Origin of the sequence: Meiothermus cerbereus DSM 11376, from assembly GCF_000620065.1 — a bacterium.
Classification (GTDB): Bacteria; Deinococcota; Deinococci; order Deinococcales; family Thermaceae; genus Meiothermus; species Meiothermus cerbereus.
The window spans coordinates 55377-113047 of record NZ_JHVI01000008.1 but is presented as its reverse complement, the minus strand read 5'-3'; the positions used below and the strand labels follow the sequence as shown (position 1 = coordinate 113047).

Below are 57671 nucleotides of genomic sequence, written 5' to 3'. Positions count from 1 at the left end.
CGCGGGATGGTTTCACGGAATAGATGATGTTTATTTTGCACAGCCTCTGCAAAAGTTTAGGTTAAGCTCTCACCTTGAGAGACTTAGAACTCCCAGACCCAATACGGGCGCCAGGGGTCGGGAGGGAGTCAGTGGCGCGACCGGCTCTATGGGCCGGTCATTTTTTTTGAGGAGATTGGGAATGCAAAAACACATGAGGCCAAAAATGCTGCTTCTGCTAGGGATCTTCCTGGCCGGGTGGGCGCTGGCCCAGACAGGCAGCATCAAGCTGGACCTGAAGGCTTTTCGGGTGGTTAGCGTACAGGAGCAGAATCGCACCATCGAGCGGCTCGAGCCCGCCATAGAGGCCAAGCCAGGAGAGGTGGTCGAGTACCAGCTCACCGCGCAGAACACCACAGATACAGTGCTTCGTCAGGTCGCGCTGGTCATCCCCATTCCTGCCAGCACGGCCTATCAGCCCTCGAGCGCTCAGCCCCTACAGCTGGGCGACACCCTGGTTATTGCAGAGTTCAGCTTCGATGGGGGACGCACCTACGGCAAACTCCCCCTGAAGCGCAAGGTCAAGGTCATGGAAAACGGCAAGGAGGTCGAGAAGGAAGTGGAAGTAAAACCCGAAGAATTCACCCACGCCCGCTGGGTTCTGCCCCAGATGGGTGCTAGGCAAACCGTCATGCTCAAACTTCGTACCATCGTTCGATAAAAGGAGGAAATAAGTAATGAATAAACTCTTCGCCCTGTTGGTTGCAGCGCTGATCCTGTTCGGAGCCGTGATGGCTCAGCAGACCCCCGCTGGCACCAACATCTCCAACCAGGCCTCGGCCAGCTACATCGACTCCGCCGGTCAGGCCCGCACCACCACTTCCAACCAGGTCATCACCGTGGTGCAACAGGTCTACAGCTTCAGCATCACGCCCGATGGCACCCAGGCCGCCCCAGGCCAGACCCGCAGCGCCCTCGCTGGCGCCCCCGTCTATTTCACCTACACGGTCAGCAATACCGGTAACGGCACAGATACCATCAACCTGACCACCGTCCAGGACACTGGGGACAACTTCGACCTGAGCAGCACGGCCATTTACCTCGATGCCAACTGCAACGGCACCCTCGACCCTGGCGAGACCGCTCCCATCACCAGCGTCACCCTGACCCGCCAGGGCACCCCTGGAGCCAGCGCCTGCGTGATTGTGACCGGAACCATCCCGGCCTCGGCCACCAACGGCCAGTTTGGCAACCTCAACCTGAGCGGCACCTCGGCAGGCAACCCCAGCGTAACCGACACCAACAACTGGGCCCGGGCCATCGCCACCACCGCCGCTGCCCTCACTGCCACCAAGTCGGCCAGCCCCGCCGGTAGCGTGAACCCTGGCAGCGCCATCACCTACACCATCAGCGGCTCGAATGTGGGCGGCAGCGCGGCCAGTGGCGTGAGCGTGAGCGGGCTTACGGGCAGCGGGATTTTGATCCGTGACACCATCCCGAGCGGCCTGGTAGTGAGCACCATGCCCACCGGCAGCGCGGGTGCGGGCACTGTGCAGATGGTCTTCAGTACCGACGGCACCACCTGGGCCCCCCTGGCCTCCGGTAACCTGCCCCTCACCGGCAACGGCACCATTGCGGTGGGTATGTTCATCAGCGGAAGCGGCGCCTTCTTCCCCCAGACCGCCTCCTATACCTTTAGCTTCCAGGCCACCGTACCGGCTGCCTCGCCTGCCGGCACCACCTACTCCAACAGCGCAACTGTGCTGTTCAACAACGGCACCGCAAACCAGAGCGTCACCTCCAATACCACCACCAACACCACCGCCAGCCGCTACAGCGTGGCCATCGGCGGCACCGGCGCCAGCGCGGTGGATGGGGCCGATACCCAGACCCTGGCCTCGGCTTTCTCGGGCAGCACCGTAACCTTCAACTCCACCCTGCAAAACACCGGCAATGCTCCGGATAGCTTCACCCTGAGCCTGGGCCCCAGCACCATCGGTACCTGCAGCGTCTACCAGTCCGACGGTGTGACCCCGCTCTCTGGCCCGGTGGGCCCACTGGCTGCTGGCGCGACCTACAATGTGGTGGTGCGCTGCGCTATCCCGGCCAGCCAGACCACTGGCGGCAGCGTGACCCTGACCGCCACCTCGGTGAACAACCCCAGCGGTAGCGTAGCCACCTTGCTCGACGGGGTAGACGCCACTACCTTGGCTGTTACCACAGTGGTCTCGGGCTATAGCGTAGATGCTGCCCACAACACCAACGGTGCATCCGGCGGCGAGGGGGCCGACCCCGCCAACGACACCCGCCCTGGCTACAACCCCGCGGTCAACCCCGGCGGTGTGGCCTACTTCCCCTTCGAGGTCAGCAACACCGGGGCTAACCCGGATAGCTACACCCTTTCGGCCTCGTTGCCCGCTGGCTGGACAGTGGTCTTCTACCCCGACGCGGACTGCAACGGCGTAATGGACACCCCCACCCCCTCACCGGTTACCAACACCGGTCTCATTAGCGCAAGTGCCACCGCCTGCTTCATCGCTGCCGTGCAGGTGCCCACTGGTGCTGCGCCAGTGGATGTAACGGCGGGTACCAGCGACAACGTGCAGTTCATCGTAACCAGCACCACCCTGGGCAGTGTGAGCGACACCATTTTGGGCGCAGTGGACGTGAACCTGGTGGCACAGATCGCTTTGGATCCCGATCTCTCGGGCACCGTGACCAGCCCGGGCACCATCCAGTACACCCACACCCTGACCAACAACTCCAACACTGGTGCCACCTGCAACATCAGTGGAGATGGTGGTAGCCACGGCTGGACCTACCAGTACTCGCTGGACGGCAGCACCTGGAGCGCCAGCCTGAGCGGGGTCTCGGTAGCGGCCAACGGCGGTAGTCAGACCATTTACGTGCGGGTGCTGACCCCCGCCGGACAACCCATCGGGCGCACCGATGTTAACACCGTCACGGCCACCTGCACCGTGGGCAGCGCCACCGCAACCGACACCGCCTCGGAAACCACCACCGTGGTGGGCGGCGACCTGCGCCTGACCAAGAGCGGCGTGAGCTACGTGGGCAGCAGCACCACCGTGCGCGATGCCAACGCCGCCACTGCCCTCCCCGGCGATGTGATCGAGTACATCGTGGTGGCCAGCAACATCGGGACGGGTAACCTGACGCAGGTGGTGATCACCGACCCGCTGCCGTCGTACACCAACTTTGTGAGCGTCAGCGCCACCATCAGCGGCTTTACCGGCGGCACGGTGCTGTACTCCACCAACGGCACCACCTGGAGCGCCACCGCCCCCACCACCTTGAGCGCGGGCAGCTCGATTTACGTGGCGGTGGACACCAACGGCGACACCAACATCACCAGCGCTGATGTGATGCCGCCCTCGGCGACCATCACCATCACCTTCCGCGTGCAGGTTCAGTAAGTTCCTAATCCCACCCCCATTTGGGGGGTGGGAAATAACCTATAAAACGCTGTGCGAGAGTTTACGATTAGGCCTGTACGGGACAAGCGTAGGCTCTCGCACAAATTTTTCACAACCTTGCTACAACATCGGATGAAGCGTATGCCAGTCTTACCATTTCAATCTAAATTAGCTGCACAGCTGTATGTCGGAATGCGAATCGGGTGGAGCCTGGCATTGGCGCTGTTACTAAACCTAGCTTTCGCCGCTCCTGCCGGCACGGTCATTCGCAACCAGGCCCTGGCATTTGTAAATGGAGAGACATATCTATCTAATGTGGTTGAAACGGTGGTACAGGCGGTGTGTGTGCCCGCCCTAACCCCCAACGGCAGCGTTGGCAGCCCCGCCCAGTACGCGGTTGTACCGGCGGGTGGGTTTGTTTACTTTGCCTACTTGCTGCGCAATAGCGGCAACCAGAGCTTTCCCTTCACGCTGGGCTGGGTGCAAAACAGTGCGCCCTGGGCACCGAGCGCGGTGCGGTTTTATCACGATGTCAACGCCAACGGCAGGCTGGATCCGGGTGAAGCCGAGCTGAACAGCGTAACGCTGGCAGCCGATCAGGAAATCCGGCTGATTTTAGCCCTGCAAACCCCGCCCTCGGCTTCTGGCGACCTGTATATCAGCCCGGTGGCCACCTGTCCCGATGGAAGACGAGACGACGACAACTTTAGTCGGATCAGTATTGGCAGCGGAGCTGCGCTGAACGTGGTGAAGTCGGCGGACACCTCCCTGGTTCGCGAAGGCCAGGAAGTGGGCTTTAGCATCCGGGTGTGGAACCTGGGCAACGCCCGGGCCGAAGGGCCCATTTACGTAACCGACATGCTGGACACCCCCGAACTGCGCGACCTGAGCTATGTGGTGGGCTCGGCCAGCGCAGCCAAGGGCCGCCTCGAGTACAGCGACGGCAGCACCTGGAGCAGCAGCCAGGCCCAGGTGCGGGGCATCCGGCTGGTGTTGGATGGCCTCGAGTCCGGCGAGGAGGCGCTTTTGAGCTTCCGGATGCGGGTGGGTACAGGCACCACGCCGGGCCCCCGGCGCAACCTGGTGACGGTCTCGTCGGCCAGCAACGACGCGCAAGCAACCGTCGAGATCCGACTTGCAGCCCAGTATGCCCACGCCCTGGGGCCCCTGAACAACCCCCAGGCGGTGGGCCCAGACGACCAGCAGAGCGCCCAGGTGCTGGCCGGACAGATATACTGCTTTAGCCACACCCTGCGCAATACAGGCAACGCCCCCGATGCCTACACTTTGGAGGCAACAGGGCTGCCCAGCGGGGTCAGCCTGAACTTCCGTTCGCTGGGTGGTGGCATCCTCTCCCTTCCTGCCAGCCTTCCCCCAGGGGCAGACCTTAACTTTCAGGCCTGCCTGTCCGGGATAGCTGCAAGCACCACTCCCTTCACCGTTACCCTGCTGGCCCGCTCAGGCGCTACCGGCAGCACCGACCCCACCCTCGACCAGGTGACGCAGATTCTGAATCCTTCCTTGATTACCCTGCGCAAGAGCAGCCGCGTAGGTCCCGAGGTAACCCCTGGTGAGCGGGTAGTCTACACCCTGGAAATCGAAAACCCCCTGCCTGTCTCATTTAGCAACGTCGTGGTGGAGGATGTGCTGGACGCCAACCTCGAGTTCGTCTCAGCTTCGGATGGCGGTAGCTATACCCCCTCGAGCCGCACGGTGCGCTGGAACCTGATCCTGGCTGCGAGCAGCACCCGCACCCTGACCCTGGAGGCCCGCGTAGCTGCTGGCGCTATCAACACAGCCATCATCGCAAACCGCTTTAGCCTGCGCGGCAGCGACTTCAGCAACCCGCTGTTTTCCAATACAGTAACCCTGCGCGTACAGGCCACCATGCTGCTCCTGGAAAAGCAGGTGCAGCCCGCACGGGCCAGCGTGGGCGATCTGCTGACCTACACCCTGACGTTGGTGAACGTGGGCCAGGTGGCCCTCACGGTGCGCCTCGAGGACACCCCCGGGGCCGGCCTGATCTATGTGCCGGGCAGCGCCAGCCCCAGCGAGCCGGTTTTACAAGGAAACCAGCTTACCTGGGAAAACGTGACCCTTGCTCCCGGTAGTCGCGCAGTGTTTAGCTACAAGATGCGCATTGGGGCCGGGGCAGGCCGTGAGCTGCGAAATACCGCCCAGGCCACTGGCAGCAGTGGTGGCAACGCCGCGGTAGCCAGTGCGGTGGCCTCAGCGGTGGTGCAGTTGCAGCAGGGGGTCTTCACCCCGCCCCATAGCCTCTTGGGCCGGGTCTTCCTGGACACCGACCGCGATGGCCGCTATACCGCTGGCCTCGACCTGCCGCTGCCGGGCGCGCGGGTGGTGCTGAGCAACGGCCTGCAGACCCTGACCGATGCCGAAGGCCGCTACAGCTTCCGCAACCTGGCCGGAGGATTGTTTGAGGTGATGCTGGATCCGGCCTCGGCCCCCTTCCCGCCCCTCCCCCACCCCGAAGCTCAGGGGGATGGCTACCGGCACCGGGTGCGGGTGGAGGGCCTGACCGTAAGCGACTTCCCCCTCGAGCACCCTAGAGGCCTGGCCCAGGCCGTACGCGAGACCACCCTGGAGTTTGGCCCCTTGCGGGTCGAGAAAAAACTGCTGCCACTGCCGGGCGGGATACGGGTGGTGCTGACGCTCAGCTCGAGCGAAGCCCTGCCCGAGCTGACCCTGACCGATCCCCTGCCCGGCGGGGGCGAACGGGTTTTCCGGTTTGAGCGCTTCCAGGGTCGCGAGACCCTCACCTACGACCTGCCGGGTGGCCACCTGACCGACCCGCAGGTGCGCTGGAGGTACCCGTGATGCGCCCACTCTGGTTTTGGATCTGCCTACTGGCTGGCCTGGCACTGGGCCAGGCCCGCACAGATCTGAAAGGTATTGTGCCCGGAGACCAGCTCGGCTGGGAAATTCAGGAGTTGCAGGCCAGCATTGTAGTACACAAACCCACCCTCCTGAACCTGCAAATCTACTCCCCTGGCTTCGACCCCAACGATTACCGCAGCGCCCTCAAGGGAAAGGAAGAGCTGGGCGACGAGCGCTACGACAAGGGAAAAGGCGAACTCGTCGCGGAGTTCGCGCTGCTGCGGGATGGTCGGGTACTGGCCGAAGAGCGCTTCGGGGTAGAGCCCCACCGCTGGGTGCTCTTCTTTCGGGGCGAGGTTCAGCCTGGCATTTACCTGATCAAGAGCCGCCTGCTGGGGTTGGGCAAAAATGCTTTCCTCTACCGCATCCAGACCAGCGTGCCCCAGGCTGCCGAACTGCTGATAGACCCCACTTTGCAGATTTATGATGTGCGCTCGGCCTCGTACAGCAACATCCGCGGCAAGGACTGGCAGGAGCCCTTTTTGCTCAATGTGAGCCCCGAGGCGCTGCCCCTACGCGTAGGCTTCTACGACGAGGACGGAGCCCAGGAAATGGAAGGCCGGGTGCGCCTCCCGGACGGGCGCATCAAATCGCGCAATGTCTCTGGCGACCGCGAATGGGCCTACTACGACATTCGCCAGCCAGGGCAGATTACCTTTGGCTTCCGCCAGCCCAAAACCGCCCGCCAGTACTCCAACACCATCGGCTTTCGCGTGGACGCCTGTATGGAGGTCGGGCGAGAGGCCTTCCGGGTGGTGGCCCCCCGGCCCGTTAGCGCAAGCGCGGTGGATGTAGAGGGCCGGCCCCTGGAAGTGCCCATCGCCCTCGAGGGCGACAAAGTCCGCATTGTGCGGCTATCCACCCTGCCGGAGGGCTACCGCCTGGTGCGGCTGGAGGTAGAGGGCGGCGAGTACCTAGATGAAATCTCAGCCCGTTTCGGCTGCGGCGGGGGTAGCGCCCGGTACATTCTGGAGCGGCTGGCGTCTCCGCCCGTCACCGTCCTGCCCGCCCAACTGGAACTGGAGGCCGTGCTGGTGCTGCCGGACGGCGAGCGGCCCATTGATTTACCTATACGGGTAGGTGAGCAGGCCATTTCGCTAAGCCAGGGACAGGCTCGAGTGAGCCTGGAGGCAGGCTCCTATAGCCTTGCACCGGTGCTTAGCGGGGCCCGTGTGGAAGGGCCGGGGTCGGTGGTGCTACAAGAAGGCAAGACCCAGAAGGTGCGTTTCAGGGTTTATCCCGAGGTCAAGCTCACCCTGGCAGCCAGCCCCAACACCCTGCGGGTAGGGGAGGAAACCACCCTGGTGGCCCGGGCCAGCACCGATTTTACCCGCCTGCTGCCCGCCGATCTGGAGCTTGATCTACCCCCTTGTTTGGAAGCCCTCGAGGCCCCCCGCCTGGTTTCGCCCATCGCCCAGGGCCGCGAGGCGGTGTTGCAGGTGCGGGCCAGGGCCCTGTGCAAGGCCGAGCCCCTGGTCACCGCCACCCTGAGCCCCTGGGCACAGCAAGCTCAAGCCCTACTGAAGATTGTCCAGCCCGCCACCTTCACCCTGCACAAAGAAGCCCTCACCCCAAGCGCCGCGGTGGGCAGCGAGGCCGTCTGGCGCCTGCGGGTAGCAAACACCGGCGACGAACCGGGCCGGGTGCGCCTCCAGGACAACCTGGCCCCCGGACTGCAAGGGCAGGCGCTGGATCAGGTTGTTGAGCTGGCGGCAGGTGCAGCGCAAACCTTCGAAGTGCGGGCCCGGGTGAGCTTCGAGGCCCCCTCGGTGCTGGTCAACACCGCCCGCCTCTTGGGCGAGGGCGGCCAGACCCTGCGCGAGGCCCAGGCCCAGGTAGCGGTGCTGCGTCCGGTGGCCGAGCTCTCGCGCTCGCTGGACAAGCGCATGGTGGTGCCCGGGGAGGAGGTGGAGGTGCGCCTGGTGGTACGCAACAGCGGCCAGGCCCCCCTGAGCTACACCCTGCAGGACACCTACCCCGAGTGGCTCGAGGTGGCCCAGACCCCAGCGTTCAGCGGCACGCTGCCCCCGGGCGAAAGCCTCACCCACACCTACCGGGCCAAAGTACGCTTTGGCGCCCCTGCCGAGGGGGCTTTCCTGGCTCAGGTGGTGTCCAACGGAGGCAGTCCTAGCGCGCCCGATACCCTAAGGCGCACCCTGCTGCGCCTGGAAAAAACCGCTGAGCCAGCGCGGGTGGTGGTGGGCAACCCAGCGGTGTTTATCATCCGGGTGGGTAACCCCACCGACCACCCGGTAACCCTTGAGCTACAAGAGTCGCCCGGCGAGGGCCTCCAGATGCAGACCACCGAGCGGCTGCGCCTCACCCTGCAGGCCGGGGAGGTGCGCGAGCTGCGGCTCGAGGCCGAGGCCCTGCGGGCGGGGGCACTCGACAACCAGATCACCGTCTTTGTGAACGGCACCCCTGCCGCCTTCCCCGCCAAAGCCACCCTGCTGGCCCTGCCCGTGCTGGAGCCCTACCGGCTTTCCACCGTCACCCTGGATTTTTCCGTTGAAAACATTGCCCAGTACGACCGCCTGCTGCTTACCCACCTACCCCCCGAAGGCGCGACCTATGAGCCTGGTTCAGCCCAGCTGGATGGCCGCCCCCTGCCCGACCCGCGCATTGACGACCAGGGCCGCCTCTTCTTCGAGCTACCAGGCGCGCGGGTGGCGTTGGAGGAGCGGCATCCTCCCGTGCGGCTTGTGGCGGATCGCCCAGGCAGCAAGGGTTTCTCTGGGCAGCTCACCTACCAGCTGCGCCACCGCGAGGCCCTGGGCCCGCTGGCCCAGCCCACCCTGACCCTCCAGGTGGGCGACCGGGAAGTCTATCTGCAAGGCCAGCAACGCTTTGCCGATCTGGAGAAAGCCCGACCGATCATCAGCCAGCAGCGCGATGGCTTTATCCAGGAGCCCCTGCCCGGCACCCTTTTCCGCGCGGACAAGGCGCGGGTGGTGCTGCAGGCCCCCTACGGCCTCGAGGTTCGCCTCACCCTGAACGGCCAGGAAGTAGACTCCAAAAACCTTGGTCAGGCCACCTACGACACCCAGGCCGGCTTTCAGCGCCTGGAGTACTACGGCCTGCCCTTGCAGCCGGGCCGCAACCTGATCGAAGTACAGACCGCGCTGGGCTCGGATCGGGTGGAGGTCTTCCTGGCCGGTAACCCCACCCTCCTGGAGGTACGCCCGGTGCGCCTCCTGGCCGATGGCCGCACCCCGCTGGAGCTAGAGGTGCGGGCGGTGGACGGGCTGGGCCTGGCCTCGGGCTTCGGCCCGCTCACGGTAGAAACCTCCGGCGAACCCCTGGAACCGGACGCTTTCCCGCTGTTGTCGGGGTATCAGGTGCTCCTACAAGACGGTGTAGCCCGGCTGCGCTTCAAGCCCACCGCCACCCCCACCCCACTGCGCCTGCGGCTGACCTTTGGGGAGATAAAGGAACAGGCCGAGTTCTTCGTGCTGGGCCGCCAGACCCAGCTATGGCAGTTCCAGGGCAGCGTGGGCCTGCAGTTGGGCGAGAGCCTCCAGGTGTTTGGCCTGGGACGGGGCTACCTGGAAAGCCCCTTTGCCAGCGGAACCTTGCGGGCGGCGCTGGACGGCTCGCTCCGCTTCAACCAGGGCCAGCCCCAGGTAGAAACCGGCCTGCGCGAGCTGCCCGACCCCACCGGACGCTTCCCCCTAACGGGCTCGGGCCGGGAAGCCACGCTGCCCCTCCGCTCGGATGACCCGCTGGCCCTGCGCTACGACCAGGAAGGCTTCAGCATCGGCTACTTTGCCGACCAGCTCGGCGTCTTTGGCCTAAGTGGACTGCCCCAGGGCACGGCTTTGCGCCTGGAAACCCGCGGCGACCTGACCCTGCAAGGCTTTGCGGGCTGGCTGCCTGCCAGCAGCAAAACCGAAGTGATCGTGCCCGACGGCACCCGCTTCTATAAGCTCTCCGGGCCTGCCGAACCCGGCAGCGAGCAGGTACTGCTCCTGGTTGGGGCCAGCCAAACCCGCCTCGAGCGCCTTAAGGACTACGTGCTGGACGCTGCCAGCGGCACCCTGACCCTCTCCCGGCCCCTCTGGCCCAGCGCCCCCGACTTCCAGCCGGTGCGCCTCGAGGTCACCTACGCCCCCCTGGGCGGAACCCGCGACCTGGGTTATGGGGCGGGGGCCCGCTTTAAGCTGGGCTACTTCAGCATTGGCGCCGGAGCGGCCTACCTGCCGGGCAGTGGCTGGCGCTATGGGGCCGAGGCCCTCTATCAGCAGCCCGGCTTTGGCCTGCGGGCCACCTACAGCCGAGGGACGGCCGAGCGGCTGGGCCTCGAGCTCTCCGGCAAAAACGGCCCGCTCGAGTCCAGCGCCAACCTGACCTACGAGGGCAAGCTCCAGGGCCAGGCCCAGGTGGCCTACAGCCTCAGCGAAGCCGACCGCATCTCCCTGGAACACCAGACCGGCGAGGCCAACCGTACCGGCCTGCTCTACACCCGCCGTCTCTTCCTCCCGGGTGAACAGGCCCGTGAGGGCTCTGTCCCGAGGGGGATCGTCCCCGCCTTCTCGGTAGGGGGCGGGCTGGGCTACACCTGGGAGACCGCCTCGCTGGCGGCCCTGGGGCGCCTGGGCCTCAGTAGCGGCGCCCTCAACAGCGAGCTGACCCACGCCCAGCCCTTCAGCCTGACCCAGATGGCCTCCACCCGCCTGCGGGCCACCTTGGCCTTCGACGCCAACCTCTCCGCCGAGGCCGACCTGGTCCAGACCTGGGGTCTAGGCTTCTCGGGCAGCCTGGGGCTGAAGCAAAAGCTGGGCGGGGCCAACCTGGCCCTTTCCTATCAACTGCCGGGCGCAGCGGGCGAGGGCAACCGGGCCCGCTTTGGCCTCGAGGCCCCCCTGCCCCTCGACGAGCGCTGGAGCCTGAACGCCAGCGCCGGCTTAGAGCAGAGCTTCGCCACCGGCAGCAGCCAGGCCGCCTTTGGGCTGGCCCTGCGCTACCAGACCGAAGCCTTCAGCGCCACCCTGGGGGCCGAGACCGCCCTGGGCAGCCAGCCCAAGCTGGTGCTGCGGGCCGGGGCTACCGGGCAGCTCGACGAGCAGCAAACCCTCTCGCTGGACGCCAACTACCAGGTGGCCCCCACCCTCGAGGGCCGCTTTACCCTGGCCTACGCCCTGCGCGGGCGCGAGGTATCGCTCCTGACCTACCACCGTCTGCAGAGCGGGCCTGAGGCCACCCTCGAGGGCGCCCTGGCCACCAGCTACCACCCGGGCCTCGCCTTCCAGCTTCGCCCCAGCCTGGCCTACCGCCTCAAGCTAAGCGACCCCGCCGGCCACACCTACCAGCTAGGCCTGGGCGCCAACTACTACTTCACCGACTGGCTGGGCCTGGGGGCCGCCGCCTACCACCAGCTCCAACCCGGCACCAACAGCAGCGCCACGGCCTTCTCGCTGGAAGCCAGTCTGCGGGTGGTGGAAGGGCTGTGGTTCAACCTGGGCTACACCTTCGGCGGCTTCGTGGGCCTCACCCCCGACACCGCCCCCGGCCTCTACCTGCGCCTGGACATCTTCGGAGGTAGCCGATGATTTTTGCCCTTCTAGCCCTTGTGCTGCTCTTTGGCAGTGCCTCAGCCCAGGGAGCCTGTGCCTCTCCTGGCAGAGACGGGAGCGCCAACATCTCGGGCACAGTGAACACCTACTACCGGATTAACGCCACGAACGCCACCTACTCGGCGGGCACAACTCCTACCATCCCTCTAACCGGCAAGCGTGGGAACCTGACCCCGAGCTTGGTCCCAGGAGACCTGGTCCTCATCATCCAGATGCAGTGTGCCGACATTGACAGCTCCGACAGCCTCAACTACGGCGATGGGCCTGGCGGCAATAATGATCAAATCGTGGGCGGTAGCGGCTATACCACCTCCGCGCCTGGGGAGTGCCAGGCGGGCCGTTACGAGTTTGTCCGCGCCGGCCCCGGAAGCACGGACAGCCAGCTTGTGGTAGCCTCTCCTTTACAATATTCGTACGCCCACCGGCCAAACCAGAACCTCCGCCGCACCATGCAGGTCATCCGCGTGCCCCAGTACCTGGATGCCACGCTGACGGGTACTGTTACCGCAGCCCCATGGGATGGGTTCACGGGCGGGGTAGTTGTGCTGGACGTGGCGGGGAGGCTGAATCTGAATGGGCAAAGCGTAAACGTAGACGGCCTCGGTTTCCGGGGAGGAGGAGCTAGGGCACGGGCTTCCGATGACCCCCGGGAGCGCTTCGCTTGGGCTACAGACAACAGGCATGGCACTAAGGGAGAAGGCATTGCTGGGACTCCCAGGTTTGTCAGTGAGAAGCGGGATTTAGGTTCAGGAGGGACCACAGTCACCGACCTCGGCTCCACCTGGGCCGGTTACCCGGGCGGGGACTTTGCGCGGGGGGCACCAGGCAACGCCGGAGGTGGGGGGACTTACTGGAATAGCACCTCCGATAACGGAGGTGGTGGAGGTGGTGGCAACGGGGGTCCCGGCGGTCGGGGAGGCGCGGGCTGGAGGGCAGCAGGGTATACCGGGATAAATCCGGATTACGGCAACCTTACAGAGAAGAAATGGGGCTTCGGAGGAAGCCGCTTCGCTGAAGCCAGTATTGCGAGACTGGTGATGGGTGGCGGCGGTGGCGCAGGGGACAACAACAACAACTCAGACCCCGGTTTGTCCAGCGGTGGAGCAGGTGGCGGCATTATCCTCCTTCGAGCAGGAAGGCTAACCGGCGCGGGAACGCTTTCCGCCCGCGGGGCTCGAGCTCCCGACAACCCGCTTAACGATGGAGCTGGGGGAGGCGGTGCTGGGGGAAGCGTCTTGGTCTTCGCTGGAAGCCACGACAGCCTCTCCCTCACCATCAATGCCCAGGGGGGGCGGGGCGGTAACGCCTGGTGGAGCACGGCATCTGGCGTAGTCCCTCATGGACCTGGTGGTGGCGGAGGGGGAGGTGTGGTCGTGCGGAACGTGCCCGCTACAGTAGATGTGAGCGGGGGATTGCCTGGGGCTACGAGAAACAACACCAGTGGTGTTGACCAAAATCCGAGGGATGCGGGCACCCACCCTGAGCATCCTAGTACTACTACCATTGGTCCCCACGGGGCGCGTGCTGGTAGCTTAGGTCAAAATATCTCTTTCGCTTCCTATACCGACGACTCTCCGGGACAGAATGCAGGGTATAGGTGCGCTACTCCGACGCTGGCCTTAGCCAAAGCTTCTACGGATGTGAATGGCTCGCCCCTACAGCTAGGGGACATACTGGAGTACACCTTAACCGTGAATAACACAGGAAGCGGCTATGGGGTCAACGTTCAGCTACAAGATCCTATTCCTCCTGGCACCACCTTTGTCTCTGGCTCCCTCCAGTTGGTAAGTGGGCTCGCTCCTAGCAGCCTGACCTACAACAGCACGGCCAATAGGGTAGAGGCCTCTTGGGCAAGCTTTCCCCCTGGGCAGAGCGCGATAATACGGTTCCGGGTACAGGTGGGTGCTGGCCCTGCGGTTACGAATACTGCCACAGTGACCTACACAGACCTTCTGAATCGTTCCTACCCGCCTTCCCAAGGAACCGTCACCGACTCGGTCTTAGTGAGCTACACCATTTCCGGCCAGGTCTACCACGACCGCCAGCCCAACGGGGCCAAGGACGCCGAGGACTGGTCGGACGGGGCCACGGTCTACGTGAAGCTGGTCCAGGGAACCACCGTACTGGCCGTGCAGACCGTAAGCGCGGGCAGTGGGGCCTACAGCTTCAGCGGGGTGGCCCCCGGCAGCTACACCCTGGTTTTGGACAACAACGCCTCCACCGCCGACACCACCCCCACTCCGCCCTCGGGTTGGCTCTTTATCAACCCCGCAGGCGGCAGCCGGAGCGTGACCGTCTCCAGCACAAACGTTCTAAGTCAGGACTTTGGCCTCTTCCACGGGTTCCGGGTGGAAGGCCGGGTCTTCTACGACGATGGGGAAGGCGGGGGTAACGCAAACAATGCCCTGCAGGATGGCGGCGAGCGTGGGGTGGGCAGCGTATCCCTCACCGCCGGTGATGGCTCTTCCACCCGCACCGCCACCACCGACGGCAGCGGTTTTTACCGGCTTTACATCCCCGCCAGCTTTGGCAGCGTGACCCTTTCCCACCCCATACGTCCGGCCACCGGGCGTAACGACGGCAGCGTCGCCAGCCAGGTTGCTTCCTGGGCCGATGCTACCAGCCTCACCTCCTCCGGCGCGGTGGTCAGTCTGGGTTCCGCGGCTACCCTGGCCGGTGCCACCTATGTGCGCAACTTTGGGGTGGTGCGGCCCTCCCTGCTCTCCCCTGACCAGTCCGGGCAGGCCACCAGTCCAGGGGTGATTACCTATGCCCACCAGTTCAGGCCGGGCACCCTGGGCAATGTCACCCTCTCGCTCGCACCCACCCAGTTCGGCTACCAGGTGCGCCGCGATGTAAACTGTGACGGCGATTTCGATGACGCAGGCGAGGGTTTCCAGGGGCTACCCCTTTCCTTCAGCGTAGACGCCACCTGGCCCCGGCAGCCGGATGGTAGCCTGCGGGGGTGTGGCCTTGAAGTGCAGGTGATCGTACCCGCCGGCGTCAGTGCGGGGCAGGTGGATCTGGCTCCCTTTGCCCTCAGCCTAACCTGGGCCAGCAACCCCGCTGTGGTGGAGTCTCGCAGCCTTACCGACACCACCACGGTCATCCGCGGGGGCGAGCTGCGGCTTACCAAGCAAGCACGCAACCACACCAAGAACACCCCCTTCGCCAGCAGCGCCCAGGGCCGTCCCGGCGAGGTATTGGAGTATCGCATCGAGTACCAGAACATCGGCAGCCAGCCCATCTTCAACGTGATCCTCTTCGACCCGGTGCCCTTCTTCACCACCCTGGTGCAAAACGCCTACGGCGGCAGCGGCGAGGTGGAGTTGGTCTGCCCCAATGGCACGGTGGTGCGGCCCGACTTGGGCCCCGTGAGCAACCTCAGCCTGAACCTGGCTGCGCTCTGCACCCTGAGTACCGCGCCCCTCCCGGGGGGTGGCAGTGCGCCCGCGCTGCTGCCGGGACAGGGGGGCTTCTTTGTGTACCGGGTGCAGGTGAACTAAAAACCAATCCCATTCCAGAAGCCTGAGCGGGTTTGGCCTTAAACTGGTAGCGTGCTGCTGCAAGACTTACACGAGTCGTTGAACGTTACCTGGCATACCCAGGGCGGGTTTAGAGTCCCGTGGAACTACGGCGAGGTGGAAGCGGAGCTCGAGGCCCTCCAGCACGGTGCGGCGCTGCTGGACTTCTGCGAGTACGGTCTGCTGGAACTCAAAGGCCCCGACCGCACCAGCTTTCTACACAACCAGTGCACCTCCGACATCCGCTCGATGCTGCGGGATGGCTGGCTCGAGACCCTCTTCCTCAACGCCAAGGGCCAGATTGAACACCTGGGCCTGGTGCTGCACTTAGGCGAATCCTTCTGGATTAGCTCGCCCACCGCCCAAGCCCTGGCCAACCGCTTCCGCAAATACATCGTCTTCGATCAGGTAGAGATTGAAGAGCTGCCCTGGTCGCTGCTGCGTCTGCAAGGCCCAGAAGCCGAAGCCATAGCCCAAAAGCTTGTTTCCCTCCCCCCACGCTGGAGCCTGCGCAAAGACCCAGAGCTGGCACTGGCCCGCGACGAGTTTGGCCTGTGGCTTTTAGTGCCCACCTACGAGGCCTCCCGGCTAGCCCAGCGGCTGCTGGAGGCTGGAGCCACCCCGGTGGGCCGCGAGGCCTGGCACATCTGGCGGGTCGAACGCGGGGTAGCCGATCTGCCGGAAGCCCTGGGCGAGCTGCCGCAGGAGGTGGGCCTGGCGGGCCGGGTCAGCTATAAGAAAGGCTGCTACCTGGGGCAGGAGATTATGGCCCGGCTCGAGGCCCGGGGCAACACCCGCTACCAGCTAATGGGCTTGCTGGGCCAGAAAGAAATCCCCAGTGGGGCCGAGGTCTTCCGTGAGGGCCGGCCCGTCGGTCGGGTCGGTACCTCGGTCGAATCGCCTACCCACGGGGCCATCGCGCTGGCGTTGCTGCGCAAAGAGCTGGCTCCGGGGGATCAGGTGCAAATTGAGGGCTGGTCGGCTACAGTTTCAGGCTTACCCATGCGCTAAAAAGATTTCCCTGCCCCGCTACCGGCTCGTATGATGGAAGGGCAGGCCTTTGACCTTTTTCAAAAAATGTTGTAATGTATAGGAGTTATTATGTCTATAGCAGAAATAATCGGCGTGGGGGATGAACTGCTGTACGGCGAAACCGTAGACACCAACACCTCGGAGATTGCCGTCAGCCTTCAGCCCTATGCTGTGGAGATACACCGCACCCTGCGGGTAGCCGACAACCTGGAAACCCTGGCCCAGGAAGTGCGTCAGGCCTGGGGAAAGGCGCGTCTGGTGGTGCTTTCGGGGGGCCTCGGCCCTACCCCCGACGACATCACCCGCGAAGCTATCGCCGCTGCTTTGGGCGAGGAGCTTTTGCTCGACCAAGAGGTGCTGGAGTGGCTGGAAAAGTTGTTTGAAGCCAGGGGCTGGAAGATGCCCGAGGTCAACCGCAAACAGGCCATGAAGATTCCCTCGGCCCGCTGGATTGCCAACCCCAGGGGCACTGCACCCGGCTGGTGGGTGCACCAAAAGGACAAAGACCTGATCTGCCTGCCCGGCCCACCCGCCGAGTGGCGGCCCATGTGGGCCGAAGTCCTGCCAAAGCTGGGGCTGCCGCAAAAACCCTACCGGCAGCTCACCTTCAAAACCTTTGGCCTGGGCGAGTCGCGCATTGTGGAGCTGCTGGGCGACTTGTTCAGGCGCAATGGGCAAGCCCAGGTGGGCACCTACGCCAAGATGGACGGGGTGGCGGTGGTGGTGCGGGGTGAGCCAGGCCAGGTAGAAGCGCTCGTCGCGCAGATTCGGCCCCTGCTGGGTGAGGCGGTCTGGGGACAGGACGGCGATACCCTGCCTGCGCTGGCCTTAAAGCTGCTGGAGCGCCAAAAAGCCACCCTGGCGACCCTCGAGTCCATGACCGGGGGGGTCTTGAGTGCGTTATTAACGGGGGTCTCGGGGGCCTCCCAACACTACCTAGGGGGCCTGGTGCTTTATAGCCCGGCGGCCAAGTCGCAACTCCCCATTCCCCCGGAGGTCGCAGCCCAGCACGGCGTGGTTTCGTCGGCCTTTGCCGAGGCCATGGCCGCTGCCGCCCGCGATATGCTCGGTGCGAGCTATGCCCTCTCGACCACCGGCGTGGCCGGGCCCCAAGAGCTCGAGGGCCAGCCGGTGGGTACCCTGTTTGTGGGCCTGGCCAGCCCGGAAGGCGTGAAGTCCAGGCACTTCCGCTTGCCGGGAGCGAGCCGCGAGATGTTGCGCCAGCGCGCAGCCCATGCCGCTCTGGCCTTTCTGGTAGGTGAGCTCAGGTGAGGCTCTTTTACGCCATCTTCCCCCCACGCGAGGTACAAGCAGCCCTCAGTCAAGCCCAGGAAAAGCTGCGGGGCTACAGGGGCTGGAAGCCAAGCCCGCCCCACCAGCTCCACATCACCCTGCTTTTTTTGGGCGAGCAGCCACCCGAGCGCCTGCCGGAGTTCCGCCGCATCGGGCGCGAAGTCGCGGCCAGAGTCAGGGCGTTTGAGGTGGAGCTGGGCGGCACCGGCTACTTCCCACCCAGCGGCTCCCCCCGGGTCTGGTTTGTCAAGGCCAGTGGCGAAGGCCTCGAGCTCCTCGCTGCCGCCTTGCAGCAGGCCCTGCCCGACCTAAAGGCCGCACCTTTCAAGCCCCACCTAACCCTGGCCCGCAAAAAAGGCCCCGCCCCCCGCGTGGGGCCCCTGCTGATGAATATTCGGTTCCATGCCAAAGCAGTATGCTTGGTAGAGTCAAAGCTGGAGCGCTCGGGTTCGCAATACCGCGTTTTAGAGCAGTTTCCGTTAGGTTGAACGGTATCTAGCAGTAGGAGCATATATGGATAAAGAAAAGCAAAAAGCGTTGGAAGGGGCCCTGAAATCCATCGAGAAGCAGTTCGGCAAAGGGGCCGTGATGCGCCTGGGCGAGGCCCCACGGCAGCAAGTGGACGTGATTTCCACCGGAAGCCTGGGCCTGGACATGGCCCTGGGCATCGGGGGAATTCCCAAAGGGCGGATTATCGAAATTTATGGGCCGGAGTCGGGCGGCAAGACTACCCTGGCCCTCTCCATCATCGCCCAGGCCCAGCAGGCGGGAGGGGTAGCAGCCTTTGTGGACGCCGAGCACGCCCTCGACCCCACCTATGCCAAAAGCCTGGGGGTCAACATCGACGACCTCTTGGTCTCCCAGCCCGACACCGGCGAGCAGGCCCTGGAAATTGTGGAGCTTCTGACCCGCTCGGGCGCCATCGACGTGATCGTGATTGACTCAGTAGCGGCGCTGGTACCCCAGGCCGAGATCGAGGGGCAGATGGGCGACGCCTTTGTGGGTATCCAGGCCCGCTTGATGAGCCAGGCCCTGCGCAAGCTCACGGCGGCGCTTTCCAAAAGCAACACTGCCGCCATCTTCATCAACCAAATTCGGGAAAAGGTAGGGGTTATGTACGGCAACCCCGAGACCACCCCCGGCGGGCGGGCCCTCAAGTTTTATGCCTCGGTGCGGCTGGATGTGCGTAAGCAGGGCCAGCCTATCAAGTCGGGCAACGATGCGGTGGGCAACCGGGTGCGGGTCAAGGTAACCAAGAACAAACTGGCCCCGCCCTTCCGCGAGCACGAGATCGAGCTGTACTTCGGCAAGGGCATTGACCCGCTGGCCGACCTGGTAACGGTGGCCATCGCCACTGAGGTGATTGATAAATCGGGGTCCTGGCTTTCCTATGGCGAAACCCGGCTGGGCCAGGGCAAGGAGAAAGCCGCCGAGTTCCTTAAGGGCGAGCCGCGGCTGGTTCAGGAGATACGCGAGAAAGTTTTGGCCCAAGCTGGTAAGCTATCGGTATTGGCAGCCCCCGCAGAGGACGAGGCGTCTTCTGAGGTAGTTGCCGAGGCATAAACTGCTTGCTAGGTGGGGTTCTCCCAGTATGAAGGGCCAGGAAGCCATTGTTCTGAGAATATGCCCGGTGGTATCTCACCGGGTCAAGGGGCAGCTTGGTGTAGAGCTTGGTAATGGTCTACCTCTGGTTTGGCGTGGGACTTGGGCAAATCTGGTCACGGTTCTTATCTCTGCTGCACTGGGTGTGCGGGGCAGGTTATACAAAACAACCCAGCCTGGTATACCGGCGGGGAGCAGGAACCGTTCAGCGCAGGGGTGTGCCTAAGAAAGTCAACAAACGTATTTAGCCAATCGCCAATCAGACCTGAAACTGTGGGAACCTCCTTGCAACCCCTGGAGGTACTGATGGTTTTTAATCCCCTGGACTTGATTCTCACACTAATCGTGATTGTGCTGGCGGTGGTGGTGGTGGTGCTGTTGCAGCGCATCAACCGCCAGACCGACGTTAGCAAAAGCGAGCTCGAGGCCGCCCGCCACGAAGCCCAGAAAACCCTGGAAGCCGCCCGTCGCCAGGCCCAGGCTGCCCTCGAGCAGGCCCAGACCCAGGCCCAGGCCCTGCTCGAGACCGCCCGTGCCGAGGCCCAGAGCCTACGGCAAAGCGCCCAGAGTGAGGTGTATAGCCTGCGGCAGAGCACCCAGGCCGAGCTCGAGCGCCTGCGTCAGCAAGGTGAAGAACGCCTGCGTCAGCAGCTCCGGGAAGAGCGCGAGCGCCTGCAAGCCAGTCTGCAGGCCGAGCGTGAGGCCCTGACGAGCGAGCGCGCCTCCATCCAGGCCGAGCGCGAACGCCTGCAAGCCGATCTACAGGCCAGCCGGGCCGAACGCGAGGAGCTCAAACGCGAGACCGAGCGGCTGGCAAGGCGGGGCGAACAGCTCGATGCCCGAGCCGCCAAACTTGACGAGCAGGAAGAAAAGCTCGACGCTCTGGAAAAGGCCCTCGAGGCCCGCCAGGCCGAGCTGGCCCAGCGCGAACGGCAGATTGACCTCAGGCTCCAGGAGGTAGCCGGGATGAGCCGGGAGGAGGCCCAGCGCCTGCTCTTGTCGCGGCTGGACGCCGAGCTGGAAGAAGAAAAGGCCTTGCGGGTTAAGGCCAACCTCGAGCGCATCCGGCTCGAGGTCAAGCGCGAAGCCCAGAAGCTGCTGGCCCAGGCCGCCCAGCGCCAGGCCTCCGAGACCGCCGCTGCGCTGGCCGTCTCGGTGGTGCCCATCCCCTCCGATGCCATGAAGGGCCGCATCATCGGGCGCGAAGGCCGCAATATCCGCACCTTCGAGGCCCTCACCGGGGTAGACTTGATCATTGACGACACCCCCGAAGCGGTGCTTTTGTCCAGCTTCAACCCCATGCGCCGCGAGATTGCCAAAATGGCCCTCGAGCAGCTCGTGGCCGATGGCCGCATCCACCCCAGCCGCATCGAGGAGGTGGTGGAGAAGGCCAAAAACGAGATGAAAACCTTCATCTACGAGCGCGGCGAGGAAGCCGCCCTCGAGGCCGGGGTGGTGGGCCTCAAGCCGGGGCTGGTGCAGCTTCTGGGCCGGCTGCACTTCCGCTCCTCGTATGGTCAGAACGTGCTCAAGCACTCGGTACAGGTGGCCCACCTGACCGGCATCATGGCCGCCGAGCTGGGCCTGGACGCTGCTTTGGGCCGCCGGGCCGGGCTGCTGCACGACCTGGGCAAGTCGGTAGACCGCGAGATCGAGGGCACCCACGTGGAGATTGGCATCACCCTGGCCTCGCGCTTTGGCGAACCCAAAGAGGTCATCGACGCCATCGCCCACCACCACGACCCCGAAAACGGCGAGACCCTCTACTCGGTGCTGGCCGCCGCTGCCGACGCCATCAGCGCGGCCCGGCCTGGCGCGCGGCGCGAGAGCCTGGAAGAGTACATCCAGCGCCTGGAGCAGCTCGAGCGCATCGCCCTTTCCTTCCCCGGTGTGGACAACGCCTTCGCGGTGCAGGCCGGGCGCGAGGTACGGGTCATCGTCAAGCCCGACCGCATCAGCGATGCCAAAGCCACCCTGCTGGCCCGCGAGATTGCCGGGCGCATCGAGCGCGACATGAACTACCCCGGCCAGGTACAGGTCACGGTGGTGCGGGAGAGCCGGGCGGTGGAGTACGCGAAGTAATTAGACAGACTGTCCATTGCTATCCAGGGCCCTGGCTCCTACCATAAACCTATCTGGGCCCAAACCCACTCTTTATTCCTAGCCCACAAGGAGGCAGCACATGGCAGTCAAGGAACCCCAAGTCACCCTCAAGCGTGTTTCGCACTGGATTGGCGGCAAGTTGGTCGAGGGCCAGTCTGGGCGCTCGGGCATCGTTTGGAACCCGGCCACGGGGCAGCAGCAGGCCACGGTAGACTTCGCCTCGGTGGAAGAGCTCGACGGGGCGGTGGCCGTAGCCAAGGAGGCCTTCAAGAGCTGGCGGCAGACCCCCCTCTCCCGCCGGGCCGAGATCATGTTCAAGTTCCGCGACCTGGTGGACCAGAACCGCCGCAAAATTGCCGAGCTGATTACCCTCGAGCACGGCAAGACCCTCCCCGACGCCCTGGGCGAAGTGGCGCGGGGCCTGGAAAATATCGAGTTTGCTACTGGCATCCCTCACCTCTTGAAAGGTGGCTATTCCGAGCAGGCCAGCCGGGGGGTGGACGTGTACCAGATTCGCCAGCCGCTGGGGGTGGTGGCGGGCATCACGCCCTTCAACTTTCCCGCCATGGTGCCCATGTGGATGTTTGCCAATGCCATCGCTTGTGGCAACACTTTCATTCTGAAACCCTCGGAAAAAGACCCCTCCGTAAGCCTTTACCTGGCCGAACTCTTGCAGCAAGCCGGTCTACCCGATGGGGTGTTCAACGTGGTGCAGGGTGACAAGGCGGCGGTGGACCGCATTCTGGAGCACCCCGATATCAAGGCCGTTAGTTTTGTGGGCTCTACCCCGGTGGCCAAATACATCTACCAGACCGGAACCAAAAACGGCAAGCGGGTGCAGGCCCTGGGCGGGGCCAAGAACCATATGGTGGTGCTGCCCGACGCCGATATCGGCATGGCCGCCGACGCCGCGGTGAGTGCGGCCTACGGCTCGGCGGGCGAGCGCTGCATGGCCATCTCGGTGGTGGTGGCGGTAGGCGACCCAACCGCCGACGCGCTAATTGCCGCCATCCGGGAGCGGATGCCCAAAATCAAGGTGGGGCCAGGCCTCGAGGAAGGTGTGGAGATGGGCCCCCTGATTACCCGCGAACACCGCGACAAGGTGGCCTCTTATATTGAAAACGCCCCCAGGGAAGGGGCCACCGTGGTGGTGGACGGGCGGCAGGACCCCGTCGCCCAGTCCGAAGGCTTTTTCTTAGGTGCCAGCCTGCTGGACCAGGTTAAGCCCGGCATGAAATGCTACGACGACGAGATTTTTGGCCCGGTGCTCAGCGTGGTGCGGGTCAAAACCTACGACGAGGCCCTCAAGCTCATCAACGACCACCCCTACGGCAACGGTACAGCCATCTTCACCCGCGACGGTGGGGCGGCCCGGCAGTTCCAGTTCGACGTGGAGGCCGGCATGGTGGGCATCAACGTGCCCATCCCGGTGCCGGTGGCCTACTACAGCTTTGGCGGCTGGAAGGCCAGCCTGTTTGGCGACCTGCACATGTACGGCCCCGAAGGGGTGCAGTTCTACACCCGGGCCAAGGTGGTGACCAGCCGCTGGCCCGATCCCAGCACCAGCAAGGTGGATCTGGGCTTCCCGCAGGTGCGCTAGGATACAGAATGTGCAGACCCTCCCCGCTACTGGGGAGGGTTTTTGTATTATCCAAGCAATGCCCTACGACCCCGACAGACACCATCGCCGTTCTATTCGACTGAAGGGTTACGACTATTCGCAGGCCGGGGCCTATTTCGTGACCATCAACATCCACCAAAGACGCTGCTTATTGGGCGAGGTGGCGGATGGGAAAGTCTACCTCAGCCCGGCTGGGAAGATGGTTTTGGCCCTATGGGAGGCCATTCCCTCGCATTACCCAGGCGTAGAGGTGGATGCCTTCGTAGTGATGCCAAATCACATACACGGAATTATCGTGCTAAAAACCCCCGTAAGGGCGGCCCCCTGTGGCCGCCCTGACCCCTGTGGCCGCCCTGACCCCTGTGGCCGCCCTGACCCCCGTGACCGCCCTGACCCCCGTGACCGCCCTGACCCCGAACCCCCGCTGGCAAATCAACCCTGCCCCGTTAACCCGCTATCGCTGCCGGGGGATGGTGGGCAGGCATTGGGGCAAGCACGGGAGCAGGCACGGGGGCAAGCAATGGGGCAGGCACGGGAGCCTGCCCCTACGGGGTTACGGTTGGCAGACATTGTGGGGCGGTTCAAATCTCTGACAACACGGCGCTACATCACGGGCGTGAAGGAACTGGGCTGGCCTCCGTTCGACGGCCACTTCTGGCAACCCAACTACTACGAGCGCATCCTGCGAGACGAACACGAACTGAACATCCGCCGCCATTACATTGCACAAAATCCTCGGCGCTGGAGCAAAGATCGCGAAAACTCAATCGGGTTGTGACCAGGACTACCCCCTAAACACCCGCTTCACCTTGTCCCAGAAGCCCTCGGGCGCAACTTCTTCGCCCACCTCATGGGCATATTGGCGCAGCAACTCGCGGGCTTTTTTGGACAGGTGGGTGGGCACGGCAATCTGGGTAATCACCTGCAGCTTGCCCCGGCTGCGGCTGCCCGGGTGGGGCAAACCCTGGCCCTCGAGCTCGAACACTTCGCCGTCGTGGGTGCCGGGGGGTACGCTGAGCTCGAGCTCCCCTTCCAGCCCCGGTATATGCACTTTGGCCCCCAGCGCAGCCTGGGCCAGCCCCAGCTTGAGTTGGTAAATCAGGTTGGAGCCTTCGCGCCTGAGGTGGGGGTGGGGCTGAATCTGCGGGCGGACGAACAGGTCACCGGGCCCACCCGGCCCCAGGTTGCCCATGCCCGAAACCCGCAGGAGCTGGTTTTCGTCTATGCCGGCTGGCATGTTGACCTGAATCTTCTCTTTACGCCGCACCCGGCCCTGACCTTTGCAGCTCGTGCAGGTCTCGGATAGGGTGTAGCCCCGGCCCCGGCAGGCCGTACAGGGAACCTGGGCCACCATGTTGCCAAAAAAAGTGCGCTGAACCTGCTCGAGCGTGCCCCGGCCCCCACAGGAGCGGCAGGTCTGGCGCTTACCCCCCTGCCCGTGGCAGGTTTCGCAGGGTACCAGGCGGTCGTACTCAATTTGCTTCTCGGCGCCGTACAGCACGTCCACCAGTTCCATCTCGACCTCGACCTCGAGGTCTTCACCACGGGGCGCACGGCCCGGCCCCCCCGGCGTGCGAAAACCAAATACCTGCTCGAACAAATCGAAGATATCGCCAAAGTTGCCCCCAGCGCCCCCCAGTCCACCCGGCGTAGCAGTACCGTAGCGGTCGTAGTTGGCCCTTTTCTCGGGGTCGGAAAGCACCGCGTAAGCCTCGTTAATTTGCTTAAACTTCTCCTCGGCTTCCTTGTTGCCGGGGTTTTTGTCGGGGTGGTACTGGAGCGCCAGTTTGCGATAGGCCCGTTTGATCTCATCGGCGCTCGCGTTCCGGTCGACACCCAGGGTTGCGTAGTAATCGTTCATCGAAGTTTAGTCTACCAAGCTTAGGTATTTTTCTTGTGGCTTTGGACACCAGCAAACCCAAAAACCGCCTGGATTTGCCCAGGGCCACAGTTTTATAGGGCTTCGGGCCGTGCGCTTTGACAAAGCGCATATGCCCCTGTATATTCAGGCCAGATGCGATTCTCCGCTCGAGCTACCCTCTAACGGCGCTCTTCTTCGGAAGAGGCCGTAGGGGTTTGCCCAGCGGAGAATCTTTTTGTTTGGAGGAAACGCATGGTTCTCTTGACGCCCGGCCCCACCCCCATTCACCCCAGGGTGCAAACCGCCCTGGCCAAAGAGATGCGCGGCCACCTCGACCCCGAGGTGCTGGCCACCAACCGCCGCATCCGCGAGTATCTTAACGTTTTGTTCGACCCGGGCCAGGGTGCGCTGCTGGCTGCCATGCCCGGTTCGGGCAGCCTGGGCATGGAAGCCGGCCTGACCAACCTGGCCGACGAAGGGGACGCGGTTTTGCTGCTGGTTAGCGGCACCTTCGGCGAGCGCATGGTGGAAATTGCCCACGCCTATCAGTTCGACTACAAGGTGCTGCGCTCCGAGCCGGGCCACCCCATTGACCCCCAGGCTGTAGCTGAGGAACTAAACCACCGCCCCTACAAGCTGGTGGCCCTGGTACACGGCGAGACCAGCACCGGTGTGCTCAACCCGGTCGAAGAGATTGCTGCTCTGGTACAGGCCCACGGGGCGCTTTTTATGCTGGATGCGGTCACCACCGCCGGCATGATGCCGCTTTCGATGCAAAAACTCGGCATAGACTATGCCTTTACCGGCAGCCAGAAATGCCTCTCGGCCCCGCCTGGGCTGGCGCCTTTTGCCCTTTCACAGCGCGGGCGTGAGTGCTTGGGCCAGGTGCGGGGCTGGTACTCCGACCTGTCGCGGGTAGCGGTGTACTGGGAGCAGGAAGGCTACTTCTGCACCTCGCCGGTGCTGCTGCACTACGCCCTCGAGGAGGCCCTCAAGCTGGCCCTGGAAGAAGGCCTGGAAGAGCGGCAAAAGCGCGCCGAAACCATGTACGCCACGGTGTTGTCGCTGCTGGAAGAGCTGGGTTTCAGCGCCTACGCCGCCCAGGGTGCCCGCCTGCCCACGGTGCTGGTGGTGCGCCCGCCCCAGGGCCTGCACGAAGCCGAAATTCGCAAGGGGCTCTATGCCCGCGGGGTCTCGGTGGCCGGGGGCATTGGCCCCACTGCCGGAAAGGTGCTGCGTCTGGGATTAATGGGCGAAAGTGCACGGATTGAACACTACCAGGTGTTCTTCAGGGCGCTGGGCGAGGTTTTGGGCAAGAGCGGCCTCGAGCGGGCCTTCGAGGAGCGGGTGGGCCTGGTGGCCTTCTAGCGCGCGGTGTCCCTGCGTAAACCAGCGCAGCGCATGGGGTTTGAAGCATCAGTGCTGGGTCAGGTAGTAGTGTGCGAGTTCCCCCTCGAGCTGCACCAGCGCCTGTTGGAGGCTCCTACCTTGAAGGGGTAGCACGCCATAAGCCCGTATCACCAGGTTCTGCCGGATACGGCGGAAGACCGCCTGGGCACCCTCGAGGCTGCTGCCCTGTAGCACAATCAGGAACTGACCCGGCTTAAGCTCAAACACCATATCCGGCTGGCGCAGAAACTGCAACAGTTCCGTGCCAGGCTGCTCGCTGCGGGTGTGCAGCAACAAGAGCGTAACCGGTCGCACCGCCGAGAGGGTCTCGAGGCTTGGGGCCAAGACTTGCAGAGCTGAATAAGGCAGAACCCCCCCATCATGCCGAAAACCCATCTGCATAGGAGAAGGCAACCCCGGCACCTCACGCCTGAGCAAAAAAAACAGCCCCAGCAAAAACATCACCCCCCCCATCAGGCTTGCCACCGCCGCCACCGCCACCACGTCCTCGGGTACCTGGGCCAGGTCGCGGCTGGCAGCCACCGCCAGCACATTGCTCATAAGGCCCAGGCCCAGCACCCAAAACAAGCGCACCTGTGGGCCCAGCGGCACCCGGGCATACAAGCTGGCAGCCGCAGCTAGAATCAGGGCGGCCAGCAAAAACACCAAACCGGGATAAATGCTCTCTTGCCGGGGGAATAACCACAAAGGCAACAGGCCCAACAGGACAAAACCCCAGGGCAGCAGTGATAACCACATAGCCCATAGCATACGGCTATGGCCCCAGGTGGCCTACCAAGAATGACCATCGGAGAAGGGCAATGCTCTAGAGGCCGCATTTCTTCCCTCGCCCCAGCCCCTCTCCCAGGGGTAGAGGGGTTCCCGCTCGGTTTTGGGATCCGTGTCATAAGTGTTCTCCGCAACGTTCGGCCATCTGCAATGCGACGCTGTATTGGGGGATCGATTTTGAACAAGCACAACCAGCTATCCCCCTGCTCTAGTACAATTACGCTGTGAGCATATCGCCTCTGGCCGAACGGATACGCCCAACAAACCTGGATGAAGTGGTGGGGCAGGAACACCTGACCGGGCCAGGAAAACCTTTGCGGCGGATGACCGAGACCCGTCGTCTTTCTTCCTTTATTCTGTGGGGGCCGCCCGGTACCGGCAAAACCACCCTGGCCCGGCTGATGGCCCAGGGGGCAGGACAGGAAATAGTGGCGCTTTCGGCGGTGAACGCCGGAGTCAAGGACATCAAGGAAGTGGTGGCCAAAGCCCAGACAAATGGCAGCCTGGTGCTTTTCCTCGACGAGATACACCGCTTCAACAAGTCGCAACAGGACGCGCTGTTGCCCTACGTCGAGTCGGGTCTTCTGACCCTGATTGGGGCCACCACCGAGAACCCTTCCTTCGAGGTGAACCCGGCGCTGCGCTCCCGCGCCCGGGTTTACCTGCTCAAACCCCTGGACGAGGAAACCACCCGCAGGCTCCTGGAGCGCGCACTGCAACACCCCGAAGGCCTGCAAGCCCGAGCCGACCCAGAAGCCCTGAACCTGATTGCCCAGGCCGCCATGGGCGACGCACGGCGGGCCCTGTCGGCGCTGGAACTCGCCGCCAGCCTGGGCGAAGGCCGCATTACCCTGGCCACGGCCCGCGAAGCTCTGGGCAGCGGCACGCTCAACTTCGACAAGGGCGGCGAATACTTCTACGACCTGATCTCGGCCCTGCACAAGTCGGTGCGCGGCAACCATGTGGACGCGGCCCTCTACTACCTGGCCCGCATGGTTGAAGGCGGCGCCGACCCGTTGTACCTGGCCCGCCGACTGGCCCGCATGGCCCTGGAGGACGTGGGCCTGGCCGACCCCAACGCCCTGCGCCTGGCGATGGCCGCCAAGGACGCCTACGATTTTCTGGGTTCCCCCGAAGGCGAGCTGGCCCTGACCGAACTGGTGGTTTACCTGGCCCTGGCTCCCAAGTCCAACAGCGTCTACGTGGCCTGGAAAAACGCCCAAAACGCAGCCCGCAAGCACCCCGACGCACCCATCCCCCTGCACTTACGCAACGCCCCCACTGCGCTCATGGAGCGGCTGGGTTACGGCAAGGGCTACGCCTACTACCACGACGACCCTGAGGGCAGCTTTGCCCAACAGTACCTGCCCGAAGCACTGGAGGGCCTAAAGCTCTACCAGGCTACCGGAGAGGGCTGGGAAGATAAGGTGCGCGAGCGCTTGAAGGCCTTGCGGGCGCGTTTTTCCCACAAACGCAAAGGGAACCCCACATAAAAAGCTCCAGAGGTTATGACCCTCTGGAGAACACCCATTAAATTTTTGGCGGGCCGTGAAGGATTCGAACCTCCGACACCTCGTTTTGGAGCCCTTAAGTTTCACCGACACCCCAGATTCTGTTGTCCTGGACACAAGAATCAGCCCGTACCCTAATCCGAGATGCAGTATACGACTGTCTGTCTACGCTTTCAAGCTCGGTAAGCTGGCCCTGTTCTACGCGGATTATCCGGTCGGCTATTCCGTGGATAAAGCTTCGCTTGTGGCTGGTATACTGCCGGTCTCCAGCACTGCTTCCCTGATGTACCCAGCCTGGGCGGTGTGTGCGTTCAATCTCCTTGTCCCTCAGGACCTCATAGCCTCGCTCACCGGGCAGGAAAGCGTAGACCTCGAGCGCTCGCGCACCTTTGGCGTCGGACTCGTACAGGACGACCAGCAGAGCCGTGCCGTGCTTGTAGCAGCGCTCCACCTTGCCTCGGCTAAAGCGCACGTTCTCCTCGGGCACAAGCCTGCCCGTCACGGGGTCATACCTGTTGGCGTATGCACGCACCACCTCGACCTTGAGCTTCTTACCGCCACCCCGGATAATGCCGTCGTAGGGGGCCACGCCCTCGGTGAGCTCGATGGTCACCTGGTCCTCAAGACCGCCAATCCACCCTCCCGCAATTAGCGCGCGCACCATCGCTCGCATAGCCAGTTCCTCAGAGCCTTTGCTGTTCTGGTCGTACTTACTGTAGTATGTTTTCATCAACGTACCTGATAAAGAAGCCAAACCCCCTCGCTGGCAGCGAGGGGGTTTGCGTTGTGCAGGCTACAGGCCGTTAGCCTCTAGCCTTTAGCCTATGGCCGGTAGTCGCCGGTCCATGGCCTACATTCTTGTTGCCGTCTTCGTTTCCACCCTCTCTCTCCTCTCTCCCTGACGCTATTCCCTTCTCCTCTATTCTTGCTATTCCACCCGTCCATGGTTACTGTCAACCTGTTCGTCTAGCCCAGTCCCTATGCTCTTCCTGTCTCCTCCAAGTGCTTCTACTCCCTACATCGTGGGTGTCTCGTAACCCACCGTCGTAGGTCTGCTTAGCCATATACCCAGCCCATTCGCTAGCATCCTCTTCTTCGACATACCCAGACCATTGAGGCTGGTCCCTATACTTGGCACTGTGCACTTCCCTCCGAAAGCTCTCTACAGCTTCCCATGCCTTGACCAGACTGTCTCGCCGATGAGCAGTATTCGCTAGCCTCCAGGCTTCCATAGTCGGCTTTGCCGTAACGTGAGCATGCGCTCCCATCCCGTCCTCATCCATCTCGTACTTGATGACGTGCGGGGTGTTGGGCAGAAGGTCCTTGAGCCTTCTCTCAAAGGCACCACGAACCCTGAGGTCATACAACAGCCGGGTGTCCCCCTTGAACGTCATGGTGACGGCACCCGGCGGCAGATGTCCAGCCTGGTCCTTTCCGATTAGTTGATGCATTCTGCCCACCCATCTGCGGTAGGTCCTCGCATGCATTCGCTTGCGCAGTCTCGAATACCTCCATGCCTTGGGCACCAAGACCGGTCTCTTACGCTCCATGGGCATACCTTCCTCCTACGGTCGGGCGAAGCCGCATGCCCCTATGCCTCACTTTCCTGACCTAGAGGGGCAAGCGATTCTAGGGGGGTTACAGAGGCTCAGAAGGGCATCCTAGCTTGATGGTTCATCCCGACGGCCAAAGAAGAAGGGCGGGGTCTGATTGACTCCCGCCCTTGTGTGCGAACTTTCTTGTTTTAGTTGGCGATGCTCTCTGCCTGCCGCTTGCCTTGTACGATGCGCTCGAGCAACTGCAGGCTCTCGTGGTCCACAAGCCTCCGATTACCCCACCGTATATGCGGCACCTTCCCAGACTTGACCCAAGCCTGCACGGTTTCTCGAGGCACGCCCAAGAGCTTCGCGGCCTGTCCCGTGGTGTAATACATAAACCTCCTCCCCCCACCAGCCTCGGTGAGGACTATAAGCTGCCCAAGTTGTTTTGGGGCTACTCTTATGATATCACCTGCGGTTTTTAACCACACTAATGCATCTCGTAAGGCGGTACTGGTCCTTCGTCACCCAAAGCAAACGGAATGGGCCTCAGCCTCCCTCACGGCTCGAGCGCCTCGGCAATCCCTGAGAAAGCCTCAAGGGCGCTTTGTAAGTCCTCCACTATCTCCTGAGCCAAGACCTCGGGCGCGGGCAGGTTCTCCGATTCCTCCAAGCTCTCGTCCTTGAGCCAGAAGATGTCGAGATTGACCTTGTCCCGCTGCATGAGCTCCTCGTAGCTGAAGCAGCGGAAGCGCTCGGTGGGCTCGCGCTTGTGGATTTCACCGGGCTTGTAGCAGGCGATGAAGTCCAGAAGGTGGTGGTACTCGAGGGGGTTCTCCTTGAGCGTGAAGTGCTGGTTGGTACGCAGGTCGTAAACCCAGAGTTGCTTGGTCCAGGGCTTCTCGCTGCCGGGTTTCTTCTCCAGGAAGAGCACGTTGGCCTTGACCCCCTGGGCGTAGAAGATGCCCGTGGGCAATCGCAACAGCGTATGCACGTCACAGGTCTGGAGCAGCTTGCGCCGCACGGTCTCCCCCGCCCCGCCCTCGAACAGCACGTTGTCGGGCACTACGATGGCCGCCGTGCCGCCCACCTTGAGCATCGAGTGAATGTGCTGGACGAAGTTGAGTTGCTTGTTGGAGGTGGTGGCCCAGAAGTCCTGGCGCTCGTAGGTAAGGGCTTCACGCTCCTCCTCGCCCCGCTCGTTGATGACGCGGATGCTCGACTTCTTGCCGAAGGGAGGGTTGGTCAGCACCAGGTCATAGCGCTCGCTGGGCTCTGAGGCCAGCGAGTCCCTGGCCTCCACCAGGGCCTTCTCGTCGGTGCCGATGCCGTGGAGGTACATGTTCATCGCGGCCAGGCGCACCACGCCATCCACGATGTCGGCCCCATAGAACATCTCCTCGCGCAGGATGCGGCGCTCCTCCCGGTTCATCAGGGGGTTGTGTTTCGCGATGTACTCGAAGGCCGCCACCAGGAAACCCGCCGTGCCACAGGCGGGGTCGGCAATCTTCCAACCCAGCCTGGGCCGGGTGACCTCGACCATGGCCCGGATGAGCGGCCTGGGGGTGAAGTACTGCCCTGCCCCGCTCTTGATGTCGCGGGCGTTGCGCTCCAAGAGCCCCTCGTAAATCTCGCCTTTCACGTCCACGTCCAGGGCCATCCAGCGCTCGCCGTCAATCAGGCTGATGAGCCGCTTGAGCTTGGCCGGGTCCTGGATTTTGTTCTGGGCCTTCTTGAAGATGGTGCCCAGCATCCCGCCGCCCCGCCCCAGGCTCTCCAGCACCGAGCGGTAGTAGCTCTCGAGCGCCGCCCCGTCCAGCTTCACCAGCACGGGCCAGGAATACTCCTCGGGCACGATGGGCCGCACTTCCTCGCCCAATGCCTGGTTGATTTCCAGGCGCTCCTGAGCCATCTTGAGGAACACCAGCAGGGTAATTTGCTCGAGGTAATCGCCATAGCTCACGCCGTCGTCGCGGAGGACGTGGGCATAGTTCCAAACTTTCTGCACCAGTACACTTGCGGCTGCGGACATAGAGACTCCTACTGTTTGCGTTTGCCCTTCTTGGGAGCCTGAGCACGGCTGGCCCGGATGCGCTCGAGCAGCACCGAAGCCGGTTCGTCATTGGGGTCTTGTGGTACAAGCTCGCCGCTAAAGGCTTTCTTGAGGATGGCCTGGCGCAACCGCTCGGCCCGCTTGAGGTTGGCTTGGAGGGTGGCCTCGAGGCGGTCGGCCTCGGAGAGGCGGCGGTCTACTTCAGCTACGATGTAGGCTTGCTCCTCATAGGGCGCAATAGGAATAGCAATGCGGGCGAATTTTCCCGCGCTGAGATGGTTTATGCCAACTCCTCCTGCTATGCGTGCGAATACACCAGTTACGTAGTAGCTTCGGAACACAGCCAAGAGATACTGACTGCTGATAAGTGCAGGTCTAAGCCGAATAACTGTGTTTTGGAAGCAACAGTTTTCAATTTCGCCTCCCCAAATTGCTGGCTTCCCCACTTGGTCTGGACTTCCTGACGCCTCCGAAAGAACAATGTCACCGGGTAATAGGCGGTAGACCTCTAATTCTTGCGGGGTAAATTCCATATCTAAAACGTCGCTTAGGTCAAGCCCCTTCTCTGTAATGTTAGCGGCGCGAATATAGGGTGTCGGATAGTCTTTTGAGCGATTCTTAGGTGAGCGCTGGCGGCCAAGCTGGACGTGTCCCACTTGCTCGACACTGGCCCATACCCATCCTTCCGGCAGCTCCGGGAGTTCGCTGGTGTTCGGGGGCTCGAGCTCCCTATACTTCTTGCTGCCTGAACTACGGTCCCGGCGTTCAGCCAAGATGCGCTCGAGCAGCTTACTTGCAGGCTCGAGCCTGTCCTTGTTCGCCTCGCGCCACTCCCGGCTAAGCTCGCCCTCCACCGCCGCCTTCAGCACCGCTTGGCGGTAACGCTTCAGCTTGGCAAGGGCTTGGCGGAGTGTGGCAACCCCGGCATCGAGGTCGCTTAGAAGCTCCTCGAGCTTCTCCACGATGCGGCGTTGCTCGTTAAGGGGGGGAAGAGGTAAAAAGCTGCTCCTAAGGAAGTCTGCCGGTACACGTAATTGGCCTGCCGTGCCAGTCATGCTGTGCGCAGCCTGTGTACGGTAGTCCTGGCGTACTAAAAAGTAGAACAGGTATTGGGCATCAATGCCGCTCTCTGGGCGGACTACGTGCAGCTCCGTGGTTCCAAAGCCGATGCCATTGTGGAGGTTCCTTGCGACAGCAATTTTGCCGTTCTCCATGCACGGAGTAATTTTGGCGAAGAGGATATCACCCTCGACAAAAGCTGTGTAACCTTTGCGGACTTGTCTTATAGGACGCACATCACCCGTATAAATACGACCGGACTCCTCCTCAATGGCTTTCATCGGGACGAATGAGACTTCGAGGTCGTCAGGAAGCTGCTCCGGTGGTATTTCGAGCCCAGGGTTAATGCGTGAGACTTCGTTCAGTCTCGCCCACGCCCATCCCATCGGCAACTCCGGCAGTTCTTGGGTCTTCGGTTCGGCCTCGGTGCCGAATAGAGCAGCTTGTACCTCGCTCATGCGGCCAGCACCTCGTTGAGTTCGTCCAGTAGCTGCTTCACGTTGGGGAACAGCATAACCGCCCTGTACTGGCCTCCCCGCTGGCTAAAGGGCGAGAGTTCCAAGTCCTGCACGGTGATGGCGGCGGATGCGGCGATGTGGTCTCGAATCATGGTCAGCCACTCCATCTGCTCCTCGGTGAACTGCCTGCCGCTGGCCTGCTGGCGCTCGAGCCAGCCCTTGAAGCGCTCCTCCACGGTGAGGGCGAAAGGCTCCAGCACCTCGGCCTGCCCCGTGGCAAAGCGCACCAGGGCCACCAGGTCGGTCAGCAGGCGCTTGGGGCCTGCCCCGCGCACCCGGCCCTGCTCGAGGCGCTCGTAGGCATTCCAGAGGCTCTCTGGGGTCAGGTGGTAGGGGGGGCGCTCCACCGCCTGGGCCAGTTGCTGGATGGCCTCGAAGGTCAGCCTACGCTGAGCGTAGGGGCGACTGTAGAGGATTTGCAGGGCGGTGAGTTCGTCCTTGTTGGCCTCGATGAACTCCCGCCAGCTCTGCACCAGGCGGGTAGCCTTCTCGAAGTCGTAACCGGCATAGGTCACCTGGTCCTTGGTGACGGTGTCAATGACCTGCTCGGCCTGCTGCTGGAGGCTCACGAGGGCGTCTTTGAGCTTGCCGTTGAAGGGACGGCAGGCGGCCTCGGTCAGGGTTTCTCGGGCCTGCTGGATGGCCTCTGGGGGCGGCTCGGTCTGTCCGGTGGTGGCCCTGGCCAGCGCCTCGGCCTTGTCCGGGTCCAGGGCGTCGAGCAGCCGGTTGGCGAGGTCGGGCAGGGTGTGGCCGGTCTGCTCCTGGAAGGACTGGCGGCTCTTGGGGTCGAGCTTGCGCTCCAGGCGGCTGAGGCGGGAGGCCAGGCTCGAGAGGGTGTCGGGGCTGCGGTCGCCCACCATGACCCGCTCGATGAGCTTCTTGAAGGGCACGCTGGGGCTGCGCTCGAGGGGGCGGCTATCGGTCTTGTCCGACTCGGTGACGCCCACCGCGTCCACCAGCACGAAGTGGGTCTTGCCCAGGGCATCGGGGGTCACCGCCCTCAGGTCAGAGGGGTCAATGGTGCGGGTGGCCCGGCCCTTCATCTGCTCGAAGTAGACCTGGCTCTTCACGTCCCGCATGAACAGCAGGCACTCCAAGGGCTTGATGTCGGTTCCGGTGGAAATCATATCTACTGTCACCGCGATGCGCGGGTTATAGCTGTTGCGAAACTCCTTGATGAGGGTCTCAGGGTCCTCGGTGGTGCGGTAGGTGATTTTCTTGCAAAACTCGTTGCCCTTGCCGAACTCCTCGCGCACAATCTCCACGATGTCCTCGGCATGGGAGTCGTCCTTGGCGAAGATAAGGGTCTTGGGCACGTGGATGCGTCCGGGGAATAGCTCGGTGAAGAGCTTTTCCTTGAAGGTGCGGATGACGGTGCGTATCTGGTCAGTCGCCACCACGCTGCGGTCAAGTTCGTTGGGGCGGTACTCGAGGTCATCGTCCAGGGCTTCCCAGCGACGGCTGCGGCTCAGCTTGTCCCGCTTGTCCACGTACTGCCCGGCCTCCACCCTGGCCCCCTGCTCGGTGACCTGGGTCTTGATGCGGTACACGTCGTAATCCACGTTGACGTTATCGGCTACGGCACGGTCAAAACTATACTCGGTGACTAGGTTCTGGTTGAAGAAGCCCAGGGTCTGCTTGGAGGGGGTGGCGGTGAGGCCAATCAGGAAGCCGTCGAAGTATTCCAGCACCTGCCGCCACAGGTTGTAGATGCTGCGGTGGCATTCGTCGGTGATGATGAAGTCGAAGGTCTCGGGGGGAATGTCGGGGTTGTAGGCCACTTCCTTGGGCCGCTGGTTCTGGAGGTTGAGCTCGTTGAGCGAGACTTCCTCAGCTTCCTCGTCGAGCTCCTCGCCCCGTAGCATCGAATACAACCGCTGGATGGTCCCGATGGTCACCTTGGCGACGGGGTCAATGCGCGTACCGCCCAGGAGTTGCACGTTGTAAAGCTCGCCAAACTTGCGCCCGTCGTCGGGGGTCACGTACTGCTGGAACTCCCCCAAGGTCTGCTTGCCCAGGTTCTTGCGGTCCACCAGGAAGAGGATGCGCTTGGCCCCCGCGAACTTGATGAGGCGGTAACAGGCGGTGACGGCGGTAAAGGTCTTGCCGGAACCCGTCGCCATCTGAATGAGGGCGCGGGGCCGGTTCTGGGCGAGGGAAGCCTCGAGGCCCTGTACGGCTTCCACCTGGCAATCCCGCAGGTTGGCGGTGGGGAGGGGCGGCATCTGCTGGAGCCGCGAGCGCAGGGTGTCGGGCTGCCGGACCCACTCGAGCAGGGTTTCAGGCCGGTGGATGCTGAACACCCGGCGGCTGCGGGGTTCGGGGTCGCGTCGGTCGAGGAAGTAGGTCTCCACCCCGGTGCTCTCGTAGCCGAAGGGCAGGGGGCTGTGGTGGTGCGCCACATGGGGCGGCAGGCCCTCGAGGTACTTCTTGGTCTGCTCGGCCACTCCGCTCAAGGTGGTGCCCTGCGGCTTGGCCTCGAGCACCCCTACCGCCCTGCCGTCCACGAACAGCAGGTAATCGGCCTCGCCGCTTAGCAGGGGGAACTCCCGCACGGCCACGCCTAAGCCAGCGTAGCGGTCGAACTCCTCCATGTCCTGGACAACCCATCCCGCAGCCTCGAGCTGCCGGTCAATCGCTTGCCTGGCTTTCTCCTCAGGCGTCATAGATTGCGCTAATTCTATCGGGGGGTGCGGGTACGCGCAGCAACAAATTAACGAGGCCCTGCTGAAAGCTCCAAACCCGGAGTCTAGAGCCCATAGAGCTCAGGCCGCTCGACAATCCGCTTGACCGTGCTAGCGTACCACTGTCCTCCGGTCTTGGTGGGGATGGCCTCAGCGTTCAACCTCCGGGCGATGGCGTTGAGCCCGTGGCCTTGCCGATAAAGCTCGAGCACCCGCACCGCCGTGGCGAATTCCTCCTCCACCCGTTGCAGGGTCTCCCCGACCCGCCTGAAGCCCAGCGGGTCATGGTTGTAAACCGCTTTAGTACTGCGCTTGTGCCTCAAGGCTATGCGGGTGCGCTCTGCGATGGCCTCCCGTTCCCACTGGCTAACCGAGACCAGCAGGTTGAGCATCAGTCTTCCGGCTGCCGTGGAGGTATCCAGGGACTCGCCCAAGGACACTAGCTGGCAGTTACCCCGGTCCAGGGCCTTGAGCAAGGGCGAGAGGTCGGCCACCGAGCGGGTGAGCCGGTCCAGCTTGAGCACCAGCAAGCGGCCTACCTGCTTACGTCGGATGGCCTCGAGGATTCGCCCCAGACCTGGACGGTCCAAGCTCTTAGCGCTTACCCCGGCATCCTCCACGATTTCGGGCTGGGGCCAGCCTTGGGCGATGCAATAAGCGCTTAGTCGAGCAGCTTGGGCCTCGAGGGATACCCCCTGGTCGGCTTGTTCGGCGGTGCTAACTCGGATGTAGGCGACAGTCTTCATGGCTTCCTCGTACACGCGGGTCCGTGCGTGTACATTCATGGTCCCCCAAAGCCTCAAACCTCGGTAGACTGACCCAGCGTGTGGCCTGTCGGGCGTACATGCTAGGACACAGCAGGGGGACTGTTTTCATTCCCCCACCTGCTCTCTCGGCGTTATGGGGTCTCGCTGCATTAAAGGCAATGGTGCCCCGGAGGGCACCTAGGACCGTCTTAGCAAAATGAGGTCTCACACCGTGGTTTCAGCACCCTGTCACGGCTCCGGTCGAGAGACCTTGCGGTTGAGGTCTACTGCGATGTCGTCCAGCACCAGATTCAAGTACCGCTGGGTCATAGAGGCTGTTTTGTGGCGCATCAGCCGCTGTAACCGGAAAGCGTCACCCCCGGCCTTCAGGTAGCTCGTGGCGAAGGTATGGCGCAACAGGTGGGGGCCGATAGGTCTGGTGAGTTTGGCCCGCTCCGCAAGTCGCTGGACCCAGCGGCTCACCGAGCGTCCGGTGACCCCCTGCTTGCCGGTGACGAAGAAGTAGCGGCTCTGGCCCCTCCGCTCCTTGGTCAGGTAAGCCCTCATGGCCTGGTACACGTCACGGCTCATCGGCACGAAGGCATCCCCGGTCTTGCCCCGCACGATGATGGCGGCGTTCTCCCAGTCCACATCCTCAACCTGCATCCGGGCTACTTCTGAAGCCCGCAGGCCAGCCTGGAGCAGGACGAACAGCATGGCCCGGTTACGAAGCCGGTAGCGTGGGTCAGACGAGGCCACAGCGAAGAGCCGGTTTATCTCCTCTTGGGTCAAGGTCTTCTTGGGCTTGTACTCCTCCCGAGGGCGCTTCATGCCTTCGAAGGGGAACCTGGCAATGAGCCCATCGCGGTATAGTGCCCGGGTGAAAGCCCTCAAGGACTTCTCGTAGTTGGCCTTGGTGTTGGTAGAAACCTCCCGGTCCAGCACCTTGACCATGAGGGGCTTGTTCAAGGCGGTAACCGGGGCCTCGAGGTGGTCCTTCAGCAGGAGGTTAAGGATGGTGCGGTGCCACTGGATGGTGGCCGGGCGCGAACCGAGCCTACGGTGGTCCGAGAGGAAGTATTCGATAGCCTCAGAAATGGTCATGCTGCCCTCCAGGGTTTGACGTCTAGACTAGGGCAGCAGGCCGATAAACTTTATTTTTCAAACTCTTGTGTCCTGGACGTTCTGGCGGGCCGTGAAGGATTCGAACCTCCGACACCTCGTTTTGGAGACGAGTGCTCTACCGGGCTGAGCTAACGGCCCCCATTGTTCCAGCTCATCGCTGGCGCATCGGATTTTAGCATAGGGACACAGAACCGACAACCTACCGGGAACCGCCCTGGCTTTTGGCCTGTGTGTGCTGCTGGCAACAAAAAACCCGATGCGCGATCCCCAGCATTCCATTAGCGCGGCAGCAAAAAGCCCCGTGACAACACAAGGCATAGGGTTTAGCAGGGTACAATCGGCCCAATGGCGAACCTCAAACCTCTCATTGCTCTTGGCGACCTCACCTGGGATGTGCTGGCCAAACCCAATACCCTGCTGCTGCCCGGCGGCGATACCACTGGAAGGGTTTTGTTGATGGGCGGTGGAAGCGCGGCCAATGTGGCAGTTTGGGCATCCCGGGTGGGGTATCCGGCTGGATTTATCGGGGAAGTAGGGCGCGACCGCTTCGGCGAGTTTGCCGTGCAGGAGCTGGCTGCAGAGGGTGTAATGCCCCACATCATCTGGAACAGCAGCACCCCCACCGGGGTAATTCTGGTACTTATAGACGCCGCAGGGCAACGCTCGATGCTCACCTCACAAGGCGCCGACTTTGAATTGCACCCCGAGGAAGTGCCGGTAGAAGTCATTCAGCAGGCCGGGCATCTGCACGTGACGGCCTGGTCGCTCTTTACCGACCCCCCTCGTCAGGCCGCGCTCAAGGCCGTGCAGGTAGCACGCGATGCCGGCATCACCATCTCCTTCGACCCGGCCTCGTTTCAGATGATTCGGGAAATCGGACGGGAGGAGTTTCGCCGCATGACTCGAGGGCTTTCCCTGGACTTTGTGTTTCCCAACCTCGATGAAGGCCAGGCCCTTACCGGGGCTCAGAACCCCAGGGAGATTCTCGAGATCCTGCAAAAGCTCTATCCCGAAGCCATGATTTTGCTCAAACTGGCTGCCGATGGCGCCCTAATTCTCGACCGGGGCAGCCTGATCGAACTTCAGGCCACCCGCGACCAGCCAGTAGATGCTACTGGTGCAGGCGATTCGTTTGGAGGGGCCTTCCTGGGGCATTACCTACGCTCCAAAGACGCCCAGGCAGCCGGTCAATTAGCCGTGCAGGTAGCGGGTTGGGTGATTGGGCGGTTTGGGGCCCGCCCACCCATGGACGCAGAGATTAAGCGGCGCATCGAGCAGTTTGGCTTTACCAGGTTAGAGCAGCCTTAGGTGCGAACGGTACAATCCCAACTGGGAAAAAGTTTCTACCGCTGTTCGGGACGCAGCAGCTATAGCGCTCTTCGTAATTTCCGAACCACCCACAACTTGAATTGCTGTGTTCAGCACAGAGTTGCTTCCCGGATGCAAAACCTTCTGGATCTACAGGTGGATACAACCAGTGCTTCCAGTAGGGGCAAAAACGCCAATAGCGCAGCACACTTGATACAAACACCATGTGTTTGCGGCAGGTTAAACCCGGCTGGTGCGCAACACAAACTTCCAGTGGATCGGGTATTCCACGTCCGGGTCGGGGTAGGTCGCGGCCACCCACTGGGCCAGCTCGGCCACCGAGGGTCTGAAAACCTCCTCTGGAACCTCCCAGGTAAAAGAATATATGCGCTCCATAAGCATTTCGAGACTCGTCCGAGGACTGCGTAGCTCGACCCAGTCGGCTATCGTCCGGGATTTAGGCTCGAGGCCGCGCCGGATCAGCTCTTTTTCCACCTCGGCCAGGCGGGCCTGGTGGCGGCCCCGCGCCAGCTGATAGCCCATACCAGCCAGAATTTCCTTCCACTTTTGCTGGATGCGCCAGTCCTCGCTTTCATCGTTGGACTGATCCCAGCCCTCAAATAAAAAACCGCCTGGGCGCAGTACCCGCAGGCTTTCTTGCAGCGCCTGCTGCCAGTTGTCCAGCAGGTGCCAGAAGTGTACGGCAATTACGGCATGCAGGCTATCGCGTTCAAAGGGCAGCTCGCGGGCATCGGCCTCGACCAGGCGGGCCTTGCGGGCCACCCCGGCCACTTTTTGCCGCAGAACCTCGAGCATAGCCGGGTTGTCGTCCAGGGCAATGTAGCGATACCCTCGAGCGATAATCGGCACCGAAATTCGCCCTGTTCCAGCACCGATTTCCAAAAACAAGGGGTCGCGGAACAGCTTCTCGACGGGTGCGGTGATGGCGGTCGCGATACGCCCGGAAACCTCCGGCGGATGATACCGCGTCCGGTCGTAGGTAAAAGCTACCCGACTAAAATGAGAAGTCATGTTCGGTTTTTATGATAACAATGGCGTGTTAAATTGCAAATGATACCGCCAAGCGCCCAGCACGAGTGTGACGCCTGAGCCTGGGCGTATAGAAAAGCATTTTTGCAAGCTATTTTATGCTTGATGCGTACAGCACAACAAAAGCCGCTCTGGCATCGCATCCCCTGGCCGCGCCTCTGTCCGCAGCAAAAAAGCGGGCGATCTCCCCTCGCGCAGCACACAAAAAGTCAGCCGCTCATAAAGCCCTCGAGGTGGTCTGTATAATCGCTTGTGGTGTCGCTACTGGACGATAAGTTCACTATTCTGAGCGAAGAGCCCGCTCAGGGTTTTTTGCGCCCGTACTGGGTGCAAACACCGGAGGGAATCAAGGGGCAGTTGTACTGGTTCGAAGTGCATACGCCTGAGGCCCGCACCGCCTTTCACCGCTACAAAAACGCCATTCGCCGGCTCGAGGCCCAGGGTTTTTTGCCCCCGGGGGTGCTGGTCTCGGCCAACCCTGGGCGCTACTATGTGTTCTGGCCCGAACAGGCCAAAGCAGCGCTCAAGGCCCGGCGGCTCAAGCCTCTGCTGGAAGTACTCGAGCCTTTTGGCTACCAGGAAAGCGACCTCGAGGTCAGCGAAGTCGGTGGGCGGCCCCTGGTTGGGAAGTTGCGCCCCCAGGTCAGCTCATCTCCCAAAGGATCAAGCCGCACCGACCTGAGCCCCAGTCTTCCCACCCTTCCCACTGAACCACCCCCAGCCAAGGTCGAGATGCCCCGCAAACCCAGCCCACCCCCCCGCATCGGCGAAACCAGATCCCGCCTTCCAAAGCCCGTCCACCGTGCAAACTGGCCCGGCTGGCTTCCAGGCCTGCTCATGCTGGCGTTAGGAAGCATGGCCCTCTGGCAGGCCGCGAACAGCTATCTGAACCCGCCGGAGTACGTCCTGCCTGACCTGGTGGGCAAGACCCCCCGGCAGGCCCTCGAGGCGGTGCGGGCCTATGGCCTCAAGGTGGAGTTTGTCGAGGGCAGCGATGTCTCGTTGCCCAAGGATCAGATTCTGGAACAGACCCCCGACCCCGGCACCCGCGTCAAACCCGGGCGTCGGCTCGAGCTGGTCGTCAACAAACCCCGTTTTGGCAGCGTGCCCACCGTGAGCGGTCGCTCGCTCGAGGATGCCCGCCAGGCCCTCGAGGCTGCGGGCTATCGCCTTGCTGGCATCACCCGCATCGCCTCGGGCGATACCGCCGACACCGTTCTGTCCAGCATTCCCCGCGAAGGCCAGCCCCTCCCCCCTGGCCAGGGGGTGCGCCTGCTGGTCTCTAGCGGAGCCCGGCCCCCAGCGCGCGAGACCCTGGTGCCCGACCTCACCGGCCTCACCGAAGAGGAAGCCCGCTACATCCTGACCGTAGCCGAACTCCAGGCCCAGACTGTGCAGGTAGCCTCGGGCGCACCCGATGGGCTGGTGATCGGCCAGGAACCCGGCCCGGGCGTGGTCTTGCCCCGCGAAACAGTCGTGCGCGTCCTGGTGGCGGCCCAGCCCATGGCCTCCGTCCCCAAGGCCTCCCCCTTCGCACCGCCCCGGCTGGAACCGCCGCGGCCACCTGAACCCACCCCCATCCCCGAACCCACCAACCCCAATGCCAACCCGCCCACCCCCTCCCCTGCACCCACAGGGCCGCAAGAACGCAGGGTCAACGTGAGCTATACCCTGCCGGAAAATATACCGAGTGCCGTGGTAGTCATCACCGTACAGGACGAGGTTTTGGTCAATACCGTGTTTGAAGGGCCGGTACAGCAACCCTGGAGCTTTAGCCAGGAGATTGTGGTGCGCGGCAGTGCGGTGCTGCGGGTAGTGGTCAACGGAGAGCAGGTACTGGAAACCCCGCTGTGAAGGGTGCTTGGGCTGAAGCACGGGCCTGCACGTACCTGCAGGCCAAAGGGTATGTTCTGCTAGGGCAGAATAAGCGCACGCCCTTTGGCGAAATAGACCTCTGGATGCGGGATGGGCCGGTTTATGTGGCCGTTGAGGTCAAGCAACGGCGGGGAGCCACCTTCGGCACACCCCTCGAGGCCCTCACGCCCACCAAGTACCGGCGCATCTACCAGTCGGTTCTCTATTTGCTGGGGCGGGATGATCTGCCGGTGCGGCTCGAGGCGGTCTTGGTATATGGTACGCCCCAGCAGTTTCGCCTCGAGCACCTTCGCCTGGATTAAGACATCGCTTTTGGGCTCGGGCTATACTGGCTTTTATCTATGCTGGGCTGGCTCATCGGAAAGCTGCGGGCGCTGCGCCGGGGCCTGGCGCTGCCCAAGCCGCTGCCCCAACAGGCCATTCGGATCCATCGCTTCTGGCTGTACCTGCACCCCACCCGCCTGCAACGCCCCCTGCTGGTTCGGCCCCTCCCGCTGGTGGCCCGCACCACCCTCGAGCTCTTCTTGCAGTGCCAGGACACCCGCCCCCTGCACCTGCTCGAGGTGGGGTTTCTGCGCCTGCGCGATCGCAAGGCCCTGGTGCTGGCCCACCCCGGCCCCCTTGGCCCCGGCCAGACCCTTACCCTGCGGTACAGCGGCCTCGAGCTGGCCTCACGCCTGGGCTACGGCGAGGCGCTGGCGCCCTACGTGCGCACCGCCCAGGGCCTGCTCTTCTACGAACAGCCCTTCGTCTTCGAGGCCGAGCTGCGTGCGGTGGCCGTCCCCATCAAACCCAGGCCCAAAAACCTAAAGGGCCAGGCCCGACCCCTGGGCGAACCTACAGTCAGCGGCCGCTTCAGGACGTAATCTAAAGCAGATGTATAAGAACCTTCAGGCCTTCATCGCCGACCTCGAGCGCCGCCAGGAGCTCATTCGTATCAAAGAGCCGGTCTCCTGCGAGCTAGAAATCACCGAAATAGCCGACCGCATGGTCAAGTCGGGCGGCCCGGCCTTGCTCTTCGAAAACGTGGAGGGCCGCGACTTCCCGGTCTTCATCGGGGGGTTTGGCACTGCCGAGCGCACCGCGCGGGCTATGGGTGTAAAAAGCCTGGACGACCTAGCTGCAAGGGTGGCCAACCTGATGAACCTCAACCCCGGTAAGGGCGGCCTCAAGGCGGCTTTCGCTATGCTGCCCAAGCTTCGGGAGCTTAAGGGCTTCTTCCCCAAAAAAGTGCGCGGCGGGCCGGTACAGGAGGTGGTCTGGCGAGGCGACCAGGTAGACCTCTCCCGGCTACCCATCCTCAAGTGCTGGCCCCTGGACGGTGGCCCCTACATCACGCTGCCGCTGGTGATATCTAAAGACCCAGAAAACGGGGAGCTCAACCTTGGCATGTACCGGATACAGGTACTGGATAAGCAGTCCACCGCCATGCACTGGCAACTGCACAAGGTCGGGCGGCGACACTACGACAAGGCCAAAAAGCTGGGGAAGCGGCTGGAGGTGGCGGTGGCCCTGGGCGGCGACCCCATTCTGACCTACGCCGCCACCGCCCCCGTACCCCCCATCCCGGGCGTGAACGAGTTCAACCTGGCCGGCTTTCTGCGGGGGCAGCCGGTCGAGCTGGCCCGCGGTATAACCGTGGATCTGCCGGTTCCTGCCGAGGCCGAGTTCATCCTGGAAGGCTACATAGACCCCGCCGAAGACCTGGTGGTGGAGGGGCCCTTTGGCGACCATACCGGCTTCTATACCTTAGAAGACCTCTACCCCCGCTTCCACCTTACCGCCATTACCCACCGTAAAAACGCCATCTACCCCGCCACCATCGTGGGCCGGCCCCCAATGGAGGACGCCTACCTGATCGAGGCCTCCGAACGGCTTTTTCTACCCGCAGCCCAGCTTATCCTGCCTGAGATCTGCGACTACCACATGCCGCCCGCCGGGGTAGCCCACAACTGGGTCAACGTGAGCATCGAGAAGCGCTATCCCGGCCAGGGTTACAAGGTGGCCAACGGCCTGTTTGGTCTGGGCCAGATGATGTTCGCCAAGGTGATCGTGGTGCTGGACGCCGGGGCCCCGCTCAAAGGCCCCCAGGCCCTGCAGGCCGCTTTACTCAGGGCCGTGCCGGGGCGCGACACCCTGGTCTCGCGCGGCCCCATCGATGTGCTCGATCACTCCTCCCGCGCCATGGGCTACGGCGGGAAGCTGATCATCGATGGCACCACCAAGCTAGACGAAGAAGGCGGCCCCCTGCCCTTTACCCTCAGGGCCCACCCCAGCCTGCCGGTCATTCCGGGGGTACAGCAGAAGCAACTGCCCGGCATCTGGATGGCCACTTTGGAGAAAACCCGTCCCCACCAAGCACGGGAGGTGGCCCAGGCGCTCCTGGCAGCCCCCCAGAGTACCGGTATCCGCTTGCTGCTCCTGACCGATAGCGACACCGCCCTCGAGTTCGACGAGGTCATGTGGGCGGTGCTCAACAACATCGACCCCGAACGCGACGCCTGGGTGCTGCCGGGCGTGGAAGGCCCGGTGCTGGTGCTGGACGGCACCCGCAAGCTGGCCGAGGAAGGCTTTAGCCGCCGCTGGCCGCCCAAAATTGTGATGTCGCCCGAAATTGTGCGTCGAGTAAACGAACGCTGGGGTCGTCTGGGACTACCCTTCCTGCCCCCTAAAGGCACACCTGTACCCCAGTCCTGACTCAAATAACCCGCCAACCCGCCCGCCAACCGCTAATTTCGTCGTATGAAGACCCTCTTCCTTAGCCTGCTGGTTTTGTGGGGTGCGCCAGCCCTGGCCCAGGCCCTCGTCGAGGTAACCACCGTAGCCGCTATTGTCTCCAGCCTGGACGCTAGCGTCCGCTTTCCATCGGGTTCGTTCAGGGCCGGGCGCGGTAGCGAATCCATTGTGGCCCGGATCCCTGATGCCAGCCGGTTCAATCTGGAAGTCTACGCCGCCAAAGGCCTGGCCGCACGGCTGCAAGCCGGTTTTGTCCAGCAGATTCTGACCGGCTTCGCGGCCTCGGGTTACTTTGTGGGGAATCAGCAGGAAACCCAGGTTGCAGGCGAGGTGCGCACCCGCTACGACCTCACCGACAGCGCGGGCAGGGCGGCTATCCTGTTCGTGGTGCGCAAGGGCGACGAGCTGGTCTTTGTCTTTGGTAAGGCAAAATAAGGCCCCGATGAACCAGCGTCTGCGGTGGTCAGAGCTCGAGGCCCGGATACCCCTACCGGAGCTACCCGCGTTTCACCGGGCTTTCTTAAGGCTCCACCGGCCCGAACTCACCCCCGATACCCTGCCGTTGCGGCGGGTGCAGCAGTACGTGAGCCAGACCCTGCACCTGCTGGTGCGCCAGGGAAAAGCCAGGCAGGTAAACGAAGACTTTGAACTCGAGCCCGATCTCATCCCTCTTCCCTACCGCAAACAGGCTGGCCATTGATTTGTTCTTTTCTGGAGCCCCCGCCTGAAGCGCGGGCAGCAGCCTGAAAAACGATGGTGCTCCAGCCTGTCCCTCATGGAACGATTTAGGCGGGGTTCATATGAGCCGCCCACAACTTGAATTGCTGTGTTCTGCACAGCCGATGGTAGGCCACGTCTGCGAGGAGTGCGTTAACCTGCGTTTCACATTGGGCGATTTCCGGCTAATATATTGGGCGTTATGCGCGTCATTGTAATTGGGGCCAGGGCCAGCTTGCTGGCGCAAGCCCAGACCCGCTGGGTGGTGGAGCGCCTGAAGGAAAACTGGCCCGAAACCGAGTTCAAAATACGCACCGTGCAGTCCAAAAACACCTCTGAAAGCAGCGCGGCAGAAGCTTTGCGGCAGGCGCTGACCACACGGGAAGTAGATATTGCCGTGTATTCGCTCAAGCACCTACCCACCCAGGGGGTGCCTGGAATCAATCTGGTTGCAGTTCCAAAACGCGTTGAACCCCGTGAGGCCCTGGTAGGACGCACGGCCAAGCGGCTGGAGGATCTGGGCAAAGGGGCCGTGGTAGGGGTCAATAGCCTGCGCCGTAAAGCCCAGCTACTGGCCTACCGCCCTGACCTGAACCTGCGCGACCTCGAGGGCGACGTAGACGACCGCCTGAGTGCGCTTGGAACAGGCGAGTACGATGCGGTCATTATCGGTGCGGCCAGCCTGATGCGGCTGGACTTGAGAAACCGCATCGACCAGCTAATAGACCCTGAGATCGTGCTGCCCGCGCCCGGCCAGGGTGCCCTGGGCCTCGAGGTGCGTCAGGGCGACGACTGGGCCGAGGAACTGGCCTACAGCCTCAACCACCGGGCCTCCTTTGTGCGGGTTACAGCCGAGCGGGCCTTCTTGCGGGCCTTGGGGGCAGGTGATGAATGCGCCGCTGCCGCGCTGGCCACCCTGGAAAGCGACGACACCTTGCTCTTGCAGGGCGTGGTGGCCAGGCCCGATGGCCGCGAGCTCATCCGGGCCGAGATCGAAGGCGACGCCGAAGAAGCCGCCGAGCTGGGCCACGATCTGGCCCAGGATTTGCTGGCCGAAGGCGGGCGGGAGCTGCTGGGCGCGGTACCGACCCGCTAGTCTTAGGGTGTTTTGCCCACCAACACACTTTCGGGCTGCGCTTTTGCGGTAAACTCGAGGTAACCGGTCGGGATTAGTTGTTTGTTCCGACAGGCTATGTTTGAAGGATAACCATGGGAATGAAGCGCCTAACCAAGCAGCGTAAGGCTGTGCTCGAGGTGGTTCGCAGCGCCAAAAATCACCACCCCGATGCTGCTTGGGTGTACGCAGAAGTACGCAAGAAAGTACCCAGCATTAGCCTGGGCACCGTCTACCGTACCCTGGACACGCTCACCGAAGAAGGCTACCTGGTACCCCTCTCCCGCCCTGGGGAGGCCCTGCGCTACGAGGCCAACCTCGACGGGCACCTGCACATGGTCTGTCGCAAATGCAACCAGTTCTTCGACATCATGCATCCGCTGCCCGATCTGCTCAGCGAGGTTCAGGCCAGGTACCCCACCTTTGCGTTTGAAGACGTTCAGGTGGAATACCACGGCATCTGCCCATCATGTCAGGCCAAGCAGGAAGCTGCTACTGCAAAATAAGCCGGGCCAGCTCTAAAGGTTTTTCCTGCTGTGGCAGATGCCCGCAGCCAGGAATCACATGCAGCTTCGCGCCAGGTATAAAGCGCTGTAGAACCCTGGCCGCCTCGAGGGAAATTACGGCATCCTGCTCACCCCATACCAGCAGCGTGGGGATCTTTATCTGGCTAAGGCGGGTCGGGCTGGGCTGACCCAGTAAACCCTCGAGGGCCATCCAGCGAAAGGTAGAAAAGTAGGCCCGCCGCTGGTCGTCACTCCAAACCCTGTCCCAGACCCGCTCCCGCAAAAACTGCCGGTCTTCCGGGGGCAGGTCGTCAAGGTTATGGTAATAAGGCCGCAGGCTCTCAAAGGCGGCCTCCTGCGAGCTACGGAAGCCGTTGTACAGCTTTTCGCCCTGGCCCGGAAGCAAAAGCATAAGCTGTACCCTGCTAAGCTTGCTCCGCAGCGGTGGGCCATCCACCAGCACCAGCCGCTCCACCAGGTCGGCACGCCGTTGTGTCAGCCGCAGGGCCACCGCAGCGCCGATGGAGTTTCCGACCAGGGTGGCCTGCGAAACCCTCAGGCCTTCCAGCAGGGCCGCAACAGTATCGGCAAAAAAGTTGAGGGTATAAGCCCGCCGGGGGTGATCCGAGCGGCCAAACCCCGGCAGGTCGAGCGCCACCACCCGCCCCCGCCCCATCAGGATGGGAAACACCTTGCGCCAGCTATCGGCGTCGTCGCCCAAACCATGTATGAGCAAAAAGGTAGGATCCTGGGCCGGGGCGGCGCCCGAGTCGTAGAGGTGGAGGCTGACCCCGTTCGCGGTCAGCCTGCGCTGGTAGGGCTTCAAATGGTCGGGAACAGTAAATCTGGGTTTCATCGGTGGGTTATCGCTCCACTGTACCGCTCAAAGCGCATCCGCCAGGCGCCGGTAGGCCTCCGGCATCTGGGGCCTGTTGCCTCCATCGGCCCAGCTAAAGCGCATGTCGATCAGGTTGCCCGGCCCTACCCCCATGCCGTTCGGGAAAAACCCGGTGTAGTCGGGCGGCTCTTGGACTTCCTCGCCGCCAAAGGTTTCCGCAAAGCGCCTGACCTCGAGCGGGTGTCCAAAATGAAAGGCATAGGTATGGGCCAGCTCCTGCCACAAAAAGCGCGGCTTGAAAGGGGCCTGGGCCAGCTCACCTCTGCGTCGCAAAAAAAGCCAGGCCCGCCCTGGGCGCAAGCGAAGGGTGGCCTCCTGCACATCGCCCATAGCCCCAAAGCTGCCCACAAAGGGGCGCACCAGGTCGTAGCCCTGCACGTTTTTCACCGTGAGGCCCCCGGCCCGGATGGTGTGGCCTTTGGGCGAGCGAAAGGTAAGCCCCAGCACCTCGCTCCCCACAAAAAAGGTCTGGGCGAAGCCCCCCCGCTTGAGCAGGCCATCCAGGCCCCCTGGTAGTTCGACCGGAGGAAATGGCGGAAAAAGCCCATCGGGAAGGGCCTCCCAAACCTCGAGCAACGACGTATCGCCGGTAGCTATGAGGTACTGGTCGGCAGCGGAAACCTTGAGAACCGGCACCCTTCTATGCTATTCAGTCCGGTTTAGCGAAACAACCCGCAGCGCTCCCGGTAGGGGTCGGGTATCAGGCCGGGCCGGGCCTCAAAACCCATCGCATAGCCGCTTCTGGTTTCGGGCCAGCCCTGCAAAAATGGCTCGCCGGTGCGGGCAAAGTTGATCCACTGCGACTGGAGCGCCCGGGCCAGGGGCCGGGAGGTGTCCATGGCCTCTGCACTCAGGAACAGCACCAGCGAGGGCCAGCTTAGCTCGGTGCCAAACAGGAGGGGCAGCTCGATTCCATGAAAACTGCCCAGCACTTCCAGCACCGGCGATACCCAGCCCACCAGGTAGCTGTAGGTGGGGGCGTGTTCGGCCTGGGCCGCCCCAGCAGCCAGCGTGGGACACAGCAGAGTACGGTCGGTCTGAAAGTAGGCCCAGGCTTCGGCAGGGGAAGCATAGCGGGCCTGGTAAAGCTGGCGGGCCCGCACCCCCCGCCCGGGCAGTCTGGTCTCGACCAGCCTGGCAAAGCCCGCCCAGTCGGAAGGGCCTGACAGGCGATCGCCCCAGGTCTCCTGGGTGGCGGCGCCCACGATGAGGGGAATCCCCGCTGCTACACCTTCCCGCAGGGCCTGCAAGGGTGTTTTGTGGAGCCAAACCCCATCCAGGTGAGGTTTCCAGGGCTCCTCGGCGAACTCCCCAGCTTCGACCCGCTGCAGCAGCGCCCCGATACTGCGGTCTTCGGGAGGAAAGAGCCGCTCGAGGGGAATCTGGCGTAAGCAGGCCAGATCCCCCGCAGGGCAGCCCATCTGGGTGGCCCAACGCTCACCCCAGGCAAAGCCCTGTTGCAGGGTTCGCACATATTCGCAACCTCCCGACTGGATGATGGCCTTGTGGAAGAGTTCCCGGGCCTCAGGAACAGCCAGCAGGGTACAAACCGCCATCCCCCCCGCCGAGTGTCCAAAGAGGGTTACGTTGTCCGGGTTACCACCAAAGGCAGCAATGTTTCGCGCTACCCAGCGCAGGGCCTCGAGCATATCCAAAAGCCCGTAGTTGCCTGTGGAACCGCGGGGGTCTTCCCTTTGCAGCCCGGGCAAGGCCAGCCAGCCCAGCGAGCCCAGGCGGTAGTTGAAGCCCACCACCACCACGCCCTGGGAGGCCAGCGCGGTGCCATCGTAGAGCGGCTCGGCCCAGCTCCCCCCGGTGTAGCTGCCCCCGTGAACCCAGACCATTACCGGGTAGCCCTCCGGTGGGGGCGGGGCCAGCGGCATCCAAACCCCCAGGTTCAGGCAGTCTTCGCTCTGCGGAGGAATATAGCCACCCAGCCGGGTGGTAAAGACGCCGCGCTGGGGACAGGCGTACCCTGGCTGCGTGGCCTTGAATACGCCCTGCAGGCGCAACACCGGATGTGGCGCTTTCCAGCGCCCGGCCTGGGCATATGGAATGCCCAGAAAATAGGCCACCTGGGCTTTTTGGTTGAGGCCTCCCTGCAAGCGTCCCTGGGGGGTGAGCACAAAAACCGCATGCCCGTGAGCAATTCCCAGCAGAACCGCCAGAACCAGCATCCAGCGCATAGGTGTAGTGTGGCGCAGCTAAAGGATTTTTGCCTGTGTGCTAGAGCCCAAAGCAGGGGGCTTGCCGGGAAGCTCGGGTTCAAGAGCAGGCTTGGCAGCCTCTAAGTGCCAGAAGGCTTACCTCAGCCTTCTGAGCTACACACGCTACCAGAGGTACAGCAACGCAACCTTGAAATTGTAGCGGTCGGAAATGCCGACCTCGAGGGCCACCGGGTCGAGGTAGAGCCGGCCCCCCAGGCCATAAGCCAGGTTGAAGCCCCCTTCAACGCCCAGGCCCAGATAGCCCGATATGGCCCCACCGGGAATCTCGAGGCTGGCCACCGGCCCCAGGTGCAGGCCAAATATGCTGCCCGCAGTGTTGTAGCTCAAATCCAGGCCCAGACCCGCCGACAGCGAGAGGTCGCCCACGGTAAGGGCAGGCAGCAGATTGGCTTTCAAGAGCGCCCAGACCTCTACATTGTCAAAACTGGTGGGTACGATAACCTCTATGTCCAGCCCGGTATCTATCCCCAGCGGGCTAAAGGGCAGACCCAGGCTGCCCTGCAGCATCAACCCGCGTCCAATCCCAAAACCCACCCCCACGGTGTTCTCGGGGTAGGCCGGGGCTTGAGCAAAGGCGAAACCCACCACCAGGACCAACAAGGCAAACACTCGCTTCATAGCTCCTCCAAGTCTGCCCCATCATAACAGGGCAGCCCGACACCGCATAACGACCCATGCTGGACAATGCCCTGATCCGGCATCAAGAAGCAAGACAGGCATCTTTGGGCACAGGGGTTCATAAAAAATAGCCTCCGGGTCTTCAGTTTGGTTTTTTCGAAAAAATTGTGACAACCGCCTCCAGGCAAGAATGAGGGGTTCTTTCCGCAAACCCCTCACCTACTTCAAGGCCTGCGCCAGTAGTCGGTGGAAATGGTGCACCCCCTGCTCCCGCCTGACGCTGAAGCGCCCCCGGTCGTAAAAGCGGGACCTGACCCCCTTCTGCACAGCCTCGACGACCACTTCGTCTTCGCGCTCCACCCGGTCGAGGGCTGCGCCCGCACCGGCATCCAGCTTGCTGGCATCCCAGACATAGGGCAAAAACGAGACCTTGGTGAGCTCGGGTCCCAGCGGACGCACCACATTGACCGAGAGGCCCCAGGGGTAGAAGTTTAGCATCAGGTTGGGGAAGACCCAGTAGTAGTAGGCCGCGATGCGCTGGCCAAAGTCGGGAGAGTCCTTGGGCAGGTCGAAACATGGCTCACCCGGCGCAGCTACGCCGAGCTGCAGGTTGCACCAGTCATACACCTCGGTGGTATAACTGCCGTAGTCGATGGCAGTGTTGAGTGAGGCGTGGATATAGGGGATGTGAAAGCCCTCGAGGTAGTTGTCGCAGTAAAGCGCCCAGTTGGCCCGCACCAGGTAGTCGCGGGCGCGGGAGGGCTCGAAGTAAAACTGCTCGAAGGGCATCCAGCCCACCCGCTCCTGGACAGGCCGCAGCACCTCCTGCAGCGAAACCCTGGGGTTCAAGCTGGCTAAAAGAAACTTGCCCTTGCCCCAGGTCTCGAAAGCCACTTTGGGCAGGTCGTCCCTGGGGCTGGGAAAGCCCTGTACCTCTTCGAACTCCGGCATGGCCTGGAAGCAGCCATCCAGCGCAAATCGCCGCCCGTGGTAGCGGCAGCGCAGGTAGCGGGCGCTGCCCCCGGTCTCGGCCACCAGCATGCCCCGGTGGGTGCAGACGTTGGACAGAAGGTGAAGCTGGTCGTCGTGGTCGCGGGTAAGCACCAATGGCTCGTCCAGGCAGCCCTCCAGCAGGATAAAAGGCTTAACCGTGCCGGGGGCTTTGAGGTCGTCGGTGTCGCCCACCCACTGCCAGCTCTGGGCAAAAACCTTCTCCTTTACCGCTTCATACACCTGGGGATCCTGATAAAAACGGGCTGGAAGGGTTGAGGCCTGGGCAATGTCGGGGTGAACCTCGAGGTTGTTCATGTTTACTCCTTTGGCATCAGGGGGTGAGGACCAAAAAAAACAAAACCCGTACAGCCAGGGTTCGACTGTACGAAAACAAAAATGCTGCTATTTGCCTGCGGCAACAATGGCCCTGGCAAAACGCAGGAGCTTGGTGTGTGTGTCAGGCCAGGAGTGCATTTGCCCCAATTATAAAGCCCCCCGCGCCTCCAGCGGGGAGCCTCAACAGGATGGGTGTGCTATCTACCCCATTCCAGCTTGACCACCAGCTCGCCCCCTCGAGGGGCCACGCTCACCTCGAGCCTGTCCCCTCCCCGGCGGTACTCGGCTTCATAGGCCTGGTTCTTCTTACCCCCTTTGGACTTAAAGTTCACCCTGACCCAGCCCTTGGACATAAGGTCGCGGTGGTAGTAGCTGAAAATCTGCTCCACATCGCCCCCCCGGTAGGCCACGCGGTACTCGGTGTCTTCACGATCCTCCCATACCACCCAGTAGCCTGGCATGGGGGTGATGAAGAAGATGGGCGGCCTGGGCGTTACCACCGGTGGCTGGGGGTTGCTGGACAGGCGGGGCTGCACGTTGTAGCGCACCACATCGCTCACCCAGTCGCGCTCAGGCAGTGGGGTGACCACAATCGAGAGCGCCCTGGCCAGGTTGCTGGCCCCCTGCACCCGCATCTGCCCGCTGCGAATGTCGGCAATCTGCGCGAGCGAGAGCGGAGTCCGGCTGGCCACCGCCAACACCTGATCTACCCCCGCCGGCCCGCTGATGGTGAACTCGTAGCGAGCCCCGTTCTCGGGGAATACCCGGGTCTCCCCTGCCCGCAGATAGTTGTTGGGGTTGAAGGCGTTGGGCAGGATCAGATCAATCTGGCCATCGGCGTTGATGTTGAACAAGTAGACATAAGCGCTCTGGTTGACGCGGGTGTAAATCTGGATTTTGTCGCCAAAGAAGTAGGTCGAGTTACCCAACCCCGAAGGGTCGCGGTCTACCCAGGTCTGCACCTCGAGGTCGGTGGGTATTGGGTTGACGATAATGCCCTGGGGGCTTAGAACTGGCGTGGCATAGGCCATCAGGCTCAACAGTCCGGCGATGCATGTTGCGAGTCGCTTCATCGCTTTCCTCCTAGCCCCAGGGTAGGAAAGAAAAAGCCCGCTGCCATGAAGCCAGCGTCAGCAAAACTTAACTTTCACCTTGAGCGATTCTTTACCGATCTTGTTTCGTCAAAGTGGGCAGGGGTTTTGAGTATCGCGGTCTTCGCTATTTTTGCTGCTACACGAAAACGAGAATAGAACAATCCCCTTTGGGACAGACCGCTACTGCACCTGTTCACCAATGGGACGATCCCCTCCAGGACAGACGTAGGCACTCAGACCATAGCTGCATCTTGACCAGGGAGCACAGGGTTGTGAAAACCCCCTCGAGAACGGCGCTCGAGGGGGAGTAAGTTTGTTATCTCTTTGCTATCTCTGTACGGTCAGGGTGTAAGAACCCGAACCGCTGTAGGAGTAGACCCACCAGCGATAAGTACCTGCACTGGCCGAGTAGGTGATGCTCTCGTTGGAGGTAGCGCTCTCCGAACGGGCTACCGTAGTCCAGCTCCCCAAGCTGTTGCGTCTTTGCAAATAAAGATCGAAGTCTGCATTTGAGGGGCCGGTAAGGGTGCCCCTGAGGGTGCCGCCAGCGTAGCTAAAGCCAGCGGTGCCAGGGTGGTAGCTGGACTGGCCGGTGCTGCTGAGGGTACCGGTGTAGGTCTCCCCCGAGGACGGGGGGGGCGGGGTGCTGCCAAGCAGAGAATAGAGCAGCAGGTTGGGCGAACCACTGCCCACGCTCGAGAGGCGGCCCGAGGTAGCACTACCGATAATAGCGCTGGCCACAGCGCTGGGGGTAGCGCTGGGGTTGGCCTGCAGGTAAAGCGCTGCCGCGCCTGCGACGTGCGGTGCTGCCATCGAGGTACCGTTGATGGTGTTGGTGGCGGTATCGGAGGTGTGCCAGGCCGAGGTGATGGAAGAGCCTGGAGCGAATAGGTCGAGACAGCTGCCGTAGTTGGAGAAGGAGGAGCGGGCATCGGAAGAGGTGCTCGAGCCCACAGTAATGGCATTGCCTACACGGGCAGGCGAATAGTTGCAGGCGTTGGCGTTGGAGTTGCCTGCGGCCACAACAAAGGTTACACCAGCCCCAATGGCATTGTTGACCGCAGTGTCAAGCGCGCTGGATGCCCCACCGCCCAGACTCATGTTGGCAACAGCAGGCTTGCGGTGGTTCTGGGCAACCCAATCCACTCCAGCAATTACGCCCGAATTGGAACCCGAGCCGTTGCAATCGAGTACCCGTACCGGGTGCAAGATTACACCCTTGGCAACGCCATAGGTGCTGCCACCTACAGTGCCCGCCACATGGGTACCGTGGCCGTTGCAATCATCCGCAGTACCCCCCGGTGTCACCGCGTCGTATCCGTTGTCCATACGCCCACTAAACTCAACATGGGTGCGGCGGATACCGGAGTCAATGATGTAGGCGCGAACCCCGGTGCCTGTGTAGTTATAGGTGTAGCTGTTCGACAGCGGAAGGTCACGTTGATCAATGCGGTCAAGGCCCCAGGTGGCCGGGCTTTGGGTAGCCCAAGCCTCCATGATCTGGTCAGCCTCAATATAGGCAATGCGGTCATCCTGTCGCAGACGACTGAGCTGTTCGGCAGACAGGCGAACAGCCACACCCTGTAAGGCAGTGGTATAGGCCTGGCGCACCTGAGCCCCCTCGAGCCCCAGGCTCTGCAACGTCTGGCCCTGCACCACACCCATGCTCAAGCCAGCCTTCAGGCTTTGCAGCGCGGGCAGCACTCCTGCGTCCTTCTTGTAAACCACAATGTACTGCCCCTGAATCGCTCGAGGATTGTCCAACCCCAAAACTGGGACGCCCACTTCCTCGGTTGCTTGGGGACTGGACGTGCAGGCAGCCAGAAACAGTAAGATCATTGCCAACAGCGTAAATCGGCGCATATCAGCCTCCAGAAGAGATTGGGATTTGAAGCCCGTGGAAAATCCTAAGCTGTAGCGTGAATTTGGTCAACACAATTTAGCCATAGGCCTGCCTCCCGGTATACGAATCGGCAGGACTTTGCCCTGGCAGCAAGATAAAACCCTTTATGCAAGAGCAGCATAAAGGGTTTTTTCGTCTGCAATTTGGTGGGCGACGAGGGACTCGAACCCCCGACTTCATCCTTGTAAGGGATGCACTCTACCAGCTGAGTTAGTCGCCCGTTTTGGTGACCCCAAGGGGATTCGAACCCCTGTTACCGCCGTGAGAGGGCGGCGTCCTAGGCCACTAGACGATGGGGCCGCTGGAGCCTTTATTAGGTCTGTGGGAATGGGCCCACAAACTAGACCGTCCATAAGGGTAGCACAGGGTCGCCCATTCGTAAAGACGAACCCCCGGATTTCGCCGGGGGTCTTTTGGTGGACCGCACAGGACTCGAACCTGTGACCAACCGATTAAAAGTCGGTTGCTCTACCAACTGAGCTAGCGGTCCAGTTTTTGAGCCTTGGGAGCAAAAAACTCCCAGCAGCCTTAGAGATTATAGGCAAACGGCCCAAAGTTGTCTATAGCGAATGGCTGGAAAAAAGCCGGGGGCCAGAACCCTGCTGGCCCCCAGGCCCAGGCAAACCTACCAGATATAGAAGATGGTCACGATAAAGAGCCAGACCGCGTCCACCAGGTGCCAGTACATCGAGGAGCCCTCGAGGGTACCCTGCTCGTGGCTGTCGATCTTGCCCGCCAGGCCCTGGGCATAGGCCAGGGTGAGGCCTGTTCCACCGATAACCACGTGCGCCCCGTGCAGGCCCACGATCAGGAAGAAGGCCGTGAACCACAAAGCCGCCTTCTGGGCCGCCTCCGACTGGCCCGCAGCGTTCAGGGCTTCTACATAGTGCCCAGAGGCTATGGCAAACTCCCAGATCTGGAAGAGGAAGAACACCACCCCCAGCAGGATGCTAATCAGCATACCCAGCTTAAAGGGCGAGAACTTGTTGTTGCGCAGGTCGTGGTGGGCATAATGCACGGTGAAGGAGCTGGCCACCAGGAAGAAGGTGTTCAAGAGGGCCAGCCACAAGGCCGGGCGGTGCTCCTCGGGCGGCACCGCAGCCCCGGTAAGGCGCAGGTAAAGGTAGCCTGCAATCAGGATGCCGAAAAGGGCGATTTCCGAAACAATGAACCAGGCCATGCCCACCCAGGCGTTGGACTTGCCAGTAACCGTGTGGTGCACCACCGGGTGGTCGTACTCTTTACGCAAAGCCCACTGGAAGAGGCTGTATAAGAACAGCACCAACCCCGCTGCCAGCCAGCCACCCCAACCCGCAACCCCACCCACCGGGGCATTGCCCAGGTTGGGGGCCAGGGAAATCCCGATACCAGCAATCAAGAGCCCCACTGCGGTCATGAAGGGCCATATTGTAGGAGCCGGTAGGTGGATGGTGGCGGGGTCTACCGGAGTCGGCTTCAGACCCTCTTTTTCCCAGTCGTACAGGGGCCGCTCAGACTTGAACACCGTGGGGAATTGCACGGCAAAGTTGTACGACGGCGGGGGCGAGGAAGTGGCCCACTCGAGCGTGTACCCACCCCAGGGGTTGTCGGGGGCCTTCACGTTCTGGCGGAAGCTCTGGATCATGGCAATCAACCAGGCAATGCCGCCCAGAGCCAGAATGATAGCCCCAACCGTGGAAGCAAAGTTAAGCTCGTTCCACAGGTAGGTGCCGTCGGGGTAGGTGTAGTAACGGCGGGGCATCCCCAGGAAGCCCAGCACGTACTGGGGCATAAAGGTGATCAGGTAACCCACCAAAAAGAGCCAGAAGTGCACCTTGCCCCAGAACTCGGGGTACATGCGCCCGGTAATCTTGGGCCACCAGTAGTAAAGGCCGGCAAAAGCCAGGAAGCCCGAGCCCGCCATCAAGACGTTGTGGAAGTGGGCCACCACGAAGTAGCTGTCCTGCACCTGGTAGTCAAAGGG

General features: G+C 62.6%; 42 protein-coding genes, 4 tRNA genes and 1 pseudogene (1 of these 47 only partly in view). 24 read left to right on the top strand and 23 right to left on the bottom strand.

Going from position 1 to position 57671, the window contains the following annotated elements; all coding sequences use genetic code 11:
• Nucleotides 1-205 precede the first annotated feature (205 nt).
• The 13 genes and pseudogenes from Q355_RS0103430 to Q355_RS16650 all read left to right on the top strand — a co-directional run bounded on the left by Q355_RS0103430 (nt 206) and on the right by Q355_RS16650 (nt 23837).
• A complete protein-coding gene (locus tag Q355_RS0103430; protein WP_245597473.1) occupies nt 206-700 on the top strand; it encodes a hypothetical protein in 495 nt (164 codons plus the stop codon).
• A 16-nt stretch (nt 701-716) separates the two neighbouring features.
• Complete coding sequence (locus Q355_RS0103425; RefSeq protein ID WP_027876503.1) at nt 717-3413, top strand: beta strand repeat-containing protein; 2697 nt, start codon at nt 717-719, stop codon at nt 3411-3413.
• A gap of 192 nt (nt 3414-3605) precedes the next feature.
• Nucleotides 3606-6251, top strand: a complete 2646-nt coding sequence (locus Q355_RS0103420) for a DUF11 domain-containing protein (protein WP_027876502.1) — start codon at nt 3606-3608, stop codon at nt 6249-6251.
• On the top strand, nt 6251-11860 hold the full coding sequence (locus tag Q355_RS0103415; RefSeq protein ID WP_051529286.1) for a DUF11 domain-containing protein: 5610 nt from the start codon (nt 6251-6253) through the stop codon (nt 11858-11860). Before Q355_RS0103420 ends, Q355_RS0103415 begins: the two co-directional genes overlap by 1 nt.
• Nucleotides 11857-13818: pseudogene (locus Q355_RS17250) on the top strand (DUF11 domain-containing protein); the annotation flags it as partial. The gene Q355_RS0103415 and the pseudogene Q355_RS17250, both read left to right, overlap by 4 nt.
• Nucleotides 13819-15390 (top strand): SdrD B-like domain-containing protein, encoded by a 1572-nt coding sequence (locus Q355_RS17075; RefSeq protein WP_051529285.1) that lies wholly within the window; start codon nt 13819-13821, stop codon nt 15388-15390. It abuts the pseudogene before it with no gap.
• Nucleotides 15391-15441: 51 nt separating this feature from the next.
• Nucleotides 15442-16419 (top strand): CAF17-like 4Fe-4S cluster assembly/insertion protein YgfZ, encoded by a 978-nt coding sequence (gene ygfZ / locus Q355_RS0103405; protein WP_027876500.1) that lies wholly within the window; start codon nt 15442-15444, stop codon nt 16417-16419.
• A 90-nt stretch (nt 16420-16509) separates the two neighbouring features.
• On the top strand, nt 16510-17712 hold the full coding sequence (locus tag Q355_RS0103400; RefSeq protein ID WP_027876499.1) for a CinA family nicotinamide mononucleotide deamidase-related protein: 1203 nt from the start codon (nt 16510-16512) through the stop codon (nt 17710-17712).
• Complete coding sequence (gene thpR / locus Q355_RS0103395) at nt 17709-18221, top strand: RNA 2',3'-cyclic phosphodiesterase (RefSeq protein ID WP_027876498.1); 513 nt, start codon at nt 17709-17711, stop codon at nt 18219-18221. Before Q355_RS0103400 ends, thpR begins: the two co-directional genes overlap by 4 nt.
• A gap of 25 nt (nt 18222-18246) precedes the next feature.
• A complete protein-coding gene (gene recA, locus Q355_RS0103390) occupies nt 18247-19296 on the top strand; it encodes a recombinase RecA (protein ID WP_027876497.1) in 1050 nt (349 codons plus the stop codon).
• 345 nt (nt 19297-19641) lie between these two features.
• Complete coding sequence (gene rny / locus Q355_RS0103385) at nt 19642-21417, top strand: ribonuclease Y (RefSeq protein ID WP_027876496.1); 1776 nt, start codon at nt 19642-19644, stop codon at nt 21415-21417.
• 100 nt (nt 21418-21517) lie between these two features.
• Entirely contained in the window at nt 21518-23038 is a 1521-nt protein-coding gene (locus tag Q355_RS0103380; protein ID WP_027876495.1) for a CoA-acylating methylmalonate-semialdehyde dehydrogenase, read from the top strand.
• A 58-nt stretch (nt 23039-23096) separates the two neighbouring features.
• Nucleotides 23097-23837 (top strand): transposase, encoded by a 741-nt coding sequence (locus tag Q355_RS16650; RefSeq protein ID WP_027876494.1) that lies wholly within the window; start codon nt 23097-23099, stop codon nt 23835-23837.
• A 6-nt stretch (nt 23838-23843) separates the two neighbouring features.
• On the opposite strand, the gene dnaJ is transcribed toward Q355_RS16650, so the two are convergent.
• The gene (gene dnaJ / locus Q355_RS0103370) at nt 23844-24920 is read right to left on the bottom strand and encodes a molecular chaperone DnaJ (RefSeq protein WP_027876493.1); all 1077 of its coding nucleotides are present in this window, start codon (nt 24918-24920) and stop codon (nt 23844-23846) included.
• Nucleotides 24921-25172: 252 nt separating this feature from the next.
• On the opposite strand from dnaJ, the gene Q355_RS0103365 reads away from it, so the two are divergent.
• Nucleotides 25173-26288, top strand: a complete 1116-nt coding sequence (locus Q355_RS0103365) for a pyridoxal-phosphate-dependent aminotransferase family protein (protein ID WP_027876492.1) — start codon at nt 25173-25175, stop codon at nt 26286-26288.
• A 48-nt stretch (nt 26289-26336) separates the two neighbouring features.
• Here the strand turns inward: Q355_RS0103365 and Q355_RS0103360 are convergent, their stop codons facing one another.
• Nucleotides 26337-27068: a diguanylate cyclase gene (locus Q355_RS0103360; protein WP_245597472.1), complete on the bottom strand. Its 732-nt coding sequence runs from the start codon at nt 27066-27068 to the stop codon at nt 26337-26339.
• A gap of 260 nt (nt 27069-27328) precedes the next feature.
• On the opposite strand from Q355_RS0103360, the gene Q355_RS0103355 reads away from it, so the two are divergent.
• A complete protein-coding gene (locus Q355_RS0103355) occupies nt 27329-28591 on the top strand; it encodes a replication-associated recombination protein A (RefSeq protein ID WP_027876490.1) in 1263 nt (420 codons plus the stop codon).
• Between the two features lie 94 nt (nt 28592-28685).
• On the opposite strand, the gene Q355_RS0103350 is transcribed toward Q355_RS0103355, so the two are convergent.
• The 9 genes from Q355_RS0103350 to Q355_RS0103310 all read right to left on the bottom strand — a co-directional run bounded on the left by Q355_RS0103350 (nt 28686) and on the right by Q355_RS0103310 (nt 38470).
• Nucleotides 28686-29339, bottom strand: coding sequence for a type 2 periplasmic-binding domain-containing protein (locus Q355_RS0103350; RefSeq protein WP_027876489.1), 654 nt, complete (start codon nt 29337-29339; stop codon nt 28686-28688).
• Between the two features lie 223 nt (nt 29340-29562).
• Entirely contained in the window at nt 29563-30165 is a 603-nt protein-coding gene (locus Q355_RS0103345) for a hypothetical protein (RefSeq protein WP_156941859.1), read from the bottom strand.
• 188 nt (nt 30166-30353) lie between these two features.
• A complete protein-coding gene (locus Q355_RS0103340) occupies nt 30354-30542 on the bottom strand; it encodes an excisionase family DNA-binding protein (protein WP_156941858.1) in 189 nt (62 codons plus the stop codon).
• A gap of 164 nt (nt 30543-30706) precedes the next feature.
• Entirely contained in the window at nt 30707-32179 is a 1473-nt protein-coding gene (locus tag Q355_RS0103335; protein ID WP_027876486.1) for a class I SAM-dependent DNA methyltransferase, read from the bottom strand.
• Between the two features lie 8 nt (nt 32180-32187).
• Nucleotides 32188-33717: a restriction endonuclease subunit S gene (locus Q355_RS15305; protein WP_051529283.1), complete on the bottom strand. Its 1530-nt coding sequence runs from the start codon at nt 33715-33717 to the stop codon at nt 32188-32190.
• Nucleotides 33714-36443 carry a type I restriction endonuclease subunit R gene (locus Q355_RS0103325; RefSeq protein WP_027876485.1) on the bottom strand — a complete coding sequence of 910 codons (2730 nt, stop codon included), beginning with the start codon at nt 36441-36443 and terminating at the stop codon, nt 33714-33716. Before Q355_RS0103325 ends, Q355_RS15305 begins: the two co-directional genes overlap by 4 nt.
• Before the next feature lie 83 nt (nt 36444-36526).
• Nucleotides 36527-37207 (bottom strand): recombinase family protein, encoded by a 681-nt coding sequence (locus Q355_RS0103320; RefSeq protein ID WP_027876484.1) that lies wholly within the window; start codon nt 37205-37207, stop codon nt 36527-36529.
• Nucleotides 37208-37456: 249 nt separating this feature from the next.
• Complete coding sequence (locus Q355_RS0103315; protein WP_027876483.1) at nt 37457-38311, bottom strand: tyrosine-type recombinase/integrase; 855 nt, start codon at nt 38309-38311, stop codon at nt 37457-37459.
• 82 nt (nt 38312-38393) lie between these two features.
• Nucleotides 38394-38470: transfer RNA gene (locus Q355_RS0103310), tRNA-Trp, on the bottom strand.
• A gap of 207 nt (nt 38471-38677) precedes the next feature.
• On the opposite strand from Q355_RS0103310, the gene Q355_RS0103305 reads away from it, so the two are divergent.
• Nucleotides 38678-39640, top strand: a complete 963-nt coding sequence (locus tag Q355_RS0103305) for a carbohydrate kinase family protein (protein WP_027876482.1) — start codon at nt 38678-38680, stop codon at nt 39638-39640.
• A gap of 240 nt (nt 39641-39880) precedes the next feature.
• On the opposite strand, the gene Q355_RS0103300 is transcribed toward Q355_RS0103305, so the two are convergent.
• Complete coding sequence (locus Q355_RS0103300; RefSeq protein ID WP_027876481.1) at nt 39881-40672, bottom strand: class I SAM-dependent methyltransferase; 792 nt, start codon at nt 40670-40672, stop codon at nt 39881-39883.
• A gap of 273 nt (nt 40673-40945) precedes the next feature.
• Here Q355_RS0103300 and Q355_RS0103295 point away from each other — a divergent pair, with 273 nt between their 5' ends.
• The 8 genes from Q355_RS0103295 (at nt 40946) to perR (ending at nt 47638) form a co-directional block, all read left to right on the top strand.
• Nucleotides 40946-42544, top strand: coding sequence for a PASTA domain-containing protein (locus Q355_RS0103295; protein ID WP_245597471.1), 1599 nt, complete (start codon nt 40946-40948; stop codon nt 42542-42544).
• Nucleotides 42541-42867 (top strand): YraN family protein, encoded by a 327-nt coding sequence (locus Q355_RS0103290; protein WP_027876479.1) that lies wholly within the window; start codon nt 42541-42543, stop codon nt 42865-42867. The genes Q355_RS0103295 and Q355_RS0103290 overlap by 4 nt, the downstream gene beginning before the upstream one ends.
• A 39-nt stretch (nt 42868-42906) precedes the next feature.
• Nucleotides 42907-43431 (top strand): hypothetical protein, encoded by a 525-nt coding sequence (locus tag Q355_RS0103285; protein ID WP_245597470.1) that lies wholly within the window; start codon nt 42907-42909, stop codon nt 43429-43431.
• A 10-nt stretch (nt 43432-43441) separates the two neighbouring features.
• Nucleotides 43442-45262: a menaquinone biosynthesis decarboxylase gene (locus Q355_RS0103280; RefSeq protein WP_027876477.1), complete on the top strand. Its 1821-nt coding sequence runs from the start codon at nt 43442-43444 to the stop codon at nt 45260-45262.
• Nucleotides 45263-45307: 45 nt separating this feature from the next.
• On the top strand, nt 45308-45736 hold the full coding sequence (locus tag Q355_RS0103275; RefSeq protein WP_027876476.1) for a hypothetical protein: 429 nt from the start codon (nt 45308-45310) through the stop codon (nt 45734-45736).
• 7 nt (nt 45737-45743) lie between these two features.
• Nucleotides 45744-46001: a hypothetical protein gene (locus Q355_RS0103270; protein ID WP_027876475.1), complete on the top strand. Its 258-nt coding sequence runs from the start codon at nt 45744-45746 to the stop codon at nt 45999-46001.
• 219 nt (nt 46002-46220) lie between these two features.
• Entirely contained in the window at nt 46221-47114 is an 894-nt protein-coding gene (gene hemC / locus Q355_RS0103265) for a hydroxymethylbilane synthase (RefSeq protein WP_027876474.1), read from the top strand.
• 113 nt (nt 47115-47227) lie between these two features.
• A complete protein-coding gene (perR, locus tag Q355_RS0103260; protein ID WP_027876473.1) occupies nt 47228-47638 on the top strand; it encodes a manganese-dependent transcriptional regulator PerR in 411 nt (136 codons plus the stop codon).
• Here perR and Q355_RS0103255 read toward each other — a convergent pair.
• From Q355_RS0103255 to Q355_RS0103205, 11 genes are all read right to left on the bottom strand, one after another.
• Nucleotides 47625-48494, bottom strand: coding sequence for an alpha/beta fold hydrolase (locus Q355_RS0103255; RefSeq protein ID WP_027876472.1), 870 nt, complete (start codon nt 48492-48494; stop codon nt 47625-47627). The genes perR and Q355_RS0103255 overlap by 14 nt on opposite strands.
• 27 nt (nt 48495-48521) lie before the next feature.
• Entirely contained in the window at nt 48522-49172 is a 651-nt protein-coding gene (locus Q355_RS0103250) for a DUF5639 domain-containing protein (protein ID WP_027876471.1), read from the bottom strand.
• Between the two features lie 23 nt (nt 49173-49195).
• Nucleotides 49196-50722, bottom strand: a complete 1527-nt coding sequence (locus Q355_RS0103245) for a carboxylesterase/lipase family protein (protein WP_027876470.1) — start codon at nt 50720-50722, stop codon at nt 49196-49198.
• Nucleotides 50723-50866: 144 nt separating this feature from the next.
• Nucleotides 50867-51382, bottom strand: a complete 516-nt coding sequence (locus tag Q355_RS0103240) for a hypothetical protein (RefSeq protein WP_027876469.1) — start codon at nt 51380-51382, stop codon at nt 50867-50869.
• 219 nt (nt 51383-51601) lie between these two features.
• Nucleotides 51602-52690 carry an aromatic ring-hydroxylating oxygenase subunit alpha gene (locus Q355_RS0103235; RefSeq protein WP_027876468.1) on the bottom strand — a complete coding sequence of 363 codons (1089 nt, stop codon included), beginning with the start codon at nt 52688-52690 and terminating at the stop codon, nt 51602-51604.
• Between the two features lie 218 nt (nt 52691-52908).
• A complete protein-coding gene (locus tag Q355_RS0103230; RefSeq protein ID WP_027876467.1) occupies nt 52909-53784 on the bottom strand; it encodes a DUF4384 domain-containing protein in 876 nt (291 codons plus the stop codon).
• A gap of 348 nt (nt 53785-54132) precedes the next feature.
• Nucleotides 54133-55644, bottom strand: a complete 1512-nt coding sequence (locus tag Q355_RS0103225; protein ID WP_211247151.1) for a S8 family peptidase — start codon at nt 55642-55644, stop codon at nt 54133-54135.
• Between the two features lie 208 nt (nt 55645-55852).
• Nucleotides 55853-55928, bottom strand: a tRNA-Val gene (locus Q355_RS0103220).
• A gap of 4 nt (nt 55929-55932) precedes the next feature.
• A tRNA-Glu gene (locus tag Q355_RS0103215) sits at nt 55933-56008 on the bottom strand.
• Between the two features lie 114 nt (nt 56009-56122).
• Nucleotides 56123-56198 (bottom strand) — tRNA-Lys (locus Q355_RS0103210).
• A 135-nt stretch (nt 56199-56333) separates the two neighbouring features.
• A protein-coding gene (locus Q355_RS0103205) for a cbb3-type cytochrome c oxidase subunit I (RefSeq protein WP_027876465.1) crosses the window boundary here: on the bottom strand, nt 56334-57671 show its 3' portion. It continues 1116 nt past the right edge of the window; 1338 of the gene's 2454 nt are visible here — the last part of the coding sequence; the start codon falls outside the window, past its right edge; it ends in the stop codon at nt 56334-56336.

Excerpts from the sequence above, each read along its gene's own strand:
- Q355_RS0103245 (WP_027876470.1), bottom strand. The coding sequence starts at position 50,722 with ATGCGCTGGATGCTGGTTCTGGCGGTTCTGCTGGGAATTGCTCACGGG.
- Q355_RS0103420 (WP_027876502.1), top strand. The coding sequence starts at position 3,606 with ATGCGAATCGGGTGGAGCCTGGCATTGGCGCTGTTACTAAACCTAGCT.
- Q355_RS0103360 (WP_245597472.1), bottom strand. The coding sequence starts at position 27,068 with ATGTGGTTATCACTGCTGCCCTGGGGTTTTGTCCTGTTGGGCCTGTTG.
- Q355_RS0103320 (WP_027876484.1), bottom strand. The coding sequence starts at position 37,207 with ATGAAGACTGTCGCCTACATCCGAGTTAGCACCGCCGAACAAGCCGAC.
- Q355_RS0103275 (WP_027876476.1), top strand. The coding sequence starts at position 45,308 with ATGAAGACCCTCTTCCTTAGCCTGCTGGTTTTGTGGGGTGCGCCAGCC.
- Q355_RS0103270 (WP_027876475.1), top strand. The coding sequence starts at position 45,744 with ATGAACCAGCGTCTGCGGTGGTCAGAGCTCGAGGCCCGGATACCCCTA.
- Q355_RS0103255 (WP_027876472.1), bottom strand. The coding sequence starts at position 48,494 with ATGAAACCCAGATTTACTGTTCCCGACCATTTGAAGCCCTACCAGCGC.
- Q355_RS0103345 (WP_156941859.1), bottom strand. The coding sequence starts at position 30,165 with ATGCCCATGGAGCGTAAGAGACCGGTCTTGGTGCCCAAGGCATGGAGG.
- Q355_RS0103400 (WP_027876499.1), top strand. The coding sequence starts at position 16,510 with ATGTCTATAGCAGAAATAATCGGCGTGGGGGATGAACTGCTGTACGGC.
- recA (WP_027876497.1), top strand. The coding sequence starts at position 18,247 with ATGGATAAAGAAAAGCAAAAAGCGTTGGAAGGGGCCCTGAAATCCATC.
- Q355_RS0103415 (WP_051529286.1), top strand. The coding sequence starts at position 6,251 with ATGCGCCCACTCTGGTTTTGGATCTGCCTACTGGCTGGCCTGGCACTG.
- Q355_RS0103230 (WP_027876467.1), bottom strand. The coding sequence starts at position 53,784 with ATGAAGCGACTCGCAACATGCATCGCCGGACTGTTGAGCCTGATGGCC.
- Q355_RS0103380 (WP_027876495.1), top strand. The coding sequence starts at position 21,518 with ATGGCAGTCAAGGAACCCCAAGTCACCCTCAAGCGTGTTTCGCACTGG.
- Q355_RS0103305 (WP_027876482.1), top strand. The coding sequence starts at position 38,678 with ATGGCGAACCTCAAACCTCTCATTGCTCTTGGCGACCTCACCTGGGAT.
- Q355_RS0103235 (WP_027876468.1), bottom strand. The coding sequence starts at position 52,690 with ATGAACAACCTCGAGGTTCACCCCGACATTGCCCAGGCCTCAACCCTT.
- Q355_RS0103350 (WP_027876489.1), bottom strand. The coding sequence starts at position 29,339 with ATGAAAACATACTACAGTAAGTACGACCAGAACAGCAAAGGCTCTGAG.
- Q355_RS0103315 (WP_027876483.1), bottom strand. The coding sequence starts at position 38,311 with ATGACCATTTCTGAGGCTATCGAATACTTCCTCTCGGACCACCGTAGG.
- Q355_RS0103325 (WP_027876485.1), bottom strand. The coding sequence starts at position 36,443 with ATGACGCCTGAGGAGAAAGCCAGGCAAGCGATTGACCGGCAGCTCGAG.
- Q355_RS0103280 (WP_027876477.1), top strand. The coding sequence starts at position 43,442 with ATGTATAAGAACCTTCAGGCCTTCATCGCCGACCTCGAGCGCCGCCAG.
- rny (WP_027876496.1), top strand. The coding sequence starts at position 19,642 with ATGGTTTTTAATCCCCTGGACTTGATTCTCACACTAATCGTGATTGTG.
- Q355_RS0103335 (WP_027876486.1), bottom strand. The coding sequence starts at position 32,179 with ATGTCCGCAGCCGCAAGTGTACTGGTGCAGAAAGTTTGGAACTATGCC.
- Q355_RS0103285 (WP_245597470.1), top strand. The coding sequence starts at position 42,907 with ATGCTGGGCTGGCTCATCGGAAAGCTGCGGGCGCTGCGCCGGGGCCTG.
- Q355_RS15305 (WP_051529283.1), bottom strand. The coding sequence starts at position 33,717 with ATGAGCGAGGTACAAGCTGCTCTATTCGGCACCGAGGCCGAACCGAAG.
- Q355_RS0103365 (WP_027876492.1), top strand. The coding sequence starts at position 25,173 with ATGGTTCTCTTGACGCCCGGCCCCACCCCCATTCACCCCAGGGTGCAA.
- Q355_RS0103300 (WP_027876481.1), bottom strand. The coding sequence starts at position 40,672 with ATGACTTCTCATTTTAGTCGGGTAGCTTTTACCTACGACCGGACGCGG.
- hemC (WP_027876474.1), top strand. The coding sequence starts at position 46,221 with ATGCGCGTCATTGTAATTGGGGCCAGGGCCAGCTTGCTGGCGCAAGCC.
- dnaJ (WP_027876493.1), bottom strand. The coding sequence starts at position 24,920 with ATGAACGATTACTACGCAACCCTGGGTGTCGACCGGAACGCGAGCGCC.
- Q355_RS0103340 (WP_156941858.1), bottom strand. The coding sequence starts at position 30,542 with ATGTATTACACCACGGGACAGGCCGCGAAGCTCTTGGGCGTGCCTCGA.
- Q355_RS16650 (WP_027876494.1), top strand. The coding sequence starts at position 23,097 with ATGCCCTACGACCCCGACAGACACCATCGCCGTTCTATTCGACTGAAG.
- perR (WP_027876473.1), top strand. The coding sequence starts at position 47,228 with ATGGGAATGAAGCGCCTAACCAAGCAGCGTAAGGCTGTGCTCGAGGTG.
- Q355_RS0103240 (WP_027876469.1), bottom strand. The coding sequence starts at position 51,382 with ATGAAGCGAGTGTTTGCCTTGTTGGTCCTGGTGGTGGGTTTCGCCTTT.
- Q355_RS0103425 (WP_027876503.1), top strand. The coding sequence starts at position 717 with ATGAATAAACTCTTCGCCCTGTTGGTTGCAGCGCTGATCCTGTTCGGA.
- Q355_RS0103225 (WP_211247151.1), bottom strand. The coding sequence starts at position 55,644 with ATGATCTTACTGTTTCTGGCTGCCTGCACGTCCAGTCCCCAAGCAACC.
- Q355_RS0103430 (WP_245597473.1), top strand. The coding sequence starts at position 206 with ATGCTGCTTCTGCTAGGGATCTTCCTGGCCGGGTGGGCGCTGGCCCAG.